Annotated in this window: 31 protein-coding genes; 24 read left to right on the top strand and 7 right to left on the bottom strand. The window is 41.3% G+C overall.

Annotation, left to right across the window (positions count from 1 at the left end; genetic code table 11):
* The first annotated feature begins 72 nt into the window (after positions 1-72).
* From ABZB17_RS01540 to ABZB17_RS01560, 5 genes are all read left to right on the top strand, one after another.
* Complete coding sequence (locus tag ABZB17_RS01540; protein WP_372647635.1) at positions 73-690, top strand: hypothetical protein; 618 nt, start codon at positions 73-75, stop codon at positions 688-690.
* Between the two features lie 221 nt (positions 691-911).
* Complete coding sequence (locus tag ABZB17_RS01545; RefSeq protein ID WP_372647638.1) at positions 912-1391, top strand: hypothetical protein; 480 nt, start codon at positions 912-914, stop codon at positions 1389-1391.
* A gap of 126 nt (positions 1392-1517) precedes the next feature.
* Positions 1518-2798 (top strand): serine hydroxymethyltransferase, encoded by a 1281-nt coding sequence (glyA, locus tag ABZB17_RS01550; RefSeq protein ID WP_372647640.1) that lies wholly within the window; start codon positions 1518-1520, stop codon positions 2796-2798.
* A 352-nt stretch (positions 2799-3150) separates the two neighbouring features.
* Positions 3151-3903 (top strand): sulfite exporter TauE/SafE family protein, encoded by a 753-nt coding sequence (locus ABZB17_RS01555; RefSeq protein ID WP_372647642.1) that lies wholly within the window; start codon positions 3151-3153, stop codon positions 3901-3903.
* 127 nt (positions 3904-4030) lie between these two features.
* A complete protein-coding gene (locus ABZB17_RS01560) occupies positions 4031-4957 on the top strand; it encodes a GTP-binding protein (protein WP_372647644.1) in 927 nt (308 codons plus the stop codon).
* A gap of 90 nt (positions 4958-5047) precedes the next feature.
* Here the strand turns inward: ABZB17_RS01560 and ABZB17_RS01565 are convergent, their stop codons facing one another.
* On the bottom strand, positions 5048-5977 hold the full coding sequence (locus ABZB17_RS01565) for an AEC family transporter (protein ID WP_372647646.1): 930 nt from the start codon (positions 5975-5977) through the stop codon (positions 5048-5050).
* Positions 5978-5986: 9 nt separating this feature from the next.
* Entirely contained in the window at positions 5987-6601 is a 615-nt protein-coding gene (locus tag ABZB17_RS01570) for a beta-phosphoglucomutase family hydrolase (RefSeq protein ID WP_372647648.1), read from the bottom strand.
* 262 nt (positions 6602-6863) lie between these two features.
* Between ABZB17_RS01570 and katG the strand changes: the two genes are divergently transcribed.
* Positions 6864-9035, top strand: a complete 2172-nt coding sequence (gene katG, locus ABZB17_RS01575; protein ID WP_372647650.1) for a catalase/peroxidase HPI — start codon at positions 6864-6866, stop codon at positions 9033-9035.
* Between the two features lie 78 nt (positions 9036-9113).
* Here katG and ABZB17_RS01580 read toward each other — a convergent pair whose 3' ends face one another.
* Positions 9114-9839, bottom strand: a complete 726-nt coding sequence (locus ABZB17_RS01580; RefSeq protein ID WP_372647652.1) for an SIMPL domain-containing protein — start codon at positions 9837-9839, stop codon at positions 9114-9116.
* A gap of 306 nt (positions 9840-10145) precedes the next feature.
* On the opposite strand from ABZB17_RS01580, the gene ABZB17_RS01585 reads away from it, so the two are divergent.
* Complete coding sequence (locus tag ABZB17_RS01585; protein ID WP_372647654.1) at positions 10146-10595, top strand: DUF4440 domain-containing protein; 450 nt, start codon at positions 10146-10148, stop codon at positions 10593-10595.
* Here the strand turns inward: ABZB17_RS01585 and ABZB17_RS01590 are convergent.
* Both ABZB17_RS01590 and ABZB17_RS01595 read right to left on the bottom strand, forming a co-directional pair.
* The gene (locus ABZB17_RS01590) at positions 10592-11908 is read right to left on the bottom strand and encodes a carboxypeptidase-like regulatory domain-containing protein (RefSeq protein ID WP_372647656.1); all 1317 of its coding nucleotides are present in this window, start codon (positions 11906-11908) and stop codon (positions 10592-10594) included. The two genes, ABZB17_RS01585 and ABZB17_RS01590, sit on opposite strands and share 4 nt — an antisense overlap.
* Positions 11898-12467: an RNA polymerase sigma factor gene (locus ABZB17_RS01595; protein WP_372647658.1), complete on the bottom strand. Its 570-nt coding sequence runs from the start codon at positions 12465-12467 to the stop codon at positions 11898-11900. Before ABZB17_RS01595 ends, ABZB17_RS01590 begins: the two co-directional genes overlap by 11 nt.
* Before the next feature lie 339 nt (positions 12468-12806).
* Between ABZB17_RS01595 and ABZB17_RS01600 the strand changes: the two genes are divergently transcribed.
* The 10 genes from ABZB17_RS01600 (at position 12807) to ABZB17_RS01645 (ending at position 27544) form a co-directional block, all read left to right on the top strand.
* Positions 12807-14651 carry a von Willebrand factor type A domain-containing protein gene (locus ABZB17_RS01600; RefSeq protein ID WP_372647660.1) on the top strand — a complete coding sequence of 615 codons (1845 nt, stop codon included), beginning with the start codon at positions 12807-12809 and terminating at the stop codon, positions 14649-14651.
* Positions 14652-14670: 19 nt separating this feature from the next.
* Entirely contained in the window at positions 14671-15375 is a 705-nt protein-coding gene (locus ABZB17_RS01605) for a hypothetical protein (RefSeq protein WP_372647662.1), read from the top strand.
* A gap of 157 nt (positions 15376-15532) precedes the next feature.
* On the top strand, positions 15533-17656 hold the full coding sequence (locus tag ABZB17_RS01610; protein ID WP_372647664.1) for a DPP IV N-terminal domain-containing protein: 2124 nt from the start codon (positions 15533-15535) through the stop codon (positions 17654-17656).
* 131 nt (positions 17657-17787) lie between these two features.
* Positions 17788-18342 (top strand): helix-turn-helix domain-containing protein, encoded by a 555-nt coding sequence (locus tag ABZB17_RS01615; protein ID WP_372647666.1) that lies wholly within the window; start codon positions 17788-17790, stop codon positions 18340-18342.
* An 18-nt stretch (positions 18343-18360) separates the two neighbouring features.
* On the top strand, positions 18361-20022 hold the full coding sequence (locus ABZB17_RS01620) for an AMP-binding protein (RefSeq protein WP_372647668.1): 1662 nt from the start codon (positions 18361-18363) through the stop codon (positions 20020-20022).
* A 378-nt stretch (positions 20023-20400) separates the two neighbouring features.
* Positions 20401-21930: a LysM peptidoglycan-binding domain-containing protein gene (locus tag ABZB17_RS01625; RefSeq protein WP_372647669.1), complete on the top strand. Its 1530-nt coding sequence runs from the start codon at positions 20401-20403 to the stop codon at positions 21928-21930.
* Between the two features lie 87 nt (positions 21931-22017).
* Positions 22018-23484, top strand: coding sequence for a GDSL-type esterase/lipase family protein (locus ABZB17_RS01630; RefSeq protein WP_372647671.1), 1467 nt, complete (start codon positions 22018-22020; stop codon positions 23482-23484).
* A 179-nt stretch (positions 23485-23663) separates the two neighbouring features.
* Positions 23664-25013 carry a GDSL-type esterase/lipase family protein gene (locus tag ABZB17_RS01635; protein WP_372647673.1) on the top strand — a complete coding sequence of 450 codons (1350 nt, stop codon included), beginning with the start codon at positions 23664-23666 and terminating at the stop codon, positions 25011-25013.
* 235 nt (positions 25014-25248) lie between these two features.
* Positions 25249-26937 (top strand): MBOAT family protein, encoded by a 1689-nt coding sequence (locus ABZB17_RS01640; protein ID WP_372647675.1) that lies wholly within the window; start codon positions 25249-25251, stop codon positions 26935-26937.
* A gap of 469 nt (positions 26938-27406) precedes the next feature.
* Positions 27407-27544, top strand: coding sequence for a hypothetical protein (locus ABZB17_RS01645; RefSeq protein ID WP_372647676.1), 138 nt, complete (start codon positions 27407-27409; stop codon positions 27542-27544).
* 41 nt (positions 27545-27585) lie between these two features.
* Here ABZB17_RS01645 and ABZB17_RS01650 read toward each other — a convergent pair whose 3' ends face one another.
* Positions 27586-29433: a hypothetical protein gene (locus ABZB17_RS01650; protein WP_372647677.1), complete on the bottom strand. Its 1848-nt coding sequence runs from the start codon at positions 29431-29433 to the stop codon at positions 27586-27588.
* Positions 29434-29722: 289 nt separating this feature from the next.
* Here ABZB17_RS01650 and ABZB17_RS01655 point away from each other — a divergent pair, with 289 nt between their 5' ends.
* Genes ABZB17_RS01655 through ABZB17_RS01665 form a run of 3 tightly spaced genes read left to right on the top strand, consistent with a single transcriptional unit; the run spans position 29723 to position 35770 of the window.
* Positions 29723-30949, top strand: coding sequence for an ROK family protein (locus ABZB17_RS01655; protein ID WP_372647679.1), 1227 nt, complete (start codon positions 29723-29725; stop codon positions 30947-30949).
* Positions 30950-30992: 43 nt separating this feature from the next.
* Positions 30993-34061 carry a SusC/RagA family TonB-linked outer membrane protein gene (locus tag ABZB17_RS01660; RefSeq protein ID WP_372647681.1) on the top strand — a complete coding sequence of 1023 codons (3069 nt, stop codon included), beginning with the start codon at positions 30993-30995 and terminating at the stop codon, positions 34059-34061.
* 41 nt (positions 34062-34102) lie between these two features.
* The gene (locus tag ABZB17_RS01665) at positions 34103-35770 is read left to right on the top strand and encodes a SusD/RagB family nutrient-binding outer membrane lipoprotein (protein WP_372647683.1); all 1668 of its coding nucleotides are present in this window, start codon (positions 34103-34105) and stop codon (positions 35768-35770) included.
* Between the two features lie 325 nt (positions 35771-36095).
* On the opposite strand, the gene ABZB17_RS01670 is transcribed toward ABZB17_RS01665, so the two are convergent.
* Positions 36096-37580, bottom strand: coding sequence for a Gfo/Idh/MocA family protein (locus ABZB17_RS01670; RefSeq protein WP_372647684.1), 1485 nt, complete (start codon positions 37578-37580; stop codon positions 36096-36098).
* A gap of 212 nt (positions 37581-37792) precedes the next feature.
* On the opposite strand from ABZB17_RS01670, the gene ABZB17_RS01675 reads away from it, so the two are divergent.
* From ABZB17_RS01675 to ABZB17_RS01690, 4 genes are all read left to right on the top strand, one after another.
* Positions 37793-39130, top strand: coding sequence for a BamA/TamA family outer membrane protein (locus tag ABZB17_RS01675; RefSeq protein WP_372647687.1), 1338 nt, complete (start codon positions 37793-37795; stop codon positions 39128-39130).
* Between the two features lie 136 nt (positions 39131-39266).
* A complete protein-coding gene (locus ABZB17_RS01680) occupies positions 39267-39902 on the top strand; it encodes a hypothetical protein (protein WP_372647689.1) in 636 nt (211 codons plus the stop codon).
* Between the two features lie 89 nt (positions 39903-39991).
* The gene (locus ABZB17_RS01685) at positions 39992-40930 is read left to right on the top strand and encodes a sensor histidine kinase (RefSeq protein WP_372647690.1); all 939 of its coding nucleotides are present in this window, start codon (positions 39992-39994) and stop codon (positions 40928-40930) included.
* A 6-nt stretch (positions 40931-40936) separates the two neighbouring features.
* Complete coding sequence (locus ABZB17_RS01690; RefSeq protein ID WP_372647692.1) at positions 40937-41632, top strand: LytR/AlgR family response regulator transcription factor; 696 nt, start codon at positions 40937-40939, stop codon at positions 41630-41632.
* The last annotated feature ends 58 nt before the right edge of the window (positions 41633-41690 follow it).

The following is a 41690-nucleotide window of genomic DNA, read 5'->3' on the forward strand; positions in this document are numbered from 1 at the left end:
CCTCCACCACCACCGCCGCCGCCATCGAAATAAAAAACTATGCACTAATCGTTACAAACAGTTAGAAAACAGATGAGAAAAGGAAATATTAATCTTTTAGGTTTAGGAGTTATAATGGGTTCGATATTGGCATACACAGGTTGGACCGGGTTTAAGACACAAACGTTTTTAATGGGAAAAACCGGTGAGATTTCGGGAAAAGTAATTGAGGTATTTCCAAATGAACAAGTACAAAGTTACAGTCGGAAAATAAAATATGTTTATTCGGTAGGCGATAGCTATTACGTCGACTTTAAAAAACTCGGAACAAAAGATGATAAGATGGAAATTGGAAATGAATTAAAACTTATTTATTCGATTAGGAAACCCGGAAAGAATAAGGTTAAAAGCCTTTCTTCAACTTACAATAATTCATTTGGAGAGAAATATTATACGACCTACGAAAATGGTTTTGTCGAATTGCGACTGATTAATGGGATATTCAAATACCAAGAATCAGCAAAAGGAGGTGAAGTAATTCACGACTTTATTGGAGAATATAAAATCATCAACGACTCCATAAAATTCGAGAATTATGTATTTGATGCTAAAAATGAGTGCCAAAACAGACCTGAGTTATTTTTGTTTTCACCCAATCGCCGACAATTCGTTGATGTAAACACAAAAAGAATTTTTAAAAGATTTCATTAGTTGTGGTAAAATTAAAAAACGATGCATAACAAAAAATATAGTGCAGGGCGGCTTTCGTGGTTCTAACGTTGTCGCGATTTTGTCAAAGTACCTCAGCTAACGGGCGAAAAAAGGTACAAGGTTTTTTGTTGGCAACTACTGGTCGCGGTTCCGGTACAGAGCCAGCGGGTAAGCGCAACAACATTAAAAAAGTAATGAATTTTATAAAATAGAATAACAATATGGCGAAATGGTTTTTGTATAATTTAGTAGTAGGATTTGCAGTTTACTGGATGTCGAACCTGCTGTTATGGTTTCCGTGGAGTGTTAATCCAACGCTTGGAATAACCTTAATGTTAACCGTTTCTCCTGTAATATGGATCATTTCTACCTATTTGTGTATTCGCACTTTTCCACGGAAGAAAATCATTATAGGGGCAGTATACAATAGTTTGGTATTTATTGTTTTAGCCATTGCAATGGACTATGTTTTTTTTGGACTGATTAGAAACGCCATGGAGCAGCTGTATCATCCAACAACCTTTTATGGTTATGGTTTTGTTGCTGCCATCCCTTTTATCGTTGTGTTTGCATTCCGAAAAAATATTGAAAAGAAAAAACGTGTTGTCCGCCCAGCTGATTTTACAAAAGCAGCAATAATCGGATTGGCGTGTTTTAGCCTGTTGACCTTAATAATAATTTCAGGTATTGAAATTTCCTAAGAAATACATTGCGACACTATACACATTAATTGTTCAAAAAATCTCCCAAATTCTATCCGCTATCATCAAAAGGCTGAATTAAAATGTATTAACTTTGCGCTTTCATTAAATTAATTCAGTTACAAGATGAAGAGAGATACTTTGGTTTTTGATATTATCAGGAAGGAACACGAACGTCAGTTGGGCGGAATTGAACTGATTGCTTCAGAGAACTTTGTAAGTGAGCAGGTTATGGAGGCAATGGGTTCGGTAATGACCAACAAGTACGCTGAAGGTTATCCGGGAAAAAGATATTATGGTGGTTGTCAGTTTGTTGACATGACCGAGCAACTGGCCATCGACCGTATTAAAGAATTGTACGGCGCTGCATGGGCCAATGTTCAGCCACACTCGGGCGCACAGGCAAATGCTGCAGTGTTGAGTGTTATTTTGAAGCCGGGTGATACTTTCCTCGGACTTGACCTTTCGCATGGTGGTCACCTTTCGCATGGTTCGCATGTAAACTCATCGGGTATTCTATACAATCCGGTAGCCTATAAGGTAAAAGAAGATACCGGACGTGTTGATTACGATGAGATGGAAGCGCTGGCCATCGAGCATAAACCAAAGTTGATCATCGGTGGTGCATCGGCATACAGCCGCGAGTGGGACTACAAACGCATGCGCGAAATTGCTGATAAGGTAGGTGCATTGTTTATGGTCGATATGGCTCACCCTGCAGGTTTAATTGCAGCCGGTTTGCTTGATAATCCTGTAAAATATGCCCACGTTGTAACATCTACAACACATAAAACACTACGCGGGCCTCGCGGTGGTATCATCCTGATGGGTGAAGATTTTGAAAACCCTTGGGGTATTACAACTCCAAAAGGTGTGGTTCGTACCATGTCTTCATTGCTTGATTCGGCTGTTTTCCCTGGTCAGCAAGGTGGACCGCTTGAGCACGTAATTGCTGCAAAAGCTGTTGCATTTGGCGAGGCACTGGAACCGGAATACAAAGAATACCAGGCACAAGTGAAAAAGAATGCTGCTGTTATGGCACAGGCTTTTGTTGATTTGGGTTACAAAGTAATTTCGGGCGGTACTGACAACCACTCAATGTTGATCGACCTGCGTACAAAATACCCTGAAATCACCGGTAAAATGGTAGAAAACACCATTGTAAATGCGGAAATAACCATTAACAAAAATATGGTGCCTTTCGATAGCCGTTCTCCTTTCCAGACTTCAGGTTTGCGTGTAGGTACACCGGCTATTACAACCCGTGGTGTAAAAGAAGATCTGATGCCTGAGATCGTTCAACTGATCGACGACTCGATTGCAAACATTCACGACGAGGCATACATTAAAGCAGTTGGCGAAAAAGTTCACCAGTTAATGAAAGACTTCCCGTTGTTTGCTTACTAGTATTGAACTTACAAGTTACAGCATATAAAAGTCCGGAATTATTTTCGGGCTTTTTTCTTTTTAAAGGGGTGAATTGGTTAAGTTGTGAGTAATGGGGTAAGAAAAACAAAAGTGCATTGTAGCTTTACGAAAATGAAATTGTTAAATTGCCGAACTGTAAAATTGAAATCGAATTTCGTGCTCAGTGAAACTCTGTGACTTCTCGGTGAAACTCTGTGGTAAAAAATATGCTGAACGCCAACAGGTGGAAGGAGCGTGAATTTAAAACCAATTGTTAAACTGATTAGTTGTTAAGTTATATCCTTGATACTCGGAACTCGGAACTCTCGGCTCGAAACTTAAAGATCTGAATATGGAATGGTACATGATACTGGCACTTATCGGAACCGGAATTGCCGCCGGATTTATTAACACCACTGCAGGGGGCGGTTCTATGTTAACTATCCCTTTGCTGATGTTTATCGGGCTGCCGGCCAATATTGCCAATGGCACCAACCGAATTGCCATTTTACTTCAGAATATTATTGCCGTAAAAACCTTCAAACAAAAACGTGTACTTGATTTTACCAAGGACTACCGGCTGGCAATTCCTGCCATTGTCGGGTCTATAATCGGGGCATTGTTTGCCGTTGAAATTGATCCCAAGCTTTTAAAAAATATCATCGCCGGACTAATGGTGGTTTTGTTGTTGCTGGTGGTGTTAAAACCTGAAGTATGGATTACCGATCAGATCGGGAAGGTTAATCCCAAACCATCGCCGCTGCAATACATCATTTTTTTTGCAATCGGTTTATTCGGTGGATTTATTCAAATGGGGGTAGGATTTTTTCTGCTGGCCGGTTTGGTTTTGGGCTGTGGACATAACCTGGTGCGCGCCAATGCCATAAAGGTTTTTATTGTTTTAATTTACACTGTATTTTCCCTCGGGATATTTATTTACAATAAACAAGTTGATATTGTTGCGGGTTTAATACTGGCTGCCGGCAATATGTTCGGGGCATGGCTGGGCGCTAACTTTACGGTAAAAGGAGGTGCAAAATACGTGCGTTACGTACTGATTCTGGCCATGCTGATTGTGATTTTGAATTTGTTTGGGGTATTGTAGTTCCAAGCTACAAGCTTCAAGTCGCAAGTGAGGAGCAGTTTTGGAAAAAGAACAATCTCCCCTCGTTGAGGGGAGTGTCCGTCAATTGACGGACGAGGGGTGAATATCGTCAAATTATAAAAATAGATTGGAGCACAATAATAAAATACCAGTAACCATAATCACCGGCTTTCTTGGGGCCGGGAAGACTACTTTTATCAACTTTCTGCTGAAATCAAATCCCGACACGCAGTTTGCTTTGGTAGAAAATGAATTTGGTGCTGTTCCAATCGATACCAAACTGATAAAAGGTGTTGAGGCCAGCCAGATGTTTGAATTAAAACAGGGCTGTATTTGCTGCTCCATTTCTGACGAATACGAGCTGGTGCTAAAAGAACTGGCTGAACGTTTCCCTGATGTGGATCATCTGTTGATTGAAACAACCGGAATTGCTGATCCGGCACCTGTAATTCAACCTTTTTTTGCTGATGAAGACCTGAAAGAACTCTACGAATACAATGGTGCAATTTGTTTGGTTGATGCCTTGAACTTTGATGATCTGCCGGAAGAAGAAATGGCGTATAAACAGTTGACTATTGCCGACCTTATTTTGCTGAATAAAACCGAAAACCTTGATGAAAAGCAGCAGGAGGAACTTACTGAAAGAATGAATAAACTGGCTCCTCTGGCCAAAATTCAATCAACAAGTTTCGGAGTAGCAAAAGAACTGAATTTGAACGAGCTGAAACAACAAACGTTTAACGCCTGGTCTTTCCTTTCATTCAAAAGCAATCATGCGCTGGTGCAAACCAAAACACTTTCATATTCCGTGCCATTAAAACGGGCCGATTTCATTTACTGGCTGGAGTATACACTCGATATTTATAAAAGCCGGATTTATCGCTGCAAAGGAGTGGTGTGTTTTCAGAACGAGCCTTTTGAATATATTTTGCAGGGAGTGGGCGGCCGATTTGAACTGGAGGAAGGCGATTTAATTATGGAAGCACCCGAAAGTCATATTGTTTTTATAGGGAAGTTGGATGGGCTGGCTTTAGACTTTAATCCTGAAATATAATTGCACGCAGATTTAGCGGATTTACGCAGATAAGAAATTTTAATCCGGAAGAAATCTGTGGCATCAGCGAAATCTGCGAGAAATTATTTCTTATCCAAGGAAGGCTATCCACAGCGGAATAATAATTACCGAAAGCAGTGTGCCCAGCACCACAATTCGTGCTACCAGTTTTGTTTCCAGTTTATACTGAACGGCCAGCGCATAAGGCGTTAGTCCTAGTGGCATTGCCGAATCGAGAATAGTGGCTTTAAACTGAAGATCGTTTAAACCGGCAGTTCGGATGCTAAATTGGAGCAGCAAAGGAAGAATGATCATGGTAACAATAACAAAACCGAAAACCCGGATCCATTCGCGGGGAACCCCAATTTTATTTTGCCCCAGGAATATCCCCAGAGAGAATAGTACGATAGCTGTTACCGATTCGGCAAAAAGGCTGACAGTTTTATCGATAAACGTCGGTACTTTTATTTGAAACAGTACGATCGTTACACCCACAAAAACGGAGATCAGCAGTGGGTTTTTGACCAGACTCAACATTAATTTCTTCGGCCGAATTGATTCTTCTCCTGTAGATTCGATAAGAATTACACCAAGCGTAAGCAGCCAGAAAACATATACTGCAGATAATACGGCTGCTACCGGCAAAATATCGTCGCCAAAGCTGCTGCGAAGAACCGGGATGCCGAGGTAAGCCACGTTCCCAAACGATAGGATAAGGAATAGCGAACTACGTAAGCGCTTTGAAAATTTAAAAATCCGCGCGATGGGGAAGGCCAGTAACATGCACGTCGCAATATATACCGAGTTAATAAGAATGAGCTTTGTATAGGATTCGCCTTGCGGGTCGAGGTGCATAAGCGATGCAACAACCAGTGCCGGGAATCCGATCCACAGCGCATATTTGTTTAGCACATCAACCCACGGCCCGTGAGCCGCTTTTGTACGCGAAAAAAGTGTTCCGGTAAAAATGACAAGAAACAGCGGCGCAACAGTCTTCAGGGCCAGTAAAAAATGTGCCATATTCCCTGATTACTTGTTTTCAGTCATTGCCCAGTCGCCATAAACAATATGTTCACGCACATCGGTAACAAACATTCCAGCTTCATTGGCAGCAGAAATTCCCAAATCTCCGTCTTCGAAAACCTGGCAAAATTGTGGTTCAACACCCATCAATTCGGCACATTTTACAAAGGTCTCAGGGTGAGGTTTGTGTTTCTGCACATCGTCAGCCGAAACTACAAAATCGAAATATTCGCGAATACCCAGTTCTTTTAACTGCACTTCGGCACTTTTTCCGCTTGCACCGGTTCCTACCGACATGGGCAGTTTCCCGTGGTAATTTTTTACAATAGAAATCACCTCTTCAATTGGTTCAAGCAAATGTGCCGAGTCCCAAAAGGATTGTTGTTTCAGGCGAACCAGTATTTCGGGCTGTTCATTAACATTGTACTGCTCAATAATTCGTTTGGCAAATTCAATGGTCGGGCGGCCTGTCATTTCATGAATAATATTCGGGTCAAAATCAAAATTATATTTTTTCGCCACTATTTTCCAGGTTTCCAAATGCACCGGAAGCGAGTTCGACAGGGTTCCGTCTAAATCAAAAATCAAGGCTTTCGCCTCGGGATGAACTGTAATTGCCATGTTTCTAGAATTTGCGGTAAAAGTAACAGAACCCCAACACTGCATGAAAGTTCAATCGTTAATATGTGAAGATTTAATCATCAGTTAAAAAAGTCATTCTGATTATGTTTGCTTGAATTATAAATCACATAGATAGAATCTATTAGTCATTAAAAATAAATATTTAAAAGCTTGTTAATTAAAGATTTAATCATTTTTTAGTCGCGCTGTTTTTCGTATCTTATTAAGATAGTTATATAAATTATCACTTAAAACTTAGTATATGGAAAACAATCATTCAAAACAAGGCAAATGTCCTGTAATGCATGGTGGAAATACCGTTGCCGGATCATCGGTTATGGCATGGTGGCCCAATGCATTAAATCTCGACATTTTGCATCAGCATGACACTAAAACAAATCCTTTAGGAAAAGATTTTTGTTACCGGGAAGAGCTGAAAAAGCTCGATGTAGAAGCACTGAAAAAGGATCTTCACGATTTAATGACCGATAGCCAGGAATGGTGGCCGGCCGACTGGGGGCATTACGGAGGATTGATGATTAGAATGGCCTGGCACGCTGCCGGTTCGTATCGAATTGCCGATGGCCGTGGTGGCGGCGGAACCGGAAACCAACGTTTTGCACCACTAAACTCGTGGCCCGATAATGTGAGTCTGGATAAAGCGCGCCGGCTACTTTGGCCCATTAAAAAGAAATACGGAAATAAGGTGAGTTGGGCCGATTTGATCATTTTGGCCGGTAACATCGCCTACGAAAGTATGGGATTAAAAACCTTTGGTTTTGGCTTTGGGCGCGAAGATATCTGGCATCCGGAGAAAGATACTTACTGGGGAGCCGAAAAGGAGTGGCTTGCACCAAGTGACGAACGTTATGATGATGTAACAAAGCCCGAAACAATGGAAAATCCATTGGCTGCTGTTCAAATGGGATTAATCTATGTAAACCCGGAAGGAGTAAACGGAAACCCCGATCCCCTAAAAACGGCGCAGCAAATGCGCGAAACTTTCCGTCGAATGGCCATGAACGATGAGGAAACAGTGGCGCTGACTGCCGGTGGACATACCGTAGGAAAGACTCACGGTAACGGCGATGCAGAGGCCTTGGGACCCGACCCTGAGTCGGCCGATGTGGATGAGCAAGGTTTGGGTTGGAAGAATCCGCATAAAACCGGAAAAGGAAGATACACGGTTACCAGTGGTTTGGAAGGTGCCTGGACAACAGAGCCAACAAAATGGGACAACGGCTATTTTAAAATGCTGTTTAACCACGAATGGGAATTGCGTAAAAGCCCGGCCGGTGCTCAGCAATGGGAGCCTGTGAGTATTGCAGAAGAAGATAAACCTGCAGATGTAGAGGATTTTTCAATCCGTACCAGCCCGATGATGACCGATGCGGATATGGCCTTAAAAATGGATCCGGAGTACCGAAAAATCTCGGAGAAGTTTATGAATGATTTCGACGCTTTCTCCGATGCTTTTGCCCGCGCCTGGTTTAAACTAACGCACCGTGATATGGGACCAAAAGCACGTTATTTCGGGCCGGATGTTCCCGACGAAGATCTGATCTGGCAAGACCCTGTTCCGGCAGGAAAATCGGATTATGATGTAGATTCGGTAAAAGCAAAAATTGCTGCTTCGGGACTAAGTATTTCAGACATGGTTGCTACAGCATGGGATAGCGCAAGAACTTTCCGTGGCTCGGATATGCGCGGTGGTGCCAATGGTGCCCGTATTCGTCTGGCTCCACAAAAAGACTGGGAAGGAAATGAGCCGGAACGTTTGGCGACGGTTTTAGCAGTACTCGAACCAATTGCTGCTGAATTTGGAATTAGCGTAGCCGATGTAATTGTATTGGCCGGAAATGTTGGGGTAGAGCAAGCCGCTAAAAAAGCAGGCATGAATGTTTCTGTTCCGTTTCTGCCCGGACGTGGAGATGCCACCGATGAAATAACTGATGCCGAGTCGTTTGCGCCACTTGAACCGTTGGCCGATGGTTTTCGGAACTGGCTGAAAAAGGATTACGTGGTTAGTCCGGAAGAATTGCTGCTAGATCGTGCCCAGCTGATGGGATTAACAGCTCACGAAATGACGGTGCTGATTGGCGGAATGCGCATGATGGGAACAAACTATGCAGGAACGAAACACGGTGTGTTTACTGATAACGTTGGTACTTTGAGCAACGATTTTTTTGTAAACCTTACCGATATGGCTTACGTGTGGGAACCCACCGAAAAAGGACATTACAATATTCGTAACCGGAAAACCGGTGAAGTGAAATGGACGGCAACACGTATTGATCTGGTATTTGGATCGAACGCTGTTTTGCGCGCGTATGTCGAGGTTTATGCACAAGACCATAGCAAAGAGAAATTTGTAAACGACTTTGTAAAAGCCTGGAATAAAGTGATGAATGCCGATCGTTTTGACGTTAAATAAGCAATAACTCTTATAAATATAAAGGCTGTCCAATACTTATTTTGGACAGCCTTTTTTTATGGCTTACAAATCAGAATTTTATATCTCCCAGGCGATTACAATGTTTGTGCGCATTTCAATTTCGTCGGGCGAAAGCACTGAAGTAATATCAGCTTTTGCTGCACTCATGGCAGGCATTGATTCTGCTCGCATAAGTTCCATGTTTGTATTGTATGGTCCAATCATTCTGGGCTCTCCGTATTGAATCGATTTGATTTTGCCCAATTTAACTTCGGCGCTTTTAGCAATCACGGTTGCTTTCTGTTTGGCATCTTCTACGGCCAGCTGAATGAGTTTTTCTTTTACCGTTTCCATTTGTTCTTCCGACAGCGCAAAATTCAGATTGAAATTCGACTGCAGATTATCTTTAATTAATTCAAAGATTTTATCATTCTTTTCATAATCTTTTTTGGTACGAATGGTTACCGGAATATTTGCCTCATAGCCTTCAAATACCGACTGCCGCAGTTCAGGATCGTACTTTTGTACTTCGCGGATTGAGAAACTGTTCGTTTTTATCAGTTCTTGGTCAATTCCGTTTTTGATAAACAGTTTTTTTACTTTGTCCATTTTTTCAACAGACATTTCTGCACATTCCTTGTAGTTTTCGCTTTTCACGCTAAAATTTACAGTGAACGATATGTCTTCAGGTGCTAATTTAACCGACGATTTTCCTTCAACAGTAATAATTCCACCTTGAATATTTTGAGCAAAAGAGCCGAGCGCAAAAACGATAAGGGCCAGTGATAAAATTATTTTCTTCATGACTTTCTTTTTAATGATTTTAACTGTTTGTCTGTTACTTTTATTCCGTAAAGTTACAAAGTATATGCCAGATGAAAGTTTATTCACCTAAATCGAATTCATGTGATTGTTGAGTGTGATTAATATAAAGAGTTCTTATTGTAGATATTTTATGGTAAGTTGTTGGAGATCATGCAGACCTTGGTAAAACTAAAGAAATAGTAGGGAAGAAGACTTAAAAATTACGAATTGCAAAATTTTTCTTTGATTGTTGAATGCGAGTTTTAAATTACATTATTTTCAACCCTCAATTCTAAAATCAATTTTATGAGAAGGACTTTTATACTCAGTGTAATCCTTTTGTTGTTTTTTATTAACGGATTTGCTCAGGAAAAAATCACAAAAAGCGAAAAGCAGCATATTCTGTCGTTGCTTGATAAGCAGGCAGAGGCCTGGAACGAGGGCAATCTTGAAAAGTTTATGGAAACCTATTGGAAATCGGATAAGCTGGTTTTTATGGGCTCGCGCGGACCAACATACGGTTGGCAGGCCACGCTGGATAGCTACAAAAAAGGATACCCGGATAAAACTGCAATGGGACACCTTGAATTCAAAATTCTAGATATCAGTAAAATTGATACCAAAACGGTTTTTCTAATCGGACGCTTTGAGTTGACGCGTGAAATTGGCGATTTGGCAGGCCATTTTACACTGGTTATTCAAAAGATAGATGGGGAGTGGGTGATTATCAGCGATCATTCAAGCGGTGAAAGTTAATCGTTGTTCTTTTTGAAAACCACCCGTAATGTCACTTTTGAGTCCACCTTGCGGTTATTCCTGATTGCCGGTGTCCATTTCGATCCGTTAAGTACAATTTCCTTTGCCAACTCAAAGAACTTTTCATCGGCATCATTCAGGTTTACAATATCCTGAATTTCGCCAGAACTGTCAAGGGAGAGGCGGAGTTTCACAACCACTTTGTCCGTTTCAAAATCCGCCGGCAGAACAGCCTTTTCTTTCAGATAAACTTTGTATTCACTTATTCCGTCTACCGGAGTGGCAGCCGAGTTTAAAGATTCATCATTAACGATAGTGGTAGAGCCGGTTACACTTTCTTTTTTCTGGGTTCCATATCCAATCACAACAACTTCACTTAAACCCACCACGTCATCGGTTAGCGATATGATATTGTCGGAGTCTTTCTGTGGATGAAATTCTGTCGATTCCATTCCAATAAAACTGGCTACAATTGGGTTACTGTCGTTTTCAAGTTCCATTTGGAAATTACCTTCAATATCCGTTATAGTACCATTGCTTGTTCCCTTTTCAACAACGGTTACACCCGGAAGTGGCAGTCCGTCGCTGTCGGATAGAATCTGTCCACGGATGATATTGTCTTTTGTTGTGGCACTTTTTGAAAGTAGTTTAGGTGCAGGCTGAGTTTCTGCTAATTCAATTTCTTTTTGTTTCTCAATAAGTTTTAATTCTGTGTTTTGCTTCAATTCCTCTTCTGCCTTTTCTATCGGTGTAATTTCTGCAATGTCTTCATTTTCGGCAAGATCATCAACTATAAATTCTTCTTCGGTAATTATTGTCGGGGGCTCTTCTGTTACAATATCTTGCTCTTCCGCTGGTTGTTGTATTCTTGAATCTGCTGTTGCCTCTGTTTGTTTCGTAACTTCAACTTTAGTATCAACTTCTGGCTCGTCTTGAGACACTATTTTTTCCTCTGGTTCAGAATACTCTTCTTCCACCTTCTCCGTTTTTACCTCACTTACTTTATCAATTGGATGGTTTTTATTGAGTTGCATCCAAATAATTCCCGAAGTTATGAGTAACAGAATAGTTGCAGCAGCGGCCAAATAGGGTATACCATTTTTTCGTTTTTTATTGGCGATTTTTTGGGACAGATCATTCAAATCGTACTCGAATTTCGAAGCAGAAACACTTTCATAACCATCCATAGCATCTGCTTCAAACGGATGTTTTTGTAGCTCTTTTTCAAAAGCATTCCGTTCTGCATCTGTCATCTCATTGGCCAGATACCGCCTGAATAATTCTTTATCGATATGATTTTTTTTACTGCTCATTTTTTGTTTCCAGACAAATTTTCAGGTTGCGTTTACCATTCTGAATCAAACTCTTAATTTTTTTTATCTCGGCTTTTAACTCGTCGGCTATTTCACGGTAACTTTTATTTTCAAAATAAAACAACCGGATACTTTGTCTCTGTTCTGCCTTCAACCGCTCTATACAATCTTCCAGCGCTTTTGCTGTCGCCTTGCTGTTATCTTCTCTGTCAATAGGATGCAATTCCGCTTCATTTTCCATAAAAACCGACAACTCTTCGTCGTTTGAGGTTAAAACAATTTTTCGCGACTTGTTTTTACGTAATTCCATTAAACAATGGTTTTTGGTAACTACGTATAGCCAACTTTTAAAGTTTTTTACCTGCTGATAGGGAAGATCGGTTTGCAGCTTTTCATAAATTTCAATCACAGCATCTTTTGCCCGTTCCACATCTTTATAGTACTTCAAGCACACCCCGTAAACCAAATGCATATAACGAGAGTACAGCTCACCCAGATATTCCGTTTCAAGTTTTTCCTGAAACAGTTCGAGCAACTCTTCGTCGCTCAGTTTCTTCATATTTTTTTGAAATAGGGTAAGCCGCATTTTGGTTTTCAATCTAATAATTCCCCCTGGCTTTGCCACGGGGTTCCGCTTTTTCTCCCCCGTTGAGGGGAGATTTTATCCGTCAACTGACGGATGAAAGAGGGGTGAAATAAAGAAAATTCGATTCTCTGCTATTTAGCTGAAATAAGGTTGGCGAAATACCCATTAGCTCTGCCAAGGGGATAGTCAACTTCGGGAATTTTCTTTATCAGCCCTAAAAGTAAGATAATTCAATTTTATTAAAAATTATTTATGGAATAAGAAACGCTGTTGCATCCTGTTAGTGAAATCAAAATTTTAAAACTTCAGATTATGAAACAATTTATTATCTCACTGGCCTTTCTTCTGTTATTTTCAGGTATAGGATTGGCAACAGAACAACGAATTATTTCCGGAACAGTTAGCGACGAAACCGGATCACCGCTTCCGGGAGTTACCGTAATGGTAGAAAATACATCGCGGGGAACAATTACCGATCCGAGTGGCTATTACAGCATCGGAGTTAATCATAAGGATAAAAGGTTAATCTTTTCGTTTATTGGAATGGAAACCGAGAAAGTACAAATCGGCAAGCAGGATACAGTAAATGTAAAGATGACTAACAACCAGATTGCTTGTGAAGAAGTAGTAGTGATTGGTTACGGTACGCAAAAAAAGAGATTTCTTACCGGTTCAATTTCGAAGGCAAAAGCTGCCCGTACTTCTTACATGGTGGTAAATGATAATTTTGACTGGAATACTGAAAATTATTCCGCCATTCATGAAAACGGATTCAAAAATGTAAGTGTCAATCCGCTGTCGACTTTTTCAATTGATGTTGATAATGCTTCGTATTCCAATGTTCGCCGCTATTTAAATGCAGGAGAGTTACCGCCAACTGATGCCGTTCGTATTGAAGAAATGATCAACTATTTTTCGTACGAGTATCCAGAACCGCAAAGCGAACATCCGTTTAGTGTAACAACTGAAATTGCAGCTTGTCCGTGGAACAATGAAAATTACCTGATGCATATTGGTTTAAAAGGAAAGAGTATCGACAAAACTGAATTGCCGGCATCCAACTTGGTATTTTTACTCGATGTTTCAGGTTCAATGAGTTCGCCTGATAAGTTACCTTTATTAAAACGTGCTTTTAAAATGTTGGTGAACGAACTTCGCCCCAACGACCGGGTGGCGATTGTAGTTTACGCAGGTGCTGCCGGAAAAGTGTTGGGGTCTACGCCCGGCAATAAAAAGACAAAAATTCTGGATGCCCTCGGGAAATTGAATGCAGGTGGTTCAACAGCCGGAGGAGCAGGTATAAAACTGGCCTACAAAATTGCAGAAGAGAATTATATTGAAGGTGGAAACAACCGGATTATTCTGGCTACCGACGGCGATTTTAACGTGGGCGTATCTGGCACTTCCGAGATGGAACGTCTGGTAGAACAGAAGCGCAATAATGGGGTGTTTATCTCTGTTTTGGGTTTTGGTACAGGCAATATTAAAGACGATAAAATGGAAACAATTGCCGATAAAGGAAACGGAAATTACTCATATATCGACAATATTCAGGAAGCTCGAAAAGTATTTGTAAGCGAATTTGGGGGCACGCTTTTTACCGTTGCAAAAGACGTAAAATTTCAGTTGGAATTTAACCCAAAACAGGTAAAAGCTTATCGTTTGGTGGGGTACGAAAACCGTTTACTGAACGATGAGGATTTTAACGATGATAAAAAAGATGCCGGCGAAATTGGAGCAGGGCATACAGTAACTGCGCTTTACGAGATTGTTCCGACTGGAGCCGGCAGTGATGCTCCTGCTGTCGATCCGTTGAAGTATCAAACAAACAAAACTATTTCAGGAAAAACCGGGAATGAATTGCTGACGATAAAATTACGTTACAAAAAACCAGACGAACACAAAAGCAAGTTGTTGGAGTTACCGGTGCAGAATAGTTTGGATACCGAAACTTCTGATGATTTTCGATTTTCGGCCGCGGTTGCCTCATTTGGAATGTTATTGCGAAAATCTGAGTTTATGGGAAATACTACCATAAATTCAGTAATCAACCTTGCAGAAAGTGCAAAAGGAGCTGATTCCGAAGGTTATCGCAGCGAGTTCGTTCGTTTGGCAAAAACTGTAGATAATCTGGAGTTTGTGGCAGAAGAGAAATAATGATAAAAGCAAATTATTTATGAAACATATCGTTCTAGTACTCATTTTCTTGTTTTCTGGACTTCAAATAATATCGGCGCAAACTGCTTTGGAAGACGCTGTAAAAAGGGTAGGAATTTTACTAAATGTCCCAACTTCTTTCCAATCTTCCGAAAATTCAGAATTAATATCCCCGGCAGCGGTAAACGAGAAATCACCCAATCCTGATATTGTACAACAATATGGTGTAAAGCCGGCTCATGGAAACACTTTTTTCAATGCGTATTTTGGACTGGTTACAGCGGTACTTGAACACTGTGACAGTGAATGCATTATTTTGGCAAGTATTCCTCCAGGTAACAGTGGTGGTGGTTTTGGACATCTTGCAAAAGATAGTTTGCAGGAGGTGGCTTTTAAGCATCTCTTTTTCGGACGGATTAAACACGATTTTAGGTATGGAAAACCTTTTAGTGGTGCTTCAGAGTTGGATGTGCTTGAATTGTATTCGATGATAGAAATGTATCCTCCCGAAAAGGCAAGTGAGATGTTTAACGCAGGGGCAATGGCCAGCTATCCCCTGAACTTCAGAGGCAATGTTTTTAAAGATAAATTTACGAGAGGAAAAGGTTTAGCAATAGGCAAAGACGGACTTTGTATTTGCCTTTATTTTCTGATGACCGATGAGAGTGTGTTAAACTTTGAAACATACCTCGAAGAATTTGATGGGGCTTTTGTATTCGAATGATATAAATAAAATTTTGAGTTGTCATTCTAAACCTTCAAGGTCGTTTATACCTTGAAGGTTTTTTAAATAGTGCAAGAACCCAAATCCCTGAATTTTCTCATGGCAGGTTAAGCAGAACTTTTGCTACTTTCGGGCTTCAATTTTTAAAACCGAAATAATGCGTCGAATTATATTCATTCTTTTCCTTTTTGTTCAAACTTTTGCTTTTGCCCAAACCAAACAAATGAGCCTGGAAGATGCTGTTTACGGGCGATATTCGTATTTGTATCCCGAATCGATGACGGGTTTGCAATGGATGGATGATGAACATTTTTCTTTTGTTGAAGATAAATCTATCGTTGCTGAGTCGGCAAAAACAGGAGAAAAAACTACCATTGTTACACTTGGTGAGTTAGATACTTTAACCGGCGTAACATTCAAGTGGCTTCCATCACATAGCTGGACTAAAGAAGGAAAGCTTTTGGTTTCGGATGCGAATAAATATTGGTTGGTCGACATTCATAAAAAGCAAGTCATATTTCAGATTGAACTTCCGAATGGAGCAGAGAATGCTAATTTCTCTGAAGAAGGACAATTTGTGGCTTTCACGCAGGAAGATGATTTATTTGTTGCATTTGCTGATGGAACAACAAAACAAATTACCAGCGATGGTGGCAACGGAATTGTAAACGGACAAACCGTGCACCGAAACGAATTTGGCATATTCGGTGGTATTTTTAATTCGCCCGAAGGAATTTTTGTGGCTTTCTACCGTAAAGATGAAAGTATGGTAAAAGATTATCCGCTGGTGGATTTTATGGCCCGTGAAGCCGAATACACCCCGGTAAAATACCCGATGGCCGGAATGGCAAGTCACCATGTAACGCTGGGCGTTTACAATATCGAAACAGGGAAAACAACTTTCCTGAAAACAGGTGAGCCATTGGATCATTTTCTTACCAATGTGGCCTGGTCGCCCGATGAGAAAACCATTTACATGGCAGAACTGAACCGAGAACAAAACCACATGCAGCTGAATTGTTACGATGTGGCAACGGGCGAAAAAGTAAAAACATTGTTTGAAGAAACTTCTGAAACGTATGTGGAACCGCTTTATCCTATTCAGTTTTCAAAAGTGAATGCCAACGAATTTTATTACCTGAGCCGCCGGGATGGATGGTTTCAGGTGTACAAATACAACACCGATGGTGAACTGGTGAAGCAGATTACAAAAGGGGATTGGGAAGTAACAAAAATGCTTGGTTTCGATGCCAACGAAAAATCGTTGTTTATTGAGGCTACCATCGATGATCCGCTGCAGAACAACATTTATAAAGTGGATGTAAAATCGGGTAAAACAGAACGACTTTCAACAGAAACCGGAGTTCATGACGGAACTTTAAGCCCTGATGCGACTTATTTACTTGATAGTTGGTCGGCTAAAGAAGTTGCAGGTAAAGTTGATCTGATCTCTGCAAACGGAAAAGATAAACGAACGATATTCGAGTCGGAAGATCCGCTAAAAGATTACCAACTGGGCGAAAACAAACTGGTAACCTTAAAAACCAAAGACGGAAAATATGATTTGCACGGACGATTGATTTTGCCTGTTGATTTCGATCCGGCTAAAAAATACCCGGTGGTAGTATACGTTTATGGCGGTCCGCACTCGCAACTGGTAAGCAAAAACTGGCACAACCAGGCACGTTGGTGGCAATATTATATGGCGTCGCAAGGATATATTGCTTTTACGCTCGATAACCGCGGAACATCGAATCGTGGCCGTGCTTTTGAAACTTCTATACACCGGAATTTGGGTGTGCTGGAAACCGAAGACCAGATGCAGGGAATAGAATACCTGCTTTCGTTGCCTTATGTTGATGCCGACCGGGTTGGCGTTCACGGATGGAGCTACGGCGGTTTCATGACCCTGAACTTAAAACTGAAACATCCTGAGATTTTTAAAGTAGCAGTTGCCGGTGGTCCTGTCGTTGACTGGAGCATGTACGAAATTATGTACGGTGAGCGCTACATGGATATGCCGCAGGAAAATCCGGAAGGTTACAAAAATTCCAACATGACCAATTACGTGGAGAACCTGGAAGGCAAACTGATGCTGATTCACGGCGTGCAGGACGAAACCGTGGTAATGCAACACAGCATGAAATTCTTGCGCGAATGTGTGAAACAAAACAAGCAGGTTGACTTTTTTGCTTACCCGATTCATCCGCATAATGTGCGTGGAAAAGACCGCATACACCTGATGGAAAAGGTAAGTCAGTATTTCTTCGAGAACCTCTAGTTAATTTTGCGGTTCATCCGTTTCTATAGATTAAAATTTACGACTAATTGTGTCGGGAGTTCGAAAAAGTGAACAATCTGACGCAAAAAGCAATAACTTTGTCGTTAACTAAGCAATAGAAACTAAACAATATGAACGGACAAATTAAAGAGATAGCCATGAGGCTAAGAGGTTTACGCGATATGCTTAATCTTTCTGTTGACGAAATAGCAACCTGTTGCAGAGTATCTGCCGAAGAATACGAGGATTACGAAAGCGGAAAAACGGATATTCCAATTGGAGTTCTCGAAAACATATCGAAAAAATATAATATTGGGTTAACGGCATTGCTTTTTGGCGATGAGCCTCACATGAAATCGTTTTATCTTACCCGGGCGGGGCAGGGAACTGCCATGGAACGTACCCGGGCGTATAAATACCAGGCGCTGGCATCAGGGTTTACCGGACGGAAAGCCGATCCGTTTATTGTAACCATTGAGCCGGATGCTGATGAAAAACCAATTCATCTGAATAGTCACAACGGACAGGAAATGAACTATGTTTTGGAAGGCAAAATGCTGCTGAGTGTCGGAGGACACGAATTAATATTAAACGAAGGAGACAGCCTTTATTTTGATGCCACACTTCCGCACGGAATGAAAGCATTGGAGGGAAAACCAGTAAAATTTCTGGCCCTTATTCTATAATAAAAACTTTGATGCTACATGATTGAAAAATACTTAAAACAAACTGCTTTTACCGATTTTGAGGATTTTAAAGCCAATTACGAGTTAAACGTTCCGGAGGATTTCAACTTTGCCTACGACGTTGTAGACGGTTGGGCCGCGAAAGAACCGAACAAAAGGGCTTTGCTCTGGACAAACGATAAAGGCGAAAGCCGTTCATTCACTTTTGGCGAACTAAAGGAAATTACCGACCGTACTGCCGGTTATTTTTCGTCGCTGGGAATTGGAAAAGGCGACATGGTGATGGCCATTTTAAAACGCCGTGCCGAATTTTGGTTTACCATTATTGCATTGCATAAAATTGGTGCGGTTATTATTCCGGCCACACACTTGTTAACTAAAAAGGACATTGTTTACCGCAACAATGCCGCTACCATAAAAGCCATTATTTGCGATGGTGACGAACTAATTACCACGCACGTAAATGATGCTTTGCCCGAATCGCCATCCGTTGAAAAGCTGGTTTCAATCGGATCGATAATTCCCGAAGGTTGGGAAGATTTTCATAAAGGGATTGAAAACGCAGAGCCCTTCCAACGTCCTGAGAAGCCTACAAAAAATGACGATCCGATAATCGTAAGTTTTACATCGGGAACTACCGGCGACCCGAAAATGGTGGTGCTGAACAGCGCTTATCCGTTGGCACACATTGTTACGGCTAAATACTGGCAAAACCTGCATCACGACAGTTTACACCTAACCATTGCCGACACCGGCTGGTTAAAAGCGGTTTGGGGAAAACTGTACGGACAGTGGCTGGTTGGCGCATCAGTTTTTGTTTACGATCATGAAAAATTCACGCCTTCCGATATTCTGGAAGTGCTTTCAAAATACCAGGTAACCTCGCTTTGTGCTCCGCCAACTATTTTCCGTTTTTTGATCAGGGAGGACATGAGCAAATATGATTTGTCGGCACTTGAATGGTGTACCATTGCAGGCGAAGCTTTAAACCCGGAGGTTTACAACCGTTTTTACGATCTAACAGGAATTAAACTGCGCGAAGGTTACGGACAAAGTGAAACTACACTTTCGGTGTTTACTTCGCCATGGGTAGAACCAAAACCGGGCTCGATGGGGCTTCCAAGTCCGCACTATGATATCGATTTGCTGACATCGGAAGGACGATCAGCTGAAGCTGGTGAGCAGGGGCAAATTGTAATTCGTATCGAAAAAAATTACCCTGCCGGATTGTTTGACGGCTACTACCGTAATAAACAATTGACTGACGAAGCCATGTCGGACGGAATATACTACACCGGCGATTTGGCATGGAAAGATGAGGATGGTTATTTATGGTTTGTTGGTCGTGCCGACGATGTAATTAAAAGTTCGGGTTACCGTATCGGGCCTTTCGAAGTGGAAAGTGCGCTGATGACTCACCCTGCTGTAGTGGAATGTGCTATTACAGGAATTCCTGACGAAATACGTGGGCAGATTGTAAAAGCCACTGTTGTTTTGGCACCGGATTATAAAGAACGTGCCGGCGACGAGTTGGTAAAGGAGCTGCAAAATCACGTAAAAGAGGTGACTGCCCCGTATAAATATCCGCGGCAAATTGAGTTTGTTGATGAGCTGCCAAAAACCATCAGCGGAAAAATTCGCCGCGTGGAAATTCGTCAGCGCGATAATGGAGCAGAGTAAATTACCTTTATTTTCTTTTATCGTCATCTGGTAGAAGTAAAAACAAAGGCTGGTTAAAACTCGACTTTACCCTTTTGGCTGTCGCCATTTCCCCTTATGAAGGGGAAAAAGTTCTAAAGAGATTTAATAGCATGTTCGTTTTGCTGCAGCCTTGTTCAAAACGTGCTCCCCTTTTTAGGGGAGCTCCCGATAGGGTGAAGGGTCGGGTAGATTGTCCCATAAATATCGATTTGTTATTGCGATTTCTGGGCAGGAGGTGAGGCATTTAAAATTTCGAACCGGACACTTGTTGTATTTTTATGTATTTCCTTCAGAATAATTGTGGGCTGTTTAATCGGAAATCATATTTTTGCGTATCATTTTTTGCAAAAATTGTATTTGAAACGATTCAAACAAAATAAGCCGGGTTCTTTAATTGGAATTCTTGTGGTTTTGCTGTTGTTTGTTCCCTTGTTTAATTGGGCGCAGGACAGTATTAACAGCGAAGATTTTCAATCCCGTCTGCTGCAAAATATTCATCAGCAGGTTTTTGAATATCCATGGAATGATGCCGCATTTTTCCCCGGAAAACTGGAGTTGGCAAACCGTCAAACGATGAAGCGGGAACTGAAGGAGGCGAGAGAATATGCACATAATCCGGATGCGTTTGAGGTTTATTTTTCCATTTTAGATCATTTACCTGCACCCGATAAGGCAATTTTTGTTAAAAGCTTCTGGTTCTATCAGCCGGAAATAAAAAGCCAATTGATCGAAGCCGGATTAAGTGAAGATTTACAGTATTTGCCGGCGACACTTTCTGCATTTAACAACGAAGCCATAAGTTCGTTTAAAAGGGCAGGGGCATGGCAGTTGACACATTTTCAGGGCGTGCTGAATAGTTTACAAATCAACAAACTTATTGATGAACGGCTGAATATTTCAAAAGCGACTTTTGCCGCTGTTCAGGAACTGAAGAAGAATGAAGCTTTATTTGATCATCCGAAAAAAGCCATGCTGGCATTTGTTTTCGGAAAGACTGAGATTAAAAACCTTTGTCGTCGTGCCGGTGGTGATGCTTGTTCTGTAAACGAACTGCTGGCCGTAGCACCAAAAGAAATGACCGATTTTATGGCGGCTTATCAGGCAACCGCAGCATTTTTGAGCCAGAATAAATATATACCGGAACAGGAACCGCAAAAAACGGCAGAAGCAAAAGTCCGCTTGCAAACGCATTTCGATCAGATCAGTGCAGTGCTGCCCATTTCGAATAATGAACTGAGCTTTTTGAATCCACAATTTCCCTATTCCATTGTGCCGGAACAGGCATCACTTACTTTGCCTGAGAATATGAAACAAGACTTTTTGTTTCTGCAGGATTCCATATATAATGGCGTAGATTCAACCTTGTTTGAAGTGGTGGCCCAGAAGATTGAATACCCACCGGCTCCCAATCGTCAGTATGTTGGCGAGCAAGTAAAAGACCTGGAAATTGAAGGGAAAACAAAAATAAAATACACGATTATGTCGGGCGATGTGCTCGGATTTATTGCCGAGGATTACGATGTGCGTGTGGCCGATTTAAAATACTGGAACAATATTTACGACGAAAGAAAAATTCAGGCCGGAAAAACGCTTGATATTTTTGTCGACGACGAAAATGCAGATTATTATCGCGGACTTCAGCAACAAACAGCTATAAAAGAGAAGCAGAAAACTGTAGTTCCGGATTTTGCTTCAGCTACTTTACCGGGGATGGTAATTCCTGAGTCGTCAAAAAAAGTAGAGCATATTGTAGAAAGCGGTGAATCGCCGTATGTAATTGCACAAAAATACGATGGAGTAACACCCGAGAAAATTCTGGAATGGAACAGCATCAGCGATGCCCGTAAAATTCAAATTGGTCAGAAATTAATCATCTACGTACAATGAAACGAGCACGTAAAAATATTGACATAGAGGAGCGAAATTGTCAGCGAGTTACATCGAATACCGCTGAAAGGTTTTAATAATAATGAGATGAAGCCGTTACAGACATTAACATTTACTTTGAGCGTAATTGCTTTGCTGGCAGGCGCAATGTGGCTAATGCCCGACGATGGTTTCGAGGTGGGCGAAATGACCGTCCATATGCCGACTTTCACTGAAATAATGGGTGTTGATGATGTGGAATATACCGATGTATCGGAAATATTAGCCCAGCAGTTTGAAATTGATTCGCTGGTAGATATCGAACTGGATACCATTTCCGGTGATACGGTGCTTGAAGTCATTCACCGGGCAGATTACGATACGCTGGTGCAATCGGTTCGCCGAATTGAAATGACCGACCTGGGGCGGGAGAACATGTATCGTTTTTTCCGTCATTTAAAAAGTGATTCACTGGTTCGTATCATGCATTACGGCGACAGCCAGATTGAAGGCGACCGCATCACCTCTTTCCTTCGAAACAAATTACAGGTGAAATTTGGAGGAACAGGAGTTGGTTTGCGTCCGGCTTTGCAACCCTACGATTATGTTTTTAGTGCCTATCAAAAGAATTCCGAAAACTGGAAGCGTTACCCGATTTACGGCAAAGTGGACACAACGGTGGAACACAGTCGTTACGGAGTAATGGGCGCATTTTCGCGTTATGCGCCGTTGGCCAGCGACACAATTCCGTTTAAAGATTCGATTATCTACGAGGCGGAAATGAATGTATCGAAATCAGATATCTCCTACAAACGTACCCGCGAATACGAAAATATGCGGTTGTTTTACGGGCATACAAAACGCCCGGTTGCCGTGCAGTTAATTGCACGTGGCGATACGGTTTTAAACGATACGCTTTTGGCCGATACAACCTACGCGGTGCTCGAGTGCGAATTACCCGATTCAACAAGCAGTGTTACACTAAAATTCTCGGGATACGATGGCCCGGATGTATACGGAATTGAACTGGCTTCGAAAAAAGGAGTGATCATGGATAACATTGCCTTGCGGGGCAGTTCCGGTACTATTTTCACGAAAGCTGACTACCAGCATAGTTTGAAAATGTACAACGATCTGAATCCAAAGTTTTTTATCCTGCAGTTTGGCGGTAACGTAATTCCATACATTAAAGATAAAAAGGCGATTGAACGTTATGGCCGTTGGTTTGGCAGTCAGATACAACGAATTAGTTCTTTGTGTCCTGATGCTGCCATTCTGGTTATCGGGCCAAGTGATATGTCGACAAAGGTGAAGGATAAGTACATTACCTATAAACATTTGCCCGATGTTGTTGAAACGCTAAAGCAAGTGGCATTGGAAAATAACTGTGCGTATTGGGATATGTACGAAGCTATGGGCGGACACAACAGTATGCCCTCATGGGTGAATGCCCAACCCGAACTGGCACGTCCTGATTATGTACATTTCTCGGCACGGGGAGCCCGACTGGTGGCCAATATGTTCTACAATGCATTGATTCTGGAGTACAATAATTATTTGGAGGAGGAGATGTAATGGGGAAGAAAGTAAAAAGTACCGAGCTACGAGCTACGAGTTTCGAGTTCACTGTCATCTCAAACGTAGTGAGAGATCTGTTACATATTAGCTTCAAGCTACAAGTTTCAAGTTTCAAAAGCGTACTAAGTTTTGTAGCTCAATCTCTATTCAATCTAATTCAATCTCCATCAATCTTCGTGCAACCTTTAAAAGCTCGCAGCTCGCGGCTGGAAGTTCAAGGCTTGTCTTTGCTGCTTCTTGCTTTCATCTTTCTGTATGCGGTACCGGCAAGTGCCCAGCAAAACAGCTACTTCTACCACGTTAACCAGTACAACTTTGTTCGTTACGACCGTAATGAAATGCATTACCCCGGAAGCCGGACAAATGCAGAACGATTTTATTCAAAGCTGGAACAACTGGTAAACACCGGCGAAGGACGTGTAAACATCGTACAAATTGGTGGCTCACACATACAGGCCGGTTCGTTTTCAGGGCAAATGCGCAACCGTTTTCAGCAGTTAAATGGCGAAATGAATGCCGGTTGGGGATTTATGTTTCCGTACCGCATGGCACGCACCAACTCGCCCTTTGGTTATTACATTCGTTACAACGGCTACTGGAAAACATTCCGACATGTTGAGGGCCGGAAAAGCGGAACACTTGGAGTGGGCGGTATTTCTGCAACTACATCGTCGCCTAAAGCCGAACTTACTATTTTACTGGAAGAAGAAAACGAACTGGACTACAGCTTTAACAAACTGAGAATTTATTACGAGAACACAGCAAAGAATTACTCTATAAACATTGATCAGGATTTGGTGAAAAATAAGGTTGAAGCCGATGGTTACACCGATTTCGAATTAAATGAGTGGGTAGATAGTTTGCAGATTACCTTAGAGAAGGACTACAACTCGCAAGGCAATTTTACTTTACTGGGAATGACTACCGAATCGAATCCAAACGGCATAATGTATCACAGTATTGGCGTAAACGGGGCACACGTTCCGGCATTTTTACGTTGCCAGCTTTTTACCGAACAACTGGCCGATCTTAATCCTGACCTGGTAATTCTCGGATTGGGAATTAACGATGCCTATGGTCGAAAGTTTTCGCAAGCTCGTTTCGAAGATCATTACGGACAGCTAATCAACAAAATAAAAGCCGCTGCACCCAATGCCCTAATTGTGTTTACCACCAACAACGACAGTTACCTGTATCGCCGGTATGTGAACAAAAATGGCGAAAAGGTGCAGGACAGCATGTTTAAAATGGCCCAAAAATACAATGCCGGTGTGTGGGATATGTTTTCGGTGATGGGAGGTTTAAATTCCGTGGTACTGTGGCAAAACAATGGACTGGCACAAAGCGATAAAATCCATTTTACCCGCGAAGGTTATTTAATGATCGCCGACCTGTTTTTTGGTGCGCTGATGAAGGATTTTGAGAATTTCATTCTTGAAAAAAAGGAACTCACTCTTAAAGAGCAACCCGTACCCCCCGTTTCGGCCACACTCCGTACAACGGAGTCGCATAACAATGTTTATTAAACACAGAAATAAAGCTTGAAAGGAAAGAAAATAATCAATGATCAATGATGAATACTCAATGTAGAACTATGAAAAACACAACCCAATGTGGGTATTGGGAAATTGATTATTCAATATTGGATATTTTTCATTTTTAAATTGATAAAAGAACTTTAAGACAAAGAAACACCTGCGGATGTCGGGGAGTAACAATAACGAATAAATCTTCACCTTGAGGAGAATAAACTAAGACTGCTTGGATTTACTACAACAAATAGAATTGAAAGAACTGCTACGGAATATTTTTCTGTACGACAAAACGGCACCGCTAATTTTTACACGCTTTTTCTTTTGGGCGTTTTTTGCTTTTGTGTTGGCCGGTTATTCATGGGTTTACAAAAACAAAAACCGAAGTGTTCGCGCCGGGTATCTGTTCCTGGTAAGTTTGTTTTTCTACTACAAATCCAGTGGATTCTTTTTCTTTATTTTGTTATTCAGTACGCTAACCGACTTTTTTATTGGCAAAGGAATATACAAATCGAAGAGCGATTTGATTCGGAAACTGCTGATTGCAGCAAGTGTTGTTATTAACCTTACCCTACTGGCTTACTTTAAATATGCTTACTTCTTTGTCGACAGTATAAACCTGATGCTGGGCACCGATTTACAGGTTATTAACCACCTGGCAATGTGGGCTAACGAAGCAACCGGAACACATTTCGAGGTGAACCAGATTTTGTTGCCGGTGGGTATTTCATTCTTTACCTTTCAAACCATTAGTTATTCGGTTGATGTGTACCGCGGCGAAACCAAACCTGTAAATAATTTAATCGATTTTGGTTTTTATGTATCGTTTTTCCCGCAGTTGGTTGCCGGGCCCATTGTTCGCGCATCGGGATTTGTAAAACAGATTTACGAAGATTACCGCCTGTCGAAAGAAGAGTTTGGCTGGGCAATTTTTATCATTTTGAAAGGATTGATTAAGAAAATATTTATAGGCGATTACATTGCCGTAAACTTTGTCGATCGTGTTTTTTCCGACCCTGTTACACATTCGGGATTCGAAAACCTGATGGCATTATTTGGTTACTCGCTGCAGGTATATGTCGATTTTTCGGGATATACCGATATTGCCATCGGAGTAGCGCTGTTGATGGGCTACCGTTTGCCGCAAAACTTTAATTCGCCCTACAAGGCAAAAAGTGTTGCCGAATTCTGGAAACGCTGGCACATGTCGCTTTCGTCGTGGTTAAAAGATTATTTGTATATCCCCATTGGTGGAAACCGCGAAGGTTCGGTATTTAGTTATATCAGCCTCGGTATTATTCTGGCAATCGTTGTGCTTTTGGCCGGAAAGCTGATTTTGGTGCCAATATTTGCCATCCTGGTATTGCTATTTGCTTTACTGGCGCATTTCTTCCCCAATGTAAAAAAGCATATCAATACCAATATCAACCTGATGCTTACCATGTTGCTCGGAGGACTTTGGCACGGTGCATCGTGGCAGTTTATTATATGGGGAGGTTTGAACGGAGTAGGGTTGGTGATCTATAAATTCTGGCGAAAAATAAGCCCATGGGAAAAACGCAGCAACCGTTTGGTGAATATCTGGAAGATTGCCGTAACATTCTCTTTCATAACCTTTACACGCGTATTTTTCCGCTCCGAATCGATGGATGTTGTGCGTGGTATGCTACATCAAATTGGTACCGATATGAAACTTTCGGTTATCCCCGAAATAGTAGTTGCGTACAAATGGGTGTTCCTGATGATGCTGTTTGGTTTTGTTACACACTGGCTGAGTTACGATTTAAAAGACCGCGCAAAAAACTGGTTTATCGCTTCGCCAATGTGGGTAAAGGCAGCTATATCGGCTATTGTGGTAATTATCGTTTATCAATCCGTTTCGGCCGATATGCAACCGTTTATTTATTTCCAGTTCTAAGAGAAAGAATTCTCTAAAGACAATGCGCATTTTACAAATAAGCAATGTGATCTTTCTATAAGGCAATGTGATTTATGAAAAGAGCAATGTTATTTATCGAACGAGCGATGTAATTCATAAATCAAGCAATGTGAATCATCAACAAAGCGATGTGTTTTATCAAAAGAGCAATGTGAATTATCAAATAAGCAATGTAAACTTTCTATAAGGCGATGTGATTAATCAAATAAGCAATGTGTTTTATAGAAAGAGCTACTTACATAGACAAAAGAGTAACTTACGCAATCAAAAGAGCGACTTACAAAATCAAAAGAGTAACTTACACAATCGAAAGAGCGACATACACAATCGAAAGAGTAAAACGATTTATCAAAATAGCAACTTACACTTTCGAAAAAGGAACAGCAACATTCGATAAAGGAACTGAAAAGATCAAAAGACGAACTGTAGTACGCAAAAGAGTATATGCATGGGGCAAATAGGCTTATGGTATGCCAAAAACAAAAAAAACATGGCCGCAGAACGCATAAATGGTGTAGAACCGTTCAATAATTACCGGCTACAAGGCAAAACGATGGAGGAACAGGGAGAAAAGAGAAGTGTATAACCTGACTTGTAGTTGCGAAGATGCTTCATTAAAAAAATAGTTCACTCAAAACGCATAGGTATTGGACCTGTGGGCGCAAACGAAATAAAACGTTTTTTCGACTGTTCGTCGAGCGAAAAACCTATAAAGCTCATATCATCCGGATGGAAAGGATAAAAAGCCAAACGTAGCCTGAAGGTTTCGAAAACAAGGTTTTCGTTGTGTAAACGAATGCCAATACCAATGCCACTGTAATAATCCTGTTTAAAAATAAGCTCGCGGTTTGAGCCAATAACACCAAAGTCGGCAAAACCAAAAATAGCCATGTTAAATTTGTAAAACTGCGCCGGCAGAAATACAACATGTTCCAGTTTTAGGTTTAAACGCTGTTTACCAATGGCAATGTCGCTGTCGAAACCACGTATATGGTCACGGTCTCCCAGAGTTAAATGTTCAATATCAAAACGCCGAAAGCCCAGGGTATAATTCAGGTCGGCAAATGTTCGTACTCGTTTTTTTCCAGCCGTATGCAGCTTCGAAATAAAGTTTACATCACCCTGGATCATCCCTTCCTCAAAATGGCCATCGTTTAAATATCCGCTAATTCCTGCAGATGTAAACAGGTAGCCACGCCGGCTTAGTAGCAAATTACCGTTCGAGGTTAAAAAATGGAGATAGTGCCGGTCGCCAAATTCATTGGCATCGTAGCCATAAATAAATTCGTTTTTAAAACCTTCAGGAATATCTTCGGTAATTCCATAGCTGTAAATCAATTGATCCTGAATATACCGGCGTTGCGAAATGGTAAGGCTTGCCATGTACAAAGTGTGGTTGGAAAAAAAGTGACTGTTTTCGGGTTCAACCACCGGTTCGTCGAAATAGTTCCAGTTATTCATTCCTGCCGATAAAACCAATTCGGTAATATTTTCGCGATGTGGACTGATATTAAAACTTCGGCCGCCCCAAAGGTAGTTTACCGAAAGATCCATGGGCTCCTCCACCTTTACGGGGTCGTTATTTGTAATACGGTCGGTGCGTAACATGCGTGCCGAATAACCACCATAACCCCACTTTATATTTTGTGTTAAAAAAGGTTTGGTTACCTCCGTTACAAAGCCTTCACGCCGATAAGTATTTAAATACCCTAGGCGAACATCGAGAAATCGCCCGCCAATGTTTTTTATATTGTAAAAGGTCTCAACTCCCAGGTAAGGTTCCTTCTCAACATGGCCAACAAACTTTACCGAAACCTCGTGCCCAACACCAAAAATATTACGGTTGTATATCTCCAAATCACCCGAACTGGTGCCATTTACACCTCCCGAAACCCCAAATGAAAAACGGTCTTTGGTTAATACCAAAACATTCACCAGTCCCGGATATACGGGATCCTGCTCTATATAAAACCGTACATCTTTTATATATGGCAAATCCCTGATAATCCTTTCGTTTTCATACATCAGCTCCGGCTTTAACACATCGCCGATTTTAAACAGCAACAATTTGCGGATGGTTTTCAGGTTCGATTTTGTATGAATTTTATTGGCTGCTCGTTCGGCCCAGTGGTCGGCTGTTTTAGTGGTGTCGGAGCAGGTAGGTCCAAAAACATCGAGAGCATTAATCTTTATTTCTGCAATAATTTTGCCTTCATATTCTTTAAAATAGTCAAGGGCAAGCGCCTTTTTGTCGACATAGGGCCGGGGCGGAGTTATTATAGCGTCGTAAAGCCAGCCGGTAAGTATGCGACGGCTGGCCCGGTTTTCCAGGCTGTCGTAAAAATGTTCTTGCTGAAGGTTGGGGGTTTGGATAACCTTAGTTGTATCAAGCTGAGGGTCTTGTGCGTTTACAGTCGTGTTGGCAAATATTGCCAACAGCATAAAACCAGTTATTATTAATGCCTTCAACTTCACCGTTTCCCCTTTTTTTTACTTCACCTGATGAATTAGTTTTTTGAAAGTAAGAATTTTATTATTTATAGTTTTTAAATCATACTGTTAATTTACGTTAAACGAAATTTGTGATGCCCCCAATCCGAGGTATCTTATTGTAAGAAATACTTGAATGCTTTATTTATTGGTGCTTGAGTTGAAAAGATTTATAGAATTACATTTGACTTACTAAAAAAATTAACAAACATTTGCTTTTGATTTAAATATTTCTTTAAATTGCAGTCACATTAATTAACTACACTATTTCAAAATGATCCTTCTTGAAAATATAAAAGGGAAGAAACTTACCGGGAATGCTTTAAAAAATTATCGCCGGAAAAAAAAGATTCTAAGTCTTTTATATGAAAACGACACACTGTCAGCAACATTTCTTTCCAAACAAATTGGCGTTAGTTTGCCAACGGCCATTTCTTTGCTAAAAGATTTAGGGGAAAGCAAACTGGTTGAAGTCAGAGGAAGCGGCGAGTCGAAAGGCGGACGACGCCCAACTTTATTTGGCTTGAAGCGTGATAGTATTTTTGTTATTTCGTGCGAGCTGGGGCGTTTTAACGGAAAAATTGGTGTTTATAATTCACACAACGAACTGGTTGCACCAATTACCGTTGTTGAAACATCAATTGACGATGACGACCTGGTAGATAAACTGTATGCCGAAGCCCGCCACATACTGGAAGTGAATAACATTGATTACAGCCGTGTATTTGCAGTTGGAACAGCTATGCCGGGGCTCGTTGATTCGATTAATGGAATAAACTACACGATAAAGAAAGAGGCATACCGAAATGTTGCCGATCGCTTAAGTATGAAATTCGGCAAAATGGTTTACATCAATAACGATGCCCGAATGGAAGCGTACGGCGAGTTTATTTTTGGTGCCGCAAAAGAACACAACGATGCCGTTATTATAAACTGGAACTGGGGATTGGGAATCGGGCTTATTCTTGGTGGAAAATTGTACAATGGCGCCACCGGTTTTGCCGGTGAATTGTCGCACACCAAGTTTGAGGAAGACGGCGATTTATGTATATGCGGTAAACGAGGTTGTTTAGAGACTGTGGTTTCGGCAAGTGTGCTGATTCAGCGTGCTAAAGATGCCATTTCAGCAGGAAAAATTTCGCAGCTTACGAACCGTTTTCAGTATAAAATAGAAGAACTACAACCCAAAGATGTTATCGATGCTGCAAAACTCGGCGACGAACTGGCTATAACACTCTTAAGCGAGGTCGGCCAGGCTTTGGGCAAAGCACTATCAAATACCATTCAGTTATTAAATCCTGATATAATTGTTATAGGAGGAATTGTATCGCGTGCCAATCAATACATTCTTACACCTATTCAGCAAGCAATTAATCAGCACTGTTTGGAACAAATATCAGGCAACATTGAAATTGTGATTTCCGAAAAATGGGAGCAATCCGGTTTATTGGGAATGACAGCAAAACTGTTTCAAAAACTATTCAGCGATATGTATAAATAATTCAAGTATTAATCTATTTCTAGTTCATTTAAATTCAAAATCTATGCGAAAGATTTTTTTGATTTTAGGAATGTGCTTTGCATTACTAGGTAGTGCATACGCGCAGCAAACGGTGACAGGAACAGTTACCGGCGACGATGGCCTCGGGATTCCCGGAGTCTCAGTAGTTGAAGCGGGAACATCGAATGGTACTATCACCGATATTGACGGTGTATACTCCATTACTGTTGCCGACGATGCAACAATCCAGTTTTCCTTTGTGGGAATGCAAACCGTTAATGAAGCCGTTAACGGACGCTCTACAATTGATGTAACAATGCAGGAGAACCAAATTGGTTTGGAAGAAGTTGTTGTTACGGCTTTAGGTATTTCCAAAGAAAAGAAATCGTTGGGTTATGCAGTAACCGAAGTTGGTGGCGACGACATTTCTGTTGTTAAAGACCATAACCCGGCAAACTCACTGGTAGGTAAAGTAGCGGGTGTAGTTGTAACTCAGGGATCAGGAAGCCCGGGTAGTGGCTCGCGTGTGATCATCCGAGGTAACAACTCTATTACGGGAAATAACCAGCCATTAATCGTAGTTGATGGTGTACCAATTGATGCTACCGGATCGAACAGTGGTGGTAGTGTTTATAACAGTACTGTAACTGGTGGTGGTATCACCGATATCAACCCCGACGATATTGAGTCGATCTCGGTATTGAAAGGACCAAACGCGGCAGCATTGTATGGTTCGCGTGCAGGTAACGGTGTACTTTTAATCACCACAAAAAAAGGTACAAAAGGTAAAGGTTTGGGAATCTCAGTAAACTCGAACATTACTTTTGATAATCCAATGTTGTTACCCGACTATCAGAATGAATACGGTCAGGGTAGCCAGGGTAACGTTCCCGGCAATGTTGAAGATTTGAAAAACTCAACAGGATCGTGGGGACAACGTTTGGATGGCAGCAGCCAAATGTATTACACCGGCGAAGAAAGACCATATGTCGCTTATCCTAATAACGTAGAGGATTTCTTCCAGACTGGTGCAAAATACATTAACTCAGTAGCTATTGCAGGTGCCGGAGAAAACCACTCAATTCGTTTCTCGTACACCAACAACAAAACGGAGTCTATGATTCCGAATTCAGAATTAAGAAGCCATAACTTTAACTTGCGTGGTGTAGTTGATTTGAATGACAAATTAACGCTTGATGCTAAAGCAACTTATTTCTGGCAAGAATTGGAGAATGCAGCCAACCAGGGATCGGAAGGTATCTTGGCTTATTTGTATGGTATGCCAAGAAGTGTTGATATTGAAGACCTGAAAACATACCAGAATCCTGAAGAATCGTTAAATTCTATTTCTTACGGTGCGTTGGGAGCTAATCCATATTGGATACTATACCAAGATATGAGAACCGACAGAAGAGAGCGTATTCTTGGTTTCAGTAAATTAAACTACGAAATTACTCCATATTTATCAGCTTTTGCGCGTGTAGGTACCGATGTGACAATTATGAAATCAGAATCGGTAAATATGCCTGGTCACCACTTTTATACAAGTGGTCGTTTAACATTCAGCAATACACGTGTTACGGAAACCAACGCCGACTTCCTGTTGATGTTTAACAAAGATCTTACTCCTGATTTAAATCTGTCTGTAAATGGTGGTGGTAACCACTCGTATCGTACTTACGAATACCAGAGTATTTACGGTGAGGATTTTAAAATTCCTAGTCGTGCAACAGTTGCGAATACTGTAACACAAACACCGTCGTACACTCCATTAAGAGAAAAGAAAGTAAATTCTCTTTATTTCCAGGCATCATTATCGTATCGCGATTTTGCTTACCTTGATGTTACCGGACGTAATGATTGGTCGTCGACTTTACCACAAGACAACCGCTCATACTTTTATCCTTCGGTAACAGGTTCGTTATTGCTGCAAGATTTTATTGATCCGAATGCAGAAGTATTTAACTTGCTGAAGGTTCGTTCGAGCTGGGCTAATGTGGGTAACGATACGAGCCCATATCAGTTGTACTCATACTACAACCTTGCAAACGATGGTTACCTGGGATTAACTCAGTTATCTCGTCCGTCGACAAAACCAAACGAAGATTTATTACCAGAGAATATTGCTTCGTTCGAGATTGGTTTGGAAGCCAGTATGCTGAATAACCGTATGTTCTTCGATTTCTCGTGGTATAGCATTAAAACTACCGATCAGATATTTAATGTACCGGTTCCATCATCAACAGGATACGATTTCTTCCTTGAAAATATTGGTGAAACAACCAATAAAGGTGTTGAATTATTGGTAGGAGGTATTCCTGTTAAAACCAATAACTTTAGCTGGGAAACAAGTTTCAACTTTGCTAAAAACAACAACGAATTGGTAGAGTTAACTGAAGATCTGGATAGTTACGTGTTTAACTCTACAAACTCGGGTAACGTGCGTTTACAGGCAACTGTTGGTGGTGGCTATGGCGATTTATATGGAACAACCTGGAGAACAAACGATGCAGGGCAAATTGTTGTAGATGCCAATGGTCGTCCACAGTCTTCAACCGATATGGTTTACCTGGGTAATTCACAACCCGATTGGACTGCCGGTTTTACAAATACATTCACCTATAAGGATGTTTCATTACGCTTCCTGATCGATGCACGTGTAGGCGGTAAAATTTACTCGCAAACCAATGCTGCATTGGTTAGTAGCGGTGTTGTAGAAGAAACTCTTCAGTACCGTGAAGAAGGTATTGTTGTTGACGGCGTTGTTTTACAAGACGACGGTTCATATGTTCAAAACACTACTTCAATCAGTGCCCAGGATTATTGGGGTTCAGTTTCTGGTATTGCTTCAGAGTATTTGTTTGATCAAACTAACATACGTTTACGTGAATTGGTACTGTCTTACAAAGTGCCACAATCGTTAATCAGAGACACATTTATTCAAGGTGCTACAATTGGTTTGGTTGGACGTAACTTGTTCTTTATTTATAAAGACATTCCTCATGTTGATCCGGAATCGAGCCTGGGAACAGGTAACAACGGACAGGGTATTTTGTCGTACAATTTACCAACAGCCAGAAGTATCGGATTCAACGTAAACATTAAATTTTAAGGAGGGCCGGTAAAATGAAAAATATATTAAAAATATTCGTAATGTTTATAGCGGTATTTTTGCTAAGCAATTGTACCGATGATTTTAACGAAATCAATACTAAACCGGATTCATTTACGGTTGATGAGGTGAGTGCTAAGTACTTTTTAACTACTCCTCAGTATCGTTTATATGCACCAGATCGTTATCCGTATTGGCGTGCACACTTAATCCATGCCGATCGTTACTCAGGTCAGGTATGTTTTGGACACAGCAGCAGCTGGTGGTCGGATGAGTTAGGTTATTCATATAGTAGTGGTTACACCGATGCATCATGGGATTGGTTGTCAGGTTACGTAGGTGGCTTGGATAACTTTATGAAGCTTACAGCTGTTGGCGGTGAGTTCGAAAATGAATACATGTATGCAGTAGGTCAAATCATTAAAGGTCTGTATTTCCAGATGTTTACCGATGTGTTTGGAATGATTCCTTACTCAGAAGCAACTAATCCGGATATTGTACTTCCAAAATTTGATGAGCAAAGTGATATTTACGCGGGGATTATTGCCGAGCTGGATGAAGCTATGGCTACAATTGGCGACGCAACTGCAACCGGTGTAGCTGTTGACGATATTGGTGATAACGACTTATATTGTGGTGGTGATCTGCAACAATGGAAGCGTTTGGCTAATACTTTAAAACTTCGTATTGCAATGCGTGCTTATGGGGCTGCCGGAGCCGGTTTTGCAGAAAGTGCTATTTCTTCAGCATTGAATTCAGATTTGCTTGATGGCGAAAACGACAATATTTTAATGGAGAAAGACGAAGAGATTTCGCAGTGGGGAAGTGCTTGTTACGGCGATGTTTGGTATAACTTTGGTGCCGGTTCAGACTGGACAATGAGTAAAACCATGATCGATCTGTTACGCAATAACAACGACCCTCGTTTAGCTGTTTATGCGCAGCCGGCAGTTGGTGGAACACAAACGCTTGAGAAACCAACTGAGGGTTCAGAAGTGGAGAATTTTCAGAAGCGAGTTGATTTTATTTTAGCTGTTCTTGATGATGCAGGTGTTGATTATACAACAAATACGCTCACTGATGGTAGTATTGAGGTTACTATGCCTGAAAATATGTACTACGTAGGGCAACCAACTCGTTTAAACGGTAAAATGCATCCGTTTACACGTTACAATTTCTTCTCTAAACCGGCAGAGGTGGTTATCAACAAAAAGAATAACGGCGAAATTCGTCCTGAGTTGATCATGTCTTCAGCTGAATCATATTTCTTACAAGCAGAAGCTGCTGTTTATGGAATGGGGTCTGGAAGTGCACAGGATTTATACCAGGAAGGTATTCGTCAGGCAATGAAATTATGGGGTGTTAGCGATGGTGATATCGATAATTACTTAGCTAACGAAGATATGGCAATGCTAACCGGCACTCAGGACGAAATGCTGGAGAAAATTGCATCGCAACGTTGGATTGCAGCATTTACAGATGGCTTTGAAGCTTGGTCTATCGTTCGCGATATGGGATACCCCGCTGAGCTTGCAGCCGGTGTTCAGGATGGTGATATCTTTGGCCTTGGTGATATTAACGGAAATTACCCTACACGTATGCGTTATGGTAATAGTGTTATTAATACCAATGGTGCCAACTATAGTGCAGCAGTCGCTGTTCAGGGACCTGATGTTCAGAACACAAAATTATGGTGGGCAAAACAGTAACAAGACTGTTTTTTCTACTGATTAATTAGTTTGGTTAGGTTAAACCGTCGTTCATTTAATTGAACGGCGGTTTTTTTGTTTAACGAGTAAGGGTATTTCTGCTGCCAGTTGTCTGGAATAAAACAAAGGTTAGTTTTTATCATAGATAAAGCGTTTGATTAGTGAACCGTCGGTGAAAATATCGGCGGTTTTTCAATTGGAACGAAATTTGCAGGAAACAATCGAACAATAGAAAACAGTTCAATCCTATTGCAAAGAGTAATAGAGTGAGTAAAAAAGAAAGGGCAGTAATTACTGCCCTTTCGAATGTATTGTAGGTTCTGTTTTAAACATCAAGCTGTCCTTCAGCATTGGCATTCGTCAGGTTTCTGACTTTGGTGGTTCCGCCACCTGCCAAAGTAAGCTCAACCGGCTTATTGGTTTTCCAGGCTCCGCGTGTAAAATCGGGCACTTCAATTGGTGCCGATCCGTTGGCAATCGACCATTCACTTAGCGGAGTTATTGAACTCCACGCCGCTGCATCGTAAACGTCCATATCAACCGGAAGGCCGTTGCGCAAACAATCGATCAGGCGCCAGTCCATAATAAAATCCATTCCACCGTGGCCACCAACTTGTTTGGCCATTTCGCCAACACGTTTTATAATTTCCGGTTCGTATTTTTCACGAAGTTCTTTCATGCCGGCTTCATCAACCACATCGTGCCCAAAAGCAATGTGTTGTAACGGCCATTTTTGGGCAAAACATTTTGTTCCACTCAACATATGAATACGCGAGTAGGGGCGTGGCGAGGAAACATCGTGCTGAATAAGAATGGTTCGCCCTTTATTGGTGCGTATCATTTGCATATCCATATTACCGCGCATATCCATTCCTGTAAATTTTTCGAAGAACGGATCTTCCTTGGCTTTCTCTTCAATGCGGTTTTTCAGCGTAAAATCGTCAGAGATCATCGCTGTCAGGTAATCCATTTTGTCGCCACGGTTAATGTTCATCGCCTGGCAAATTGGCCCCAGTCCATGCGTTGGGTAAACATTCGCTTTACGCTGGTTTTCGTATAAACGCCACATTTTTGTGTAGGCGCCGTCAGTCATCTTTTCATCTTGTGGCTTGTTAAAATGCCAGTAATCCAAATCATGGATATAAGCACCTTCACCATGAATTAAATCGCCAAAAACACCCTGGCGAACCATGTTTAGCGTTAGTAATTCAAAAAAGTCGTAACAGCAGTTTTCCAGAATCACACAGTGTTTTTTTGTGCGCTCCGAAGTTTCCACCATTTGCCAGCACTCGTCCATGGTTTTGGCAGCCGATACTTCAAGCGCCGCATGTGCACCGCCTTCCATAGCTGCCAGGCCAACAGGTACGTGCCATTCCCACGGAGTGGCGGTGTAAACGAGGTCGCAAAGGCCACTGTCGCAAAGTTTTTTAAATTCGTTTTCGTCGCCAACAAACTCTTTGGCTTTTGGTAAGCCGGCCTCGCTAAGAATTTTCTGAGCACCATCAACAGCAGCCTGGCGAATATCGCACAAAGCTGTTATTTCAACGCCCTCAATATAGGTCATTCGTTTTACGGCACCTGAGCCGCGGTCACCAATACCCACAAATCCAACACGCACTTTATCGAGTTTTGGTGCGGCATAACCACACATATTAAACTGTTGCGGATTGTTGTTTACGGCTGCATCTTTTATAAACTGCATAGCCGATGGCTCTGCCTGTGGCTGACTGCATGATGTTAGCCCACCGGCTGCAATTCCTGCTCCAACTGCACCGGTTACTTTAAAGAAATCTCTACGGTTTGTTTTCATTTTAGTTTCGACTTGTATATTAGTTTTGAAAAAATTACCAAAGATGTGTAAAAGAAAATAAAAATATCATAAAAGACAAGAAGAACAATCAGAAAGGTGAGGCGATTATAAAATCATTCCTTTTTTACTTATATTCGACAACGTATTTCTGTACCATATCAAAAATATGTTTTATTTGAATTACTCGCTTAGTCTAACTAAAATCAATTAACATGAAACGTTTTCTGTTTTTATGCGCATTCTTAACTGCTTTATTAGTGTCGGAGGCGCAGGAAAGTGTGACCAAACAGGGTTGGAATTTTGGGGCATTGCCGGCCATTACTTTCGATACCGACCTTGGATTTCAGTACGGAGGCTTGGTAAATCTTTACCATTATGGCGACGGAAGCCGCTACCCCAAGTACGATCACAGCATTTATCTCGAAGTGTCGCGATTTACAAAAGGAAGCGGGATTAACCGTTTTAACTACGATTCAGATAAACTTATTCCCGGACTGCAAACATCGGTTGATATTAGTTACCTAAGCGACAGGGCCTACGATTTTTATGGTTTTAACGGTTACGACGCTGTGGTGAACAAAGATTGGTATGATGATGAAGCAGCGGATTACAGAACCCGGATGTTTTACAAATACGACCGTAAATTATTTCGTTTTAAAGTTGATTTGCGCGGAGATCTCGCCGGAGAAAAGTTTGACTGGATCGGTGGTTTTAACCTCCTGAATTTTAAACTTGGCTACGTTGATATTGAGAAGCTGAATAAAAATAAGGACGATGAAGATATTCTTCCGCCGCATGACGTGGCTCCGGGGCTGTATGAAATATACCGGGATTGGGGAATTATTTCGGATGAAGATGCCGACGGTGGTTTTGTGCCAACGATAAAAGCCGGTATTGTTTACGATACCCGCGATAATATACCTAACCCGATGAAAGGAATGTGGACCGAAGCCGTTTTACTGGCTTCACCCGAGTTTTTGGGAGGAGAGCATAGTTTTACTAAATTATCGCTTATTCACCGCCAGTATTTTACGATCATTCCTGATGATCTTTCTTTTGCTTACCGCCTGGCTTACCAGACAACGCTTACCGGAGATGTGCCTTTTTACTACCAAACACAATTGATCACTTCGGTGATGAAAAGTTCCACTTCCGAGGGATTGGGAGGCGCCAATTCATTACGCGGAATATTACGAAACCGGGTTGTTGGCGATGCTGTATTTTTAGGAAATATTGAGGCGCGCTGGAAATTTGCCCGTTTTCAGTTTATGAACAACAACTTTTATATGGGCCTAAATGCATTTGCTGATTTTGGCCGTGTTACCAATAAAATTGATGTGGATAAGAGCAACATTAATGTTCTGGCTATATATCCGAGTCCTTTAGATAGTTATTTCGATAACGGTGCCGAAGCCATGCACTATTCATTTGGATTAGGTTTGCGTGCTGCCATGAACGAAAACTTTGTCGTTCGTTGCGATTACGGTATGGCCGCCGATGAACGCGATGGCGATTCAGGTATTTACATCGGCTTGAACTACTTATTTTAATCGTTTTTGCAGGTTTTCATTTTGCTGCTGAAAGGTGGTTTTTTATCTCAACGACAAAAAGCCGCATCTCAACGAAAAAATTCTTTTGCCTGGTTAAAGTCCTGTAAATTTGAGTAGGAATTTAAAAACAATCAAAATGAAAACACGTAATGTTCTGCTCATTGCAATAATTACTCTTCTGTTGTCAGGGTGTGTAGTTTACTCGTTTTACCCTTTGTATACCGAAAGTGATCTGTTTGAAAACGATTTGCTGTTGGGCGAATGGTTTGAAGACGATGATAACGATGTTGTTTTTAGTGGTTCTGACGATTCGTGGAATTTCACTCATCCGTTTGTTGGAGATATAAAAGACAGTATACGCGACAAAAAAAGATACGTTCTTAGCCTTACTTCAAACGAGAATGGCATTGTGAAAGAATCGAAATTTGCAGTGCATGTGATTAAACTGGCCGATGAATATTTCCTGGATTTTTACATTGAAGATTACGGTGACGACGATAACATCACCTTAGCCGACCTGCACCTGGTGCCGGTACATACTTTTGCCAAACTAACCGTTTCCGACGATAAACTCGAAATCCGTTGGTTTGATCCGGAGTGGCTGGAAGATTTGATTAAGGAAAACAAGATTAGAATTCATCATGAAGACAACGGCGATTATATTTTACTCACCGCCAAACCTAAGGAATTGCAAAAATTTGTAAGCAAATATGTGGATTCGGAAGAGGCTTTTGACGATGGATTAGAAGTAGAGTTGTTTCGGAAAAAATGAATAGCTCCTTAAAAATCACACTTGGGCGGCTCATAAAAAACAGGGTGTTACAACATATCCTGTTTTGGTGTTTATCGTTTTTAATACTGATGAACGTGTTAAAAGTGTCGGCCGAAGTTAAACAGATCGACCTAATTTACACGGCTGTTTTCCACCTGCCCATTGTTTGTGTGGTTTACCTGAATTTAAAACTGCTTTTTCCGCTACTTTGGGAGCGCGGCAAATATTTTGGCTACGCTGCCGCTGTAATTGCCGCAGTTGTTTTTGGGGCGGGTTTTTACCTGCTTTTATTCGACAAGCTGATCGATCACATTTTCAAAGGTTACTATTTTATTGCTTACTACAGTTTTTGGGATATTTCGCTGTTCTTTGCCATTTATCTGTTTATCTCCGGTTTATTGCACCTGGCTCGTGGATATTTCCGTGCAGAAGAACTGGAAAAGGAAAAATCGCAGGCCGAGTTAAAAGCTTTGAAATCGCAGATCAACCCGCATTTTCTTTTTAACTCGCTGAACAGCATTTACAGTATGGCCCGAAAAGAATCGAAAGAAGTGCCGGAAAAAATCGTTCAGCTCAGCAATTTAATGCGTCATATTATTTATGAATCGGATGCAGATTTTATAGCACTGGAAAAAGAAGTGGAAATGCTACAGAATTATATTGATATGCAGAATCTCCGGTCGGGGAAAAACAAAATTGTATTCAATACCATTGGCGAGATAAAAGGTAAAAAGATTGCGCCCCTGTTGTTTCTTCCTTTTGTTGAGAATAGCTTTAAACACGGAATGAAAGGTGGGGCCGATAATGCTTTTGTAAACATTAATATTGAAATAGAGGGGAAGGTTCTTCACTTCGAGGTTGAAAACAGTAAAGGACAGGCAACCGATCTGCTCCTGGACAAATACCATGGCATTGGAATCGACAATGTGAAAAAACGCCTTGAAATGATCTATCCCAACCAACACAAGCTGATGATTTCGGACAACGAAGAAACATTTAAAGTACTTTTACAGGTGCAATTGAATTAATTGGGCATGGCTAAAACAAAAACCTTAAACTGTATTATTGTCGACGATGAGCCTTTATCGCAGGATGTGGTCCGCGATTTTGTTGAGGCCTGTCCGGAACTGGAACTTGAGGGCGTTTGCAACGATGCATTGGAAGCCGGTCAGTTGTTAAAAGAGAAACACATTGACTTACTGTTTTTAGATATAAACATGCCCAAATTAAGCGGAATCGGTTTTGTGAAAAGTTTAAAAGAACCACCGCTGTTTATTTTGGTTACTGCCTATCCCGAATTTGCTTTGGAAGGTTTTGAGGTTGATGCGGTGGACTATTTACTAAAACCGGTTTCCTTTGAACGGTTCCGAACGGCGGTTAATCGGGTACTCGAACGTTTTTCTTTACGCACAGAGAACATCGGGCAACATTTAATGGTACGTGCCAATAAAAAGGATTACCGGCTTAATTTCGACGAATTAATTTACCTGGAAGCACAGGGCGATTATGTACGTTTTGTAACCGAAACACAATCGTTAATGGTACACGGACGGTTTAAGGATTTTATTGAGCAATTACCGGAAAACCGATTCGCCCGCATTCATAAATCGTATGTGGTTTCGCTTGCTAAAGTGGTTTATCTGGAGGGGAACAGCGTAAAACTCGCCGATGTAAAACTGCCGGTAAGTTTGAGTTTTAAAGAGGCGTTTCTTGCAAAACTAAATGCATAAAATTTGCGAATATAGATATCATTTTCTCCTTTTAGTGATACTCTCACTCTAAGTAAGG

It is taken from the genome of Draconibacterium sp. (assembly GCF_041583095.1).
Classification (GTDB): Bacteria; Bacteroidota; Bacteroidia; order Bacteroidales; family Prolixibacteraceae; genus Draconibacterium.

Bases quoted from the DNA above. Each gene is read 5' to 3' on its own strand.
- ABZB17_RS01580 (WP_372647652.1), bottom strand. From the start codon at position 9,839: ATGAAGAAAATAATTTTATCACTGGCCCTTATCGTTTTTGCGCTCGGC.
- ABZB17_RS01630 (WP_372647671.1), top strand. From the start codon at position 22,018: ATGAAGCCGTTACAGACATTAACATTTACTTTGAGCGTAATTGCTTTG.
- ABZB17_RS01660 (WP_372647681.1), top strand. From the start codon at position 30,993: ATGCGAAAGATTTTTTTGATTTTAGGAATGTGCTTTGCATTACTAGGT.
- ABZB17_RS01690 (WP_372647692.1), top strand. From the start codon at position 40,937: ATGGCTAAAACAAAAACCTTAAACTGTATTATTGTCGACGATGAGCCT.
- ABZB17_RS01595 (WP_372647658.1), bottom strand. From the start codon at position 12,467: ATGAAGAAACTGAGCGACGAAGAGTTGCTCGAACTGTTTCAGGAAAAA.
- ABZB17_RS01655 (WP_372647679.1), top strand. From the start codon at position 29,723: ATGATCCTTCTTGAAAATATAAAAGGGAAGAAACTTACCGGGAATGCT.
- ABZB17_RS01585 (WP_372647654.1), top strand. From the start codon at position 10,146: ATGAGAAGGACTTTTATACTCAGTGTAATCCTTTTGTTGTTTTTTATT.
- ABZB17_RS01675 (WP_372647687.1), top strand. From the start codon at position 37,793: ATGAAACGTTTTCTGTTTTTATGCGCATTCTTAACTGCTTTATTAGTG.
- ABZB17_RS01685 (WP_372647690.1), top strand. From the start codon at position 39,992: ATGAACGTGTTAAAAGTGTCGGCCGAAGTTAAACAGATCGACCTAATT.
- ABZB17_RS01570 (WP_372647648.1), bottom strand. From the start codon at position 6,601: ATGGCAATTACAGTTCATCCCGAGGCGAAAGCCTTGATTTTTGATTTA.
- ABZB17_RS01540 (WP_372647635.1), top strand. From the start codon at position 73: ATGAGAAAAGGAAATATTAATCTTTTAGGTTTAGGAGTTATAATGGGT.
- ABZB17_RS01600 (WP_372647660.1), top strand. From the start codon at position 12,807: ATGAAACAATTTATTATCTCACTGGCCTTTCTTCTGTTATTTTCAGGT.
- ABZB17_RS01555 (WP_372647642.1), top strand. From the start codon at position 3,151: ATGGAATGGTACATGATACTGGCACTTATCGGAACCGGAATTGCCGCC.
- ABZB17_RS01620 (WP_372647668.1), top strand. From the start codon at position 18,361: ATGATTGAAAAATACTTAAAACAAACTGCTTTTACCGATTTTGAGGAT.
- ABZB17_RS01670 (WP_372647684.1), bottom strand. From the start codon at position 37,580: ATGAAAACAAACCGTAGAGATTTCTTTAAAGTAACCGGTGCAGTTGGA.
- ABZB17_RS01610 (WP_372647664.1), top strand. From the start codon at position 15,533: ATGCGTCGAATTATATTCATTCTTTTCCTTTTTGTTCAAACTTTTGCT.
- glyA (WP_372647640.1), top strand. From the start codon at position 1,518: ATGAAGAGAGATACTTTGGTTTTTGATATTATCAGGAAGGAACACGAA.
- ABZB17_RS01615 (WP_372647666.1), top strand. From the start codon at position 17,788: ATGAACGGACAAATTAAAGAGATAGCCATGAGGCTAAGAGGTTTACGC.
- ABZB17_RS01545 (WP_372647638.1), top strand. From the start codon at position 912: ATGGCGAAATGGTTTTTGTATAATTTAGTAGTAGGATTTGCAGTTTAC.
- katG (WP_372647650.1), top strand. From the start codon at position 6,864: ATGGAAAACAATCATTCAAAACAAGGCAAATGTCCTGTAATGCATGGT.
- ABZB17_RS01565 (WP_372647646.1), bottom strand. From the start codon at position 5,977: ATGGCACATTTTTTACTGGCCCTGAAGACTGTTGCGCCGCTGTTTCTT.
- ABZB17_RS01645 (WP_372647676.1), top strand. From the start codon at position 27,407: ATGGGGCAAATAGGCTTATGGTATGCCAAAAACAAAAAAAACATGGCC.
- ABZB17_RS01680 (WP_372647689.1), top strand. From the start codon at position 39,267: ATGAAAACACGTAATGTTCTGCTCATTGCAATAATTACTCTTCTGTTG.
- ABZB17_RS01605 (WP_372647662.1), top strand. From the start codon at position 14,671: ATGAAACATATCGTTCTAGTACTCATTTTCTTGTTTTCTGGACTTCAA.
- ABZB17_RS01665 (WP_372647683.1), top strand. From the start codon at position 34,103: ATGTTTATAGCGGTATTTTTGCTAAGCAATTGTACCGATGATTTTAAC.
- ABZB17_RS01590 (WP_372647656.1), bottom strand. From the start codon at position 11,908: ATGAGCAGTAAAAAAAATCATATCGATAAAGAATTATTCAGGCGGTAT.